This window comes from Dermacoccus sp. NHGro5 (genome assembly GCF_017565385.1).
Classification (GTDB): Bacteria; Actinomycetota; Actinomycetes; order Actinomycetales; family Dermatophilaceae; genus Dermacoccus; species Dermacoccus nishinomiyaensis.
In genome coordinates this window covers 1-54,204 of the sequence record NZ_JAGEKQ010000009.1, presented here as the reverse complement: position 1 = coordinate 54,204, position 54,204 = coordinate 1, and the positions used below count along the sequence as shown (strand labels likewise).

The following is a 54,204-nucleotide window of genomic DNA, read 5'->3' as shown; positions in this document are numbered from 1 at the left end:
TCTCTAGTATTAGGCCCAGTTTCCCTTGCTTATCCGGGAGTGAGGGGCAGGTTACTCACGTGTTACTCACCCGTTCGCCACTAATCCACACCAGCAAGCTGGTGCTTCATCGTTCGACTTGCATGTGTTAAGCACGCCGCCAGCGTTCGTCCTGAGCCAGGATCAAACTCTCCGTAGAAAAAATTTGTTACCCTGGCCGAGAAAAAAACGGTGACAAACAACAACCCCAGAAGGGTCATCGTAGTTCTGTACAATCATTAATCACTCAGCCAAAACACGCGACACTCCATAAGTGCCACTAAAATGTTTGGCGATGATCACATCGGCACGCTGTTGAGTTCTCAAAACACCATCGCACACCACACGAAGCAGGAACCCTTTTCGTTTCCCACCCCGCTCGGGGCAACTCGTCAACCTTACCACCCTCGCTCCCCGACTTCAACTCGGCGCTTGCTCGTGGTGGAGCCAGCGCGCTTGTCGAAACTGCGGTGAGCTTCGAGCTCGTGAGGCAAACTGCCCGGAAACACTGGGGTTTCTGTGCTGTCTGCCCCTCGGCGACTCGGAAAACATTACACGTCCTCCAGGTGGACGCCAAATCACCGTCAGGTGACGTGCGCCACCCCTTGGACACACCAGGGCCGCCCCACCGTCAGCCGATCCTGACGGTGGGGCGGCCCTGGCGTGTGCGCGCTCAGCGATCTTGGACGGTGGGATCCGGGACGATGCGACGGTGGTCGGGCTCGAAGCCGTGGCGAACCCCCCACAGCACGGCCTGGCTGCGGCTCGTCACGCCGATCTTGCGATAGCCGGTGCGGATGTAGCTCTTCACCGAGTTGATCGACAGGTGCGTCTGCGCGGCGATGTCGTTGTTCGACAGACCCTGGGTGATGAGTGCGAGCACCTCGGCTTCACGCGGCGTGAGCCCCTCCTCGCGCCCCGGCCATTCGCCGGCGATGGGGCCGGAGCCCACCTCGGCCGAGACGATGACCTCGCCGGCGTGCACTCGCTCCAGCGCCGAGACGAGTTCGCCCGCGGGCAGCGTCTTGGAGAGGTAACCCCGAACGCCGGCATCGAGACTGCGGCGCACCAGGTCGGGCTGGAAGTTCCACGTGTACACGACGACCTTGTCGACCCGGGGCTCCTTGAGCAGGTGCGCCAGCGCCTCAGGCTCGCCCTGCGCCTGCCCGAACGTGTCATAGAGCGCGATGTCGACGGGGTGTTCGACCGTCGACATCGGGCCCTCGATGTCGAGTTCGGCCACCTCGACCCGGTCGCGGTAGCGCTCGAGCATCTTGGCCAGACCGTTGACGACGACCTCGTAGTCGTCGATCACGGCCAGTCGGATGGGGGAGGCGGAAGTCATCACCCCATGAGGGTACGGGGCACACCCGCGCGTTGCCCCACCCCTAGAGGTGAAACACGTCGAAGAATGATGATTTCCAATGCGTTTCACCCCTGTCGAGGCCGGCTGACTGCCTCAATCGAGCGGCTGCGTCAGGTCGTAGAAGACCGTCGATCCGATCGTCACCTGCCGGTAGGTGGCCTCCGCCCACGCCAGGACGCGGCTCGCATCGCTCGTCTGGGCCGAGCTCGTCCCACCGCCCGCCGATGTTCCACCACTGGCCAGCAGGTAGTGAATCTTGCCTGCCTTCACCTCGGCCTGGAACTGGGCGAGCGTCGGGCTCGGGTCGGTGCCGTTGAAGCCGCCGATCGCCATGACCGGCTCGCCCGTTCCGAGCTGCAGTCCGGCCGCGCTCTGCGAACCCACCGCCGCGGCCACCCAGGTGTAACGCTGCGCGTCGGCCCGCAGGGCAGAGATGACGGCGGCGCTCGGTGTCGTGGCATCGAGCAACCCGCCCATGCCGCCGCCACCGACTCCCTGCCCACCTGCACCGGTGGGCACGGTGCCACGCGTCGTCGAGGAAGCGGCCGGCGGCGCGCCGACTGTCGAACCACCCAGGGCGCGAGCACCGGGGCCACGGCCGCCCGCACCCCGGCATCCCACCCATGCCGCCCGACGCCGGCCCGGCGGTGACGATCGAGCCGGTGTGCCCGGAGGTCAGCGTCGTGAGCGAGTACGCGGTCGGCCCCGCGAGGCCCGCGACCACGGCGCCCGCGACGATCACGGGCAAGGCTCGCGCGTGCAGCCGTCGCCCGATGACGAGGAGTGCCGCGCACGTCATTCCGATCGTCAGCACGCCGACGCGCAGCACGTCGCTGTAGGCGCTCGTGCGGGAGAGCAGGACGAACCCCCAGATCGACGACGCGGCGCCCGCGGCCGCCATCGTCAGGCTGCCGACCGGTTCGCGGCGACGCTCCCAGGCCTGCGCGCCACCCATGCCGACGAGCGCCGCGACTGCCGGCGCCAACGCCACCGTGTAGTAGGCGTGGAAGATGCCTGCCATGAACGAGAACGTCAGCATCGTCTCCAGGAGCCAGCCGCCCCACACGGCGTAGGCGGCCCGACGGACGTCGGTGCGCGGCGCACGCGCGCGCATCACGACACCCATGACGCCGAGGATGATCGCGGCCGGGATGAGCCAGCTGATCTGGCCGCCGATCTCGGCGTCGAACAGGCGCGTCAGCCCCGTCGAACCCCACTGCCCGCCGGCAGCGCCCCCGCCGCCGCCCACCGAGCCCGTCTCCTCACCGCTGAGTCGGCCGAAGCCGTTGTACCCGAACGTCAGGTCGAGGAAGGAGTTGCTCTGGCTGCCGCCGACGTAGGGACGCATGCTCGCCGGGGTCAGTTCGACGATCGCGACCCACCACCCGGCGGATGCCACGAGAGCGACGAGGGCCACGAGGCTGCCGACGAGGCGTCGACGCAGTGGCGCCGCAGCGAGCAGCAGGAACGCCGCCCCGAAACCGGGGATGACGAGGAAAACCTGCAGCGTCTTCGTCAGGAACCCGAAACCGAGCAACGCGCCGACCAACGCCATCCAGCGCACCGAACCGCGCTCGAGCGCTCGCATCGTGGCCCAGGCGGCCGCCGTCATGAGCAGGACGAGCAGCGCGTCCGGGTTGTTGAAACGGAACATGAGGACGGCGACCGGGGTGAGCGCCATGACGAGGCCCGCGAGCAGGCCGGCGCCCGCGCCGAAGTGACGCTTCACCGTCGCGTGCAGGATGGCGACGGTGGCCACACCCATGAGCACCTGCGGTACGAGGATCGAGAAGCTGCTCAGGCCGAGCAGCCGCACCGACAGCGCCATGACCCACAGCGACGCAGGTGGTTTGTCGACGGTGATCGAGTTCGCCGCGTCGGAACTGCCGAAGAAGAACGCCTCCCAGTTCTGCGAGCCCGCCTGTGCCGCAGCGGAGTAGAAGGCGTTCGCCCAGCCACTGGCGGTGAGGTTCCACAGGTAGAGCACTGCAGTCGCCGCGAGCAGGGCCAACAGCGCCGGGCGGGCCCAGTTCGGGTCGTCGTGCGGGCCGGTGACGAGGCGCGTCAGCCAGGTGCGGGAGGTGTTCGAGGCCGTGGTGCGGGTGCCGAGAGCGCCGGGGGTATCGCCGGCATCGGGGCTTGTCGCGCCACGGAGCGTCATGTCGGTTGCCCGGCGGGCGCGATGACGCGGTGCGCGCCGCGCGCGGCGTGAGCCGGCGGCTGAGATCGAGGAGTTCATGGCCCTGAGCGTCACGACCTCGGCTTTGGCCCGGCTGTGCGACGACCAGCCCGGGGCCGTGCAGTGGCCGGCCGACGGGCGGCTTCATGAACCGACGACACGCCGGGCACAGCTTCTCCACAGTGCCGGCGCGCAACGTCGACGGCGGATGACGGGCGAGCGCCCGCGACGTCGCGCCCCGAGGCGCCAGGCACGAAGGAGACACGATGGACCACGACGACCCCCGACCCGACGCACACAGCATGAACGACGACGACCCGACACTGCACGACATCCCGCCCGTCCGCCGCACTGCTCTGCCCCACACGGGCACCGACGGCGACGCCGGCACGGACTACCGCGGGGGGCCGGAGCAGGAGGCGCCGTTTGCCTCGGGCGCTTCGACCGGCAACGACACGGCAGGCGCTTCGGCGCCGGGACCCGAGCGATGGTCGGCGAAGAAGTCGGCGCTCGTGTCGGCGCTGGCCATGGGCACGGCGTCGCTCGTGTCGATCGGCGCGGCCGCGGCAATGCCGGCCGGAACGTCGGGGGGCGGCATGGGCGGCGGAATGGGCGGGCCCGGTGGCACGTCGCAGAATCAGCAGGGCACGACTGGTCAGATGGGCCCCGGCATGCAGATGCCCGGCTCGGGCACCTCGGGCTCCGGTACGAACGGAACCTCGGGCGGCACCACCAGTTCTGCCGGCGCATCTGGATCTGGCACGTCCGGATCTGGCACGTCCGAATCCGGTGCGTCCGGATCCGGCACCGCAGGCCAGGGCAGCGGGACGAGCGGGGGCGCCCAGGGACAGGCGCCCGGCGGCTCGGCGGGCAATGCGAACCAGCAACCGCCGAGCGGCGGGCAGATGCCGGGCGCCGCGCCCGGAGGCACGGGCGGAAACGCCGGAACGTCAGGAAGCTGACGCCGGATACCGCCAACTGGCGGCCCCAGACTGGCAGTACGGGTGCCCGCCCCGGCCTCCCCTCAGGCAGCGCGGCGTTTCACCCACTGCCCGAGCTGGGTGAGTACCGCGGGCTGCGGATCCTTGCCCGCCGCCACACGTTTGGCAGCGCTGGCCATGGCCGCGTCATAGACGGGCCGGACGAAACGCTTGGCGCCGTAGGCGACCCGGCCGTCCGGGTCGGTGAGGATGATGTGTCGGCGCGCGCCGATCCCGGCGAACGCGGTGCGGGCGACATCGGCCGCCGAACGAGGCGAGCCGTTGATGAGCTCGACGGCGTTGGCCTCCATCTCGGCGTCGGCTCCGGCCAACGACTGCGCGAGGTTCGTACGGAAGAACGACGGGCAGATGACGCTGACGTCGATGCCGAACGGCTCCAGTTCGTTCTGCAGCGTCTCGCTGACGGCGACGACAGCGGCCTTCGTCGCGTTGTATGTCGCCATCGCCGGCGCGTGGACGAGCCCGGCGAGCGAGGCGGTGTTGACGATGTGGCCGCTGCGCTGCGTCTTCATCATCGGGGTGAACGTGCGGCACCCCCGCACGACGCCCATGAGGTTGATCGACAGCGCGCGCTCCCAGTCGGCGATCGCCGTCGTGTCGATGCGCCCGCCGACGGCGATGCCCGCGTTGTTGACGAGGATGTCGAGTCGCCCCCAGTGCTGCTCCACCCAGGCGAGGGCATCGGCCCAAGCGGCATCGTCGCGCACGTCGAGCGTAAGGTAGTCGACGCCGTCCGGCACGCTCGCCGGGCGCTCGGCGTGGAGGTCCGCGACGACGACGCGGGCGGCGTCGGCCACGAAGAGCTTGACGAGTTCGAGGCCGAGACCTGACGCGCCACCGGTGACGAGGACGCACCGACCGGCGTGGCTGGGGGCTGTTCGGCGGCTGAGCTTCATGAGTTTCACGGTAGGTCAGCCACCGGCCGGTTCGCGGCGCTTTCGTCGCTTCGGATGCGGGATGCGTCAGCGGCGCACCGCGTCGATCTCGAGACGTACGTAGTCGAGCACCGGCTCGACCATGGCCTCGCGCACCGCCCGGGTGAACTCGCAGCCCTCCTGCTCGCTCATGCGCTCGAGGTAGGAACCGAGGCAGACGGTCGCGAGGTAGCGCTCCATGACGTCGGGGTCGTCGAGGCGGATCGGGCTCGGGCGCAGCGCGACGCGATCGACGTCGAAACCGTTGCGCTCCAAGTGTTCTCGCGTCTCCTCGGGCGAGGCGAAGGCCTTCGGGGCGAAGCCCTCGGCGTTGACGGCCGCGATCGCGCGCTCGACGTTCTCGATGTTGCCCTCGCCGCCGGAGTCGCTCGTCAGCCGGCCGCCCGGGCGCAGCACCGCGGCGAGGTGGGCGAACAGCGTCTCGTGATCGCTGATCCAGTGAAAGCACGCGACGCTCATGACGGCGTCGAACGGGCCTGGCCGCGCACCGAGCTCCGCGACGTCAAGTGGTTCGGTGAGGTCACGGACCGCGAATGCGGCCCCAGACCCGACCCGCTCGCGGGCCTGCGCGATCATCTGCGACGAGCCGTCGACGCCGACGAGGTCGACACCCGGATGGCGCGACAGCAACTCGGCCGCGTCGCGGCCGGTGCCGCATCCGGCGTCGAGCACCCGTTCGTCACCGCGCAGCGTCATGCGCTCGATGGTGCGTCTGCCCCAGCCGACGTGCGGCAGCGGCAACTCGTCGTAGCTCTTCGCATCCCATTCGCGGGTCATGGCTGGCGCGCTCCTCACGGTGTCCGGCCGGCCGGGAGACCAGCTTTCTTGACATCAAGATACTTTACATCGAGATAAATATTGGGGCTCCGCCCGTGCGGCCCACCCAAGCCGTGCGATCCCTGACGCCCTCGCGCCCTACCCCTCGAGCAGGCCGGCGATGTCGTCGGAGGTGAGACGACCGCCGCCGGCACCGGCGTCGACGACGTCGTCGAAGAGCTTGCGCTTCTTCTCCTGCAGCTCCATGACCTTCTCCTCGATCGTGTCCGCGCTGACGTAGCGGTAGACCATGACGTGCTTGGTCTGCCCGATGCGATGTGCGCGGTCGATGGCCTGATCCTCGGCCGCCGGGTTCCACCACGGGTCGAGGACGATGACGTAGTCGGCCTCCGTCAGCGTCAACCCCGTACCCCCGGCCTTGAGGGAGATGAAGAACGCGTCGGCCTCGCCGCTCTTGAACTCGTCGACGACCTGCTGCCGGTTGCGCGTCGAGCCGTCGAGGTACGTCGTCGAGACGCCGGCGTCGGCTGCGGCCTCGCGCACGATCGCCAGAAAGTCGGTGAACTGACTGAACACGAGGGCGCGATGCCCCTCCGCGGCGATCTCGGCGAGTTGCTGCACGACCGTCTCGACCTTGCGGCTCACCGAACGCCCGGCGAACTCGTCGTCGACGAGGGCCGGGTCGAGTGCGAGACGACGCAGGCGGGTGAGCGCGGCCAGGATCTCGACACGGTTGGCGTCCGGGTCCTTGAGCAGGCCCATGAGGCGCTGCTGCTCGCGCCGCAGGTGCCGTTTGTAGACGCGCTCGTGCTGCGGCGACATCGCGACGTCGACGCGCTGCACCTGCTTCTCGGGCAGATCGGGCGCGACCTCGCCCTTGCGTCGACGCAGCATGAGCGGGCCGATGCGCCGTTGCAGGCCCTTGAGCGCGTCTGTGGCGACGTGCCCCTCCCCCTGCTCGATGGGCTTGCGGTAGCGACGGATGAACTCCTCCGGGCGTGGGAACAACCCCGGCGCGACGAGGTTGAACAGCGACCACACGTCCATGACGGAGTTCTCCAGCGGTGTGCCCGAGATCGCGAGCCCGAACGGCGCGCCGATCTTCTTGACGGCCTGGAAGGTCTGCGACGTGTGGTTCTTCACCATCTGCGCCTCGTCGAGGATCAGCGCGCGCCACCCGCAGGCATGGAACGCGTCGGCGTCGAGGCGCGCGACGGCGTAACTCGTCACGACGACGTGCGGAGCGTCCCGCTGGATCTCCTCGGCCACCTCGGTGCCGCGCTTCTTCGACGTCTCGGCGAGCACCTTCACCTTCAGCTCGGGCGCGAACTGCGCGGCCTCGCGCGCCCACACGCCCAGCACCGACGTCGGTGCGACGACGAGTGCGGGCGTCGTGTCGAGTTCGCCTGCGACGCGGGCGCGTTCGAGCATCGCGAGGGTCTGGATCGTCTTGCCGAGCCCCATGTCGTCGGCGAGCACGCCGCCGAGCCCCGCGTCCCACAGGTTGGCGAGCCAGGCGTATCCCTCGAGTTGGTAGGGGCGCAGGGTCGCCCGGAACGACGGGGGCAGCTCGACGCTCTCCGGGTTCCACCCCGACCTCGTCAGCCCCTCGACGGCCGCCTGCCACTGGGAGCGCTGCGCCTCGACGATGCCGAGCCCGACGAGCTGATCCCACAACCCGATGTCGTAGCGGCTGATCTGCAGGCCGTCGCTCTTCTTGTCGGTGAGTTGCTGCGCCTCCTCGAGCACCTGGGCGATGTCGAGCAGCTGCGGAGAGTCAAGGCGGAAGTACGTGCCCGACGGCAGCATCATGACGTCGCGCCCCTTGCTCATCGCCTCGATGAGGTTGGGGTACGGCACCTCCTGGCCGTCGACGCTGATCGTGATCTGCAGGTCGAGCCAGTCGGTCGCGAGGCCGGCCTCGTTGACGCCGACCTGGACGATCGGATCGTCCTCGGCCTCCTCGTAGGCGGGCAACTCGCCCTTCATGACGACGTCGACGCCGTCGATCGCCCGCAGCTCGGGGATGGCGTCGGCGAGACGCACGGCCTCCAGACCGGTCAGTTCGGCGGTCTGCTTGACCCATAGGTCGAAGGCCGGCACGGCGCGCGTCAGGCGCAGACGACTCAACGGCAGCGCCGCGCGCGCGATGACGGCGGCCTCGCTGGAGAACTGGCGCCCGCGCCCCATCGGCGGCGAGGGGAGGCGACGTTCGCCGTACGTGAAGAACGTCTCGACCTTCGCCTTGCCGACGGTGACCGGCTCGACGACGAGCAAGAGGCGCGGTTCGACGGCGTCCGTCAGCGTCTGCGACGCATCGCTGACGCTCGCGTGTCGGCGGATCTGCGGCAGGAACTCGGCCTCGAACTCGGGCACGTCGGCTTCGGGCACCTCGATGACGTCGCCGAGCAGGAGCGGTTGGAGCAGGGCGTGCGGCGGTTCGTGGAACGGCACGAGCTTGAGGCTGCCGCGGTCGAGGATGGCGACGCCGTGGGCCGGATCGCCGACGAGCGTCGCCGTACCGAACTCGGGTTCGAGGTCGACGCCGACGACGTCGGCCGTCAGGACGAGCCCGCCATCGCGTCGGTGGACGCCGAGGCTCACCTCGGCCGCTTCGGCGAGAGTGACGCCCTCGCCCGGCGTCGCGGCGAGCATCAGCGTGACGCCTGCGTCGGTCAGTTCGGCGAGCGCCTGCCAGACGCCGGGGCCCAGTTCGTCGAGGTAGACGGTCTGGCCGTTGCCGACCCGCGGTTTGTGGGGCGTGATGAAGCGGCGCAGCGCCTCGCTCTGGTGCTCCTCGGCCTCGGCGATGCCGGCACTGCTGCGGGCGTCGAGCCACGTCGCGGTGCGCGACCAACGGCCGGTACGCATGAGTTTCGTCGGTTTGAGCTCGAACCGCTGCACGGGCGTCGAATCGGTCAACGACGCCGGCCGAGCCTTCGGCTCGAACTGCAGGCCGACTTGCGCGCGCCATGCATCACTCGACGGGCTCGCCGACCGCGCCGCGGCGCGCTGCGACTCGTCCGGACCGAGGCTCGCCGTGAGCTTGTCACGCCACGAACTCGTCGAGGACGCCGCGGCACCGCCGAAGAGGGGAACGACGTTGGACTCGGCGGCGTTTCGCGTGCCGGACGGGGCCGATGTGCGGCTGACGCTGCCCTCGCGCACCCCCGACGTCAGCGCGCGACGAGCGGCGAGGATCGAGGCGACCGCATGCTTGCACTCGGTCGCGACAGGACATGTGCACCGCGAGACCCACAACGGCTCACCGTTGCCGGCCTCACCCTTGTACGTGACGAGGCACTGATACGGCGCGAGACCGTTGCCGGTGACCGTGCCCATGAGGACACGCCCGCGATCAGCCGTCGCGAGCGCGATGACCTTGCCCCCGATGGCGTAGTCGAGACCGCGCCCGAAGGCGCCGTCACCGACGACGGCAGCCAGGCCGACGTCCGTGCTCGTCAGCACCCACGTGGCCTCGTCCGGCTCGAACTTCATCACGTCCGCGAGGCTATCGCAGCGCGGCGACAGCCTCGGAATTCCGCGGAAAATGACCGCTCGAGCGACGCAGCGAGTCGTAGGGTGGCGGCATGCACACGCCGTCGATCGTCCTGTGCGCGACGTGGGCGCCCCGCACCGCCGCCGACGTCGCAACGCTGGGCCCGGACAGCCTCGACGACGACGAACGCGCACGGGCCCTGGCCGTGCGCTCGGACACCGCGCGCGCCGAGTTCGTCACGCGCCGTGCGCTGCTGCGCAATGAGCTGGCCAACCTCACCGCCATTCGTCACGAGGACATCCGCTACTGGCGCGAGCCGTGCACGGCGTGCGGCGAGCCGCACGGGCGTCCACGCGCCGTCGGTCATGACGGGTTCTTCTCGACGAGCTCGACGCCGTGGATCACCGCGCTCGCCTCTGCGGACGTCCCCGTCGGGATCGACGTGGAGGTGCTGGCCGCGGCGTCGACCGTCACCGACGTCAGCCGGATGCTGCATCCCGGCGAGCAGGCCGTCATCGACGCAGCGGCGAGCGACGATGACGGACGCCGGGCCTTCACGCAGATCTGGACGCGGAAGGAAGCCCTGCTCAAGGCCACGGGTGAGGGGCTCAATGCGCCCCTCGATCGCGACGACGTCAGCGACCGCGCGCGCATGCCGCCCGGCTGGCGCATCGTCGACATCAGCGACGACCTCGAGGGCTACGACGGCCCGTCGACGTTCGGGGCCTGGGCGATGCGGTCGGATTGAGGGCTGCGGACGCCATCGGAGCCGTCGTCCACGTGACGAACGTGGACGCGAATCGCAGCGGGGGACAGGAATCGCGAATGTGGACGAAAATCGCAGATGGACGCGGAGGCATGCAGGGGCGAGGGGTCAGCCCCAGCCCAGCTCGTGGAGGCAGGCATCGTCAAGGCCGAAGTAGTGGCCGATCTCGTGCAGGAGCGTGACGCGGATCTGTTCGATCACCTGTTCGCGGCTGTGGCTCAGCCGCTGGATGGGGCCGGAGAACAGGATGATCTGGTCGGGCAGGGCTCCCCAGCCGTAGCCCTCGCCACGATCCGGTAGCGCGATGCCGACGTACAACCCGAGCAGCTCGCCCTCGCCGTGTGCGACGCAGGCCTGGGCGAGCTGTTCGGGTGACGGCTCGTCCTCGACCTGGAAGACGACGTTGTCGAGACGGTCGAGGAAGCGCTGCGGTACGCCGTCGAGTGCCTCGCCGACGGCGTCCTCGAACTGCTCCCGACTGAGGTGCGTCACATCTTCTGCGCGGTCCCGGCGACGGTCTTCGCGTACTCGGCAGCCTTGTCCGCCGCAGAAGCACTCACCGTCAGCATCGAGTACGACCCGCTGCCGTTCGGGATGACCATGGAGACACCGTGCACGGTGACACCCTTCGTCGTCAGCGTGTACTCCATCTGCTCACCGGCGCCGGCCGGCGTCGTGATGCGGCTGTATTCACCGGTGGTGACCTTCATGTCGCTGGAACTGTTCGACCCGTTCGCACCGCTTGCAGCGTTGAGCTGGTTGAGTTCCTTCTCCAGTTGGGCCTTGCCCGCCAGGCTCGGGCGCGTCACCTTGAGGACGTTGATGTTGTCGTTGAACCTCTGCGCCCCCGTGGCGTCGATCGCGAGGACGTCTGCGGCCGACGTCATCTGCGCGACGTACTTCTCGGGCGACATGCCGGACTTCTTCGCCACCGGCTCGAGCTGCTTCTTCACCGCGTCCTGCTTACCGAGCTCACCGTCGACGACGGTCCACGACTTCGGCACCGAGAAGGACAACTTGTTCGCCGTCGCCTTCGCCAGCTGCGTGTCGGCGGGCAGCGCCACGCTCGACGCGGCGACGGAGCTCGATGCGCTCGACGGCGAACTCGACTCGGACGCAGGGCTCGTCGACACATCGGTCGACGGCGCCGCACTCGACGAACCACTCGCATTCGAGGCCGCACTCGCGGCGGCGCTCGTCGCGCTGCTCGCGGCGGACGTACCGGAGTCGGAGCCCATCGAGCACCCCGTGAGCGTCAGGGCCGCGACGGCGCTCGACGCGAGCATCGCGCGCTTGATCGTCATCCGCCTCGTGGTGCGCTGGCGAGACATGGCAAACCCTCCCGATCGACGTGTGGTGGCTCGAGCCTAGCGCGGCAGCACCACCGGACGTCCGGTGTTCGGGTCAGGATGCACGACGCACGGGATGCCGTACAGCTGCTCGGCGAGCTGCGCCGTCAGCACGTCGGTCGGCTCGCCCGCCGCGACGATCTCACCGTCCTGCATCGCGACGAGATGGTCGGCGTAGCGCGCCGCGAGGAACAGGTCGTGCAGCACCATGACGACGGTCGTTCCGTGCTCGCGGTTGCGGCGGCGGACGACGTCGAGCAGTTCGACGGCGTGGCCGATGTCGAGGAAGCTCGTCGGCTCGTCGAGCAGGAGGATGCCGGTCTGCTGCGCGAGCACCATCGCGAGCCACACCCGCTGACGCTGGCCGCCGGAAAGAGAATCGGCGGTGCGTTCTGCCAGTTCGCTGACGCCCGTCGCCTCCATCGCCGCGGCGACGGCAGCGTCGTCGTCGGGCCCGCCGCGCCCGAGCAGGCCCTGGTGCGGGGTGCGTCCCTGACGCACGAGCTCGGCCACCGTCATCCCCTCCGGCGCAATGGGGTGTTGCGGCAGCAGCGCGAGGGCCTTGGCGACCTCGCGCGTCGGCGTCGCGTCGATGCTGCGCCCGTCGAGAAGCACATCGCCGGCCGCGGGCTTGAGCAGCCGCGCCAGGCCCGCGAACAGCGTCGACTTGCCGCAGCCGTTCGCGCCGATCAGCACGGTTACCTCGTTCTCGGGCACCTCGAAGGTGATGCCTCGCACGATGTCGGGGCCTGCGGAACGCCCGGATCCGTAGCGCAGGACGAGGTCATGGGCGGCGAGGGACGTCACGAGGCACGGCCTTTCGAACGGCGGGGCGGGCGCTGCGAGGTCAGCAGCAGCCAGGCGAGGACAGGCGCACCGGCGAGGCCGGTGATGACGCCGACGGGCAGCTTGTTGTCACCGGGGACGAGGTAGGCGCCGACGTAGTCGCCGCCGATCGTGATGATCGCGCCGACGAGAGCGGCCGCGACGATGGCGGTGCGGCCCATGAGGCGCCGCGAGATCGGGCCGGCGAGCAGCGCGACGAACGAGATCGGCCCGCAGACACTCGTCGTCACGGCCACGCCGATGACGACGGCGCCGAACGTCGCGGCGCGTACGAACCCGTCGGGCACGCCCAGGCCGATGGCGAGCGGGCGCCCCATCTCGAGCACGCGCAGCCAGTGCGCGAGGGCGGCGAGGACGATGAGCACGAGCGCACCGACGACGGCGAGCCGGGTGATCTGCGGCCACGACACGGCCGAGACGGACCCGGCGAGCCAGGCCATCGCGTCCTGCGCTTGATAGGCGTTCGACTCGAGCAGGATCCACTGGATGAGCGACTGCAGCGCGGCGGCCAGGGCGATGCCGACGAGGATCATCCGCGGCGTCTGCCCACGCGCCATCCCGAGGATCACCGCGGAGACGGCGAGGCCACCCGCGATGGCGGCGCCCGTCACGCCCGCGCCGCTCCAACCGAGGATCGTCGTGCAGAACACGGCCGCGGTGCTCGAGCCGAGCGAGATGCCGAGGACGTCGGGGCTCGCGAGAGGGTTGCGCACGAGCGACTGCATCGCCGCACCGCACGCCCCGAACACGGCGCCCGCGAGCAGGCACGCGAGCGCGCGCGGCAGCTTCGACTCCATGACGATGTAGTTGGCAGCCGGCACGTCGACATGCTCGCCGCGCAGGATGCGGACGAAATCGGGGATCGTCACGGTGAAGTCACCGAGCAGGCACCGGGCCAGGAAGACGCCGAATGTCACGAGCACGAGCGCAACCAGCATGATGCTCCGACGTCGGCGGCGCGCGGCGTCGAACGTGTTGGGCGTCGTGGCGTGTGCTGCCGTCGCGCGCTTCACAGCGACCTCATTCGTGCGACGACCCACAGCAGTGCCGGGCAGCCGAGGACGGCCGTCATGATGCCGACCTGCACCTCACCGGGCGGGGAGACGATGCGGCCGAGGGTGTCGGCCAGCACGACGATGCACGCGCCGAGCACGCCGGCGGACGGCACGAGGACGCGGTAGGACGTGCCGATGAGCGGGCGCAGGACGTGCGGCGCGACGAGCCCGACGAAGGCGATGGGCCCGGCGATACCCGTCGCGGCCGCGGCGAGCATGACGCCCGCGCCACCGATGACGAGCCGCAGCCGGCCAGGACGCTCGCCGAGGCCGGCGGCGACGGAATCGCCCATGGCGAGGACGTCCAGGCGGCGTCCTGAGGCCAGCAGGACGAGAAATCCGATGAGCAGGAACGGCACAGCCGGCACGAGATCGCCGAGGTCGCGGCCGGCGACGGACCCGACCTGCCAGAAGCGGTAGGTGTCGAGCGACTTGCCGTGGGAGACGAGCACGGCCTGCGCGATCGACGACGTGCCCGCCGTGAACACCATGCCGGACAGCGCCAGCGTCAGCGGCCCCGACTGCGACGCCTGCCCGAGAGCGCGCGCACCGAACGTCGCGAGAGCCATGACGGCGACCGCCGCGACGGCGGCGCCGACGAGCGACAGCAATACGTACCCGAGTAGGTTCGAGACGCCCCACCACGTGATGCCGATGACAACGGCGAGCGCCGAGCCCGCGTTGATGCCGAGGATGCCGGGGTCGGCCAGCGGGTTGCGGGTGATGCCCTGCATCGCCGTCCCCGCCATCGCGACGGCAGCGCCGACGATGATGCCGATGGCGGTGCGGTCGCCGCGCGAGGCGAGCAGCGCCGAGACGTCACCGCCGTGGAACGAGCCCGCCCCGACGGTGAGCGAGACGGCGACGGCGAACGCGAGCAGCAGCGGCAGCGTCAGCCCGCCTGCGAGCACGCGGCGCGCGTCGATGCGCGGCGTGCGACGCTGATCGGTGCCGGCGCGGGGCGCGGCGGGAGTCGACATCGTCACCCTTTCCAGTGGAACGACGATTCGCCCGGCGCGTCACACCGTCGCGCGGTGGCAGCCGGGCGAACCCTCGAACGAGCCTACGCTCAGGCCTTCTTCGCGGCCTCGGCGAGCTTCGGCAGGAAGGTGTCGATCGCGACGGGGATCGACAGCGGCGTCGGGCTGGCCATCGTCTCGGACGCCTTCTGGTCGGTCAGCGCGAGGTAGCTGCCCTTCTTGAACGCGGGGATCTGCGACAGCAGCTTGTCGGAGGTGATCTTCTTCGTCGTCGCCGCGTCCACCGCGTCGAAGACGACGATGTCGGCGTCGAGCTCGGAGGCCTTCTCGGCCGACAGTTCCGTGGAGAACGTCTTCGCGCCCTGGCTCGCCTTGGTGACGAACGACGGCGTCTTGAGACCGAAGTCGGCGAGGCCACGCGGACGGTTGTCGTTGAGTGTGTAGACGGTGATCGAGTTGAGCTTGGCCGCGTCGAAGTAGACCCAGGCGACGCTCTTGCCCTTGAGTTCGGGGTGCTTGTCGAGGGCGGCCTTGACCTTGGCCTGCGTGTCGGAGATGACCTTCTCGCCCTCATCCTTCTTGCCGAGCGCCTCGGCGATCATCTTCGTCGACTCCTGCCACGACGTGCCGTACGGGTACGTCGGGTAGGCGAGGGTGGGAGCGATCTTCGTCAGCTTGTCGTACTCAGCCTGCTTGAGGCCCGAGTTCGTGCCCGAGATGAAGTCGGGCTGGTACTGGGCGACCTTGTCGACGGGCGTGCCGTCGGCATCGCTGTAACGCTCGGGTGCCTTGCCGCCGACCTCCTTGAGCTTCGCGTCGAACCAGTCGCTCGACTTCGCGGCGTTGCCGCCCCACGTGATCGCCGGCGCGGCGACGGGCACGACGCCGAGCGCGAGCAGGATGTCGGCGTCCGACCAGCCGGCCGTGACGACCTTCGTCGGGGCCTTCTCGAGCTTCGCCGTGCCGAGGGCGTGCTTGATCGTGACGGGGAAACCCGCGCCGCTACCCGCCGAGCCGGCCGATCCCGACGTGGCGCTCGAGGCCTTGTCGGACGACGAGCCGGTGCTGCAGGCGGCGAGGGCGCTGGTGGCACCGGCGGCGGCGATGGCGAAGAAGCCACGGCGGTTGATCATGCGGACGACCTTTCGTTCAGGCGCACGACGGCACCCGTGTCATGACGTGATGGTTCTCGCGAGGCCCTGCCGGACCGCGAGTTAGGCAATGCTAACCTTATAGAAGTCGAGATCGTCAACCGCGCGGACTGAGGCTCACGTCGCGTCTCAGATAGGTGCGGGGACGGCATCACCACCGGCCACGGCAGTCACCGCCGGGCCACCGAAGGAAGGCGGGACGCGTGAGCGACCAGCCCCACGACGCGATGACGCCACCACGCACCCTGCTACGGGTCGAGCGCGGCGAGGCGGGCCGTGTGCTGCGCGAACTGCGCGCCCAGGACTTCGTCTTCACCGTGCTCGAGCGCGAACAACCATCTTCGCGGCTCGTGCGGATTCGATTCTCGGGCAACGGTTTTCTGCGTACACACGCGCCGTATCCGACGATGTGGGTGCGGCTGTGGTTCGCCGATCGCTCCGGCACGGGTGCGGGGCATCAGCGGGCGTACACGCTCGTCGACCCCGACGTCCCGACGGACACGTTCTGGCTCGAGTTCGCCATCCACGACGGTTCCGCGACGGCGTGGGCGCTCGGCGCGCAACCGGGCGATCAGGTCGAAGCAAGCCTCTACGGTTCGGAACCGTCGCTGCCGGGCTGCGACGACGTCGACCATCACCTGCTCGTCGGCGACCCCGCGTCACTGCCCGCGATCAACTCGCTGCTCGACGCCCTGTCGCCGGCGCCGACGACCGTCGTCCTCGAATGGACGCACCCTGACGACCGCGCACTGCCGGTGCGACTGCGCGACGGCGACGCGCTGCGCTGGGTGCGCCGCGAACGTGACGGCGGCGCGCTGCTCGACGCCGTCGACGAGGTGCTCGCCGACCTGAGCCAGTTGGGCGACCCGGCGCTCGGGCGCACGTGTCGCGGTGATCGACCGAATCTTCTTGCCGTACCGGCCGATTGCCCGCGCGTTTTCGCGTGGGGTGCGTGCGACACCGTCACGACACGAGCTCTGACGAAGAAGCTGCGCGCCGCGGGTCTCGCGAAGAACTGCGTCAAGACGCTCGGCTACTGGCTTCCCTCCACCCAGACCGCTGCCCTGACGGGCTGACGCTCGACGCGAGCGATCGGCGCAGCCGCCCGCCGCGCCGATCGTGCTGAGCGTTCCTCACTCGTTCGGGATGTTGCGTTCCAGCTCGGCCAGCCAAGCGCGCGACGACGCGTCGGACGGCATGCGCCAGTCACCACGCGGCGACAGTGCGCCGCCGGCGCTCACCTTCGGCCCGTTCGGCAGTGCCGAGCGCTTGAACTGCTGGCTGAAGAAGCGCTTGTGGAACACCTCGAGCCACTTCTTGATCTCGGCGAGGGAGTAGGCGGGGCGCTCGTCGTCGGGGAAACCGCTCGGCCAGCGCCCTTCGTCAGCGTTCTGCCAGGCGTGCATCGCGAGGAACGCGATCTTGCTCGGGCGCGCACCGTGCGTCAGCACGTGGTAGAGCGTGAAGTCCTGCAGGTTGTAGGGGCCGACGGCGTCCTGCGTCGATTGCGGTTTCTCGCCCTCCTTCGTCGGCACGAGCTCGGGCGAGATCTCGGTGTCGAGGATCGACAGCAGCGTCTCGCCGACCTCGGCGGAGAACTCGCCACCCGAGGCGACCCAACGGATGAGGTGCTGCATCAACGTCTTCGGCACGCCCGCGTTGACGCCGTAGTGCGACATCTGGTCGCCGACGCCGTACGTGCACCAGCCGAGCGCGAGTTCGGACAGATCGCCGGTGCCGAGGACGATGCCACCCTTCTGATTCGCGATGCGGAACAGGAAGTCGGTGCGCAGGCCGGCCTGGACGTTCTCGAACGTCACGTCGTAGACGGCCTCGCCGCTGCCGGCGGGGTGGCCCATGTCCTTGAGCATCTGCGTCGCCATCGGCCGGATGTCGACCTCCTCGAACATCACGCCGAGCGCTTCGGCGAGCTTGTACGCGTTCGACTTCGTGTGATCGCTCGTCGCGAAGCCGGGCATCGTGTACGCGAGGATGTCGGTGCGCGGGCGCCCGACACGGTCCATCGCCCGGGCGGCGACGATGAGGGCGTGCGTCGAGTCGAGGCCACCGGAGACGCCGATGACGATCTTCGGCGCGCCGATCGAGCGCATGCGCTGCTCGAGGCCCGAGACCTGAATCTCATACGCCTCGTAGCAGTCCTGCGCGAGCTGCGCGTCGTCGGCGGGGACGAACGGGAAGCGCTCGATCTCGCGGAGCAGGCCGCGGTCACCGTCCGGGGCGCCGAGTTCGAACGGCACCTCGCGCAGCGGACGCGTCGGGCCGATGCCCGGTCGGTTGTCGTCGTAGCTGTTGAAACGCATGCGGGCCTGGCGGATGGCGTCCAGGTCGACGTCGGCGATGCTCGTGCGCGGGCCGCTCGGGAAGCGCTCGGATTCGGCGAGCAGCGTGCCCTGGTCGTAGATCATCGTCTGCCCGTCCCAGGCAAGGTCGGTCGTCGACTCACCCTCGCCGCTCGCGGCGTAGACGTACGCGGCGAGGGTGCGGAACGACTGGCTCTGCACGACGAGGCTGCGCTGCGACGACTTGCCGATCGTGATCGGCGAGCCCGACAGGTTCATGAGGACGCTCGCGCCAGCCGCGGCGGCCTCGGACGACGGCGGGATCGGCACCCACACGTCCTCGCAGATCTCGACGTGGATCGCGAGGTCGGGCAGGTCGACGGCGCGGAAGATGAGGTCGGGCCCGAACGGCACCTCGCCCAGGTCGCCGAGGTCGATGTACTGCCCGCGCTGGTCGAGACCCGGTGCATACCAGCGCTTCTCGTAGAACTCCTTGTAGGTGGGCAGGTGGCTCTTCGGCACGACGCCGAGCACCTCGCCGTCCTTGATGACGACGGCACAGTTGAACAGCCGCGTGCCCTTGCGCAGCGGCGCGCCGACGGCGAGCACCGGCGTCAGACCTTCGGAGCCGTCGACGATCGTCTTGATGGCCGCGAGCACGTCGTCGAGCAGCACGTCCTGGAAGACGAGGTCGTCGATGCTGTAACCGGTGAGGTCGAGTTCAGGGAACACCGCCGCTGCGACGCCCCGGTCGTGCAGCTCGCGGGCGACGTCGAGCACGCGCGCCGCGTTCGTCGTCGGATCGGCGAGCGCGACGGGATGCGTCACCGCAGCAACGCGCGCAAAACCGTGAGCATAGAGCGAGCGGAAGTTCATGCCGTCAGTCTGGCAGGCACCACCGACAACCGCGAGCATCCGCTCACGCGCCCCGCTGTCATGATCACGCCCCCAATCCAGCGATTCGCCCGCGGTTGGCGGTGCGGCACCAGAACCCACTTTGCCTGACACATTACTTAGATCATGTCGCGCAACAGGATGAACATGTTGACTTTCAATACGTACGGCCTGAGACTCAATCCATGGCACCCCGTTACACGCACGTCACCCTACGACTGTTTCTCCTGATGTCGATCCTGGGAGCACTCCTCCTGCAGACACTGGTCCTGCCCGCCATGGCTTCATCGATGGCGGAGCGGTTTCCGGAGGTCGCAGACCTCGAACTTCCCACCCTGGCCCTCGCCATCTTCGTGCTGGCGTGCTTCGAGATCGCACTCGCGTGCGTATGGATGCTTGCCGGTGCGACGCGCAGGGGTGAGATCTTCTCCTCCGGGTCGTTGCGGTGGGTCAATCTCATCTGCGCCTGCCTCGCGCTGACTGCACTCGCCCTAGCGGGCTTCACCCTGTTCGACCTGTGCGCCGGGATCGGGCCCATCTCAGTTCCCGCGTTCTTCTCGGCCCTGCTGTTCGTAGACATCGGCTGCTTGTCGATCGTGCTTGTCCTACGTGCCCTTCTGATCGGGGCCACCGGGCTGCAAAGCGAACTGGACGAGGTGATCTGATGGCGATCATCATCCGACTCGACGTTCAACTTGCCCGGAACAAGATGGGCGTAGCCGAGCTCGCGGAAAGGGTGGGCCTCACCCCATCCAACGTGTCGATCTTGAAGAACGGCAGAGCCAAAGCCGTCCGTCTGACCACGCTCGATGCCATCTGCACAGTGCTGCAGTGTCAGCCGGGCGACATCCTCGAATGGGTCCCGGACGAGTGACGCCGTCGCTCGCGCCGACTGTCCACCCGCCGACTCAGGCGTCAGGCGCGGAAAACCTCCTGCGCCTGATCTTCGATCCCATGTCGCGACTCCTGCGAGAACCGGCGCAGCTGCAGATCCATGATGAAGCGCGCTTCCGCTTCCGTGCAATCGAAACGGCGGCGCCCCCGCGCATTCAGGTCATCGTCGTCAAGTGAGTCCGCTACGTCAGCAAGGAGGGCGTGGCGATCTTTCAGTGCCGGGAGGAGAAGCTCGTGCATGCGTTTCTGGATCATCATGACGCCAGCGTACGAGCCAGCCCCCGCGACAAGGCGCTGCCTCTTATCCGCCCGCTCAGCCTCTATCCTCATCCATATGGGTGGGCAACACGAGCCGTGGAACCTCAACATTCATCATGATCAGCTCCTCGCAAGACTCGCCCCGCCGGGAAGCCGCGTTCTCGATGTGGGCTGTGGCGACGGGTTTCTTGCGGCCCGGATGCAGGCGAACGGCTGCCGTGTCGTCGCCATTGACGTGGATGCAGGCGTGCTCGAGCGGGCGCGCCGGCGATGGACCGGTCGCGATATCGAGTGGGTTCAAGCAGACCTGCTCACCTACGACCCGCCAGGAAACGAATTCGACGCCGTCGTTTCGAACGCAGCGATCCACCACGTCGAAAGGCGTCGGCCGAGGTCTTGCCCGGTCGCAACTTTCGTCGTTTATGGCTCGGTCGCTACCTCATCGAGTGGACGCGCCCCGCCGACCGGTGAGGTCGGTCGGCAGCCGCATCACAAGTGACGGGCGCGGGGCACGGCTCTCACCTCCGCAGCTACACGGGAGGAACAGCGTCGTGGCGCGTCGACCACAGACCCGCGGCGAGGCTTGCGCCCCACACCAGGAACAGCGGATCCCAGATCCAGGCGTGCCCGATCATCGCGGCACGGTCGAAGCCTCCGTCAGGGCGAACGGCGCCGAGCAACACGGCGTTGGCGAGCACCGTGTTCGCGCCACCCCACGCCACGAGCACGACGCTCCCTACCCAGCAGACGGGGCGCGTCAGACGACGCAGCGGCCAGCCCCGCCTCGCCAGCCAGAGCGGAGCGACCGCACTCACGCCCTTGACCAACGCCACCGGGTACAAGACCCACATGATGTCGGCGAACTGAGCCACGAAGCTGTCACCCATCGTCCACAACAACCCCCGCTCACCCAGCGCCCAGTAGAGCGTCACCGCGGCATGGATGACGCCGGCGAGTGCGGCGAGGACGAACCAGCACGACGCTGACGAGCGGCGACCTGACGGTTGGACGGTCACGCTCTCACCTGCCCGTCGAAGGGATGATCATGCCCGCTGAGTCAGCTGACGGTAGGTGCCGACGCTGCTGCCGGAACATGCAGATGGGCGTCGAAATAGTCGTGGATACGCTGCTAGGCGCGCTCGGCGTCGTCGCGGCTGCCGCCGAAGCCGGCCACGTGCCACAGCGGCGCGAGCGTCGGAATACAAATCGGGCACGATGACGACGTACCCCCACGACGCCATGCGTTCCGCGTGCGCACGCATGTCGTCGTTCACGCCGAAGATCTCCATCACCATGACGACGCCGGGCCACGGCCCGTCCCCGCCAGGGCGCGCAAGGTAGGCGGAGAGGCGCTCAGAGCCACCCTGCTGCCTCGAAGCCTGAGCCAGATCAACGGTGCGCATCAGGACGTCAGCCATGCCGTGACCGTACTCCAGAGGCCCCCACGCCCCGCTACGCCGCGACGTGAACATCGAACGAACACCCGTGCGACGAGCGGGCACAGCCGCGTCGAATGCGCCGTGCCAGAGCCGGAGCGGGCGACGTCCGCCGCCGATCAGCCGCGAGGTGTTCCGTCACCGCCCTACATCTGTAGTGTGACGTGAGACACGTTCACAGCCGTTGGAGGCCCCATGTCCACCCTCACCACTCGGATCCCCCGCCGCCTGGTCGAGCACGCCAAACCCGGCGTGCGCTGGAGCCTGCAGCACGCCATCCCGCGCAGGGCGCTGGTGCGCGTCGCGTCGCAGGGCGACCCGCAGGGGGTGCTGAGCACCGAGACGACGGGCCTGCTGGCGGAGGAGCTCGCGCCGATCCTCGCGCGCATCCGCAGTGGCGGAGCCATCGTGGGCGGCAAGCTCTCGACGCTGACAGGCGAGCACGACGCCGTCAACGAGGTGCTGACGAGCAACGACTTCCGCACCGGCTTCCCCGGCGACACCTCGCGCGCGGTCCGCGGCGCGCTGACGTGGGCGGCGAGCACGACGATCGGGCCGCTCGAGCCGCCGTCCCTGCTGGCCACGGACGGCCCCACGCACACGCGCAACCGCAAGCTCGTCACCCGCGTGTTCACCGCGCGCGCCGTCGAGGCCCTGCGCGAACGCACCGAGCAGGTCGCCACCGAGCTGCTCGACGACCTCGAGGCCGACGCGCGCGCTGGGCATGACGTCGACCTCGTCGCGCGCTACTGCGAGCAGCTGCCCGTCACCGTCATCGCCGAGATCCTGGGGGTGCCCGAGAGCGAGTACGAGACTGTGCTGCGTCTCGGCGGGCACGCCGCTTCGAGCCTCGACCTGGGGCTCGACTGGGCGACGTTCCGCCGCACCGAGAGCGCGCTCGACGAGTTCGACGCGTGGCTCGAGACCCACCTCGCCGCCAAGCGAGCGCAGCCGGGTGACGGCCTGTTCAGCGCGCTCATCCAGGCGCAGGACGACGGCGTCGGCCTCAGCGACCGGGAGCTCAAGTCGGTGGCCGGGCTCGTCCTCGCCGCCGGTTTCGAGACAACCGTCAACCTGCTCGGCAACGCCATCCGGCTCATCGTCGGCCACCCCGAGCAGCTCGCGGCGCTGCGCAGCGGCGAGGCGTCCTGGCTCAACGCCGTCGAGGAGACGCTGCGTTTCGACCCGCCCGTGCTGCTGACGGCGCGCACGGCGACGTGCGACACGCGCGTCGCGGACGTCGACGTCGCCGCCGGGACGCTCGTCGTCACCGTCCTGGCGGCAGCCAATCGCGACCCGAAGATCTTCGACGACCCCGACGCGTTCGACGTGCACCGCGAGAACGCGCGCGAGCACCTGGCGTTCTCGGCCGGGCGCCACTTCTGCCTCGGCGCGGCCCTGTCGCGGATGGAGAGCGAGGTCGCGCTGCGCGCGTTCTTCGACCGCTTCGACGTCGAACTGCTGCCGGGCGCCACCCGTCGGCCCACGCGCATCCTGCGGGGATACGCGACGCTGCCGGCGCGGTTGGCGGCGCGCGGCTGATCAGAAGGTGCGACGAGAAGCACGCGAGGCCGACCGCGGCGCGATCGTCGCAGGTGCCGCGCACGACCCAGGCGCCCCGACGGACAGCGCGGCCCCCGTCATCACCACCCTAGAATCGAGCGACCCCGACGTCAGCCGAAAGCAGCCTCAGTGACCATTCCCGACGCACCGCCCGGATCGACGAAGAGCCGCCGCATGATGGAGCGGCTGCTGGCCGCTCGTCAGCAGCTCATCAGCTTCGTCGTCGTCGGCGGGCTCGCCTTCGTCGCGGACGCAGGCGGGTTCAACGTGCTTCGCTATGCCGGCCCCGATGGGCACGGCATCATGTACGACCAGGCCGTCACGGCGAAGCTCGTCTCGACGGCGCTCGGCGTCCTCGTCGCGTGGCTCGGCAACCGCTACTGGACGTTCAAGGACACGCGGCGCGAGCAGGTGCACCACGAGGTGCTCATCTTCCTCGCCGTCAGCGCCGTCGGCGGACTCATCGCCATGGGCTGCCTCGGATTCAGCCACTACGTCCTCGGCCTGACGAGCAAGCTCGCGGACAACATCTCTGCCAACGGCGTCGGGCTCGTGCTCGCGACACTGTTCCGGTTCTGGGGCTACAAGACGCTCGTGTTCGTCGCGGGCAAGCCTGCGGAGGACGTCGCGGTCGAAGCTACTGACGCACCGCCGGCCGCATGAGTGACGCGCACGGCGGGTGGACGACGACGGGCTCCCGCGAGGTCTACTCGAACCCGTGGATCGCCGTGCGCGAGGACGCCGTCCTACGACCCGACGGCGGCGAGGGCATCTACGGCGTCGTGACGATGCAGCATCCGTCGGTGTTCGTCGTCGCGATGGATGACGACGGGGCCGTGCTCATGGTCTCGCTGTATCGCTACGCGACGCGCGGCATGTCGCTGGAGGTCCCGGCAGGCGGGTGCGACGGCGACGACCCGCTCGACGCAGCACGCCGCGAGCTGCTCGAGGAGACCGGTTTCGTGGCATCCGAGTGGCACGAGATCGGGCGGATGAACGCGCTCAACGGCGTGTGCGATGCACCCGAGTTCGTCTATCTCGCAACGGGTCTGACGATCGGCGGCCGCGTGGACGTCGAGCCGCCCGGCAGCGTCGGCGCCCTGGGTGACGGCACCGTGGCCGACGCAGCCGACATCGCGAGCGCCACCGTCGACGTGGAAGCCGAGCAAGCTGCCGAGGGCATCGACGCCGCCCGCTTCGTACCATGGGACGAGGCGATGAGCTTCGTCCGTGACAGCACCATCAGCGACGGCGAGACCGTCGCGGCCCTCATGTACGCGGCACTCGCGACGGGGCGCATCTGAAACCCGGAGATCGTGTCCTGCGCACCCTCGGAACGCAGCAGCACACTCCAACCCGGCCCACCCGTTCGCATCCGAACGACACCTTGCGTCAATCGCGCCCCAACTCGTCAGTAACGCTCTACCGTCGAGACGGACGCTCGCGCTCGGGCGTCCGACCTGCGCTTCACCAGACCCGAGGAAGACATGCCGACCGACGTCGAAATCGCCGCTGCCACACCGATGCTGCCGATCGAGGAGATCGCCGCGAAGATCGGCATCCCCGCGAACGAGATCTTCCGGTACGGCCCGCACAAGGCGAAGGTCTCGCTGCCATACGTGCAGGGCATGCAGCGTCGCGAGGGCAGCAAGCTCATCCTCGTCACCGCGACGAGCCCGACGCCCGCAGGTGAGGGCAAGACGACGACGACCGTCGGCCTCGTCGACGGCCTCGCCCACATCGGTGAGACGGCCGCGGCTGCGCTGCGCGAACCGTCGATGGGCCCTGTGTTCGGCATGAAGGGCGGCGCCGCCGGGGGCGGCAAGAGCCAGCTCAACCCGATGACGGACATCAACCTGCACTTCACCGGCGACTTCGCCTCCATCGCCGAGGCGCACAACCTGCTCGCGGCGCTGATCGACAACCACCTGCAGCAGGGCAACGAACTGGGCATCGACCCGCGCCGCATCACGTTCAAGCGCGTGCTCGACATGAACGACCGCGCACTGCGCGACATCGTCATCGGCCTCGGCGGCCCGACGAACGGCGTGCCGCGCGAGTCGGGCTTCGACATCGTCGTCGCCTCCGAGGTCATGGCGATCTTCTGCCTCGCCACGTCGATCGACGACCTCAAGGAGCGCCTCGGCCGCATCGTCGTCGGCCACACCTACGACACGGAGCCCGTGACGGCCGCCGACCTCGGCGCCCACGGCGCGATGACGGCACTGCTCGCCGACGCGCTCGCGCCCAACCTCGTGCAGACGCTCGAGGGCAACCCGGCATTCGTCCACGGCGGCCCGTTCGCGAACATCGCGCACGGCTGCAACTCGGTGACGGCGACGAACACTGCTCTCGCGCATGCCGATTGGGTCGTGACGGAGGCCGGCTTCGGCGCCGACCTCGGCGCCGAGAAGTTCATCGACCTCAAGTGCCGCTTCACCGGCCTGCGCCCCGACGCCGCCGTCCTCGTCGCGACGATCCGCTCGATGAAGTACCACGGCGGCGTCGCCGTCACCGACCTGACGAGCGAGAACGTCGACGCGATGCGCTCCGGCATGAGCAACATCGAACGGCACCTGCACAACCTGCGCGAGGTGTGGGGCCTGCCCGTCGTCGTCGGCCTCAACCGCTTCCCCAGCGACACCGACGCCGAGATCGCCGCGTTCGTCGAAGGCATCGAGAAGCTCGGCGCGCGCGTCGAGGTGTGCACCCACTTCTCCGATGGCGGCGCCGGCGCGGCGGGCCTCGCGCGCGCCATCGTCGAGGCGACCGAGGGCGGCACGCCCGATCTCCACTTCACCTACGACGACGGTCTGACGCTCGTCGAGAAGGTCGAGAAGATCGCGACGACGATCTACGCTGCCGGCTCGATCGCCATTCCGCCGGCGGTGGCGAAGCAGATCTCACAGTTCGAGGCCGAGGGCTACGGCCACCTGCCCGTCTGCATCGCCAAGACGCAGAAGTCGTTCACGACCGACGACGCGATGCGCGGCGCCCCGTCCGGCCACGTGCTCGAGGTGCGCGAAGTTCGCCTCGCGGCCGGCGCCGGCTTCGTCGTGTTCGTCTGCGGATCCCTCATGACGATGCCCGGCCTGCCCAAGAAGCCCGCCGCGCTGGCCATCGACGTCGACTCCGAAGGCCACATCACCGGCCTGTTCTGAACCGCTTGATCTGACCAGACGATTCCAGGCCTGCGCCGGGCCGGCCCTCGGCCGCCCCCGCCGTTCCGCGTCGCGTCGCGGCGCGGCGCCGCCCGCCCCTCTCGCGTGCAAGTGCACCCGGGTGCACTTGCACGCAGATGCATGTGGGCGCATGGGGATAGGCGACGCGTCGTCAGGGAACGAGTTTGCGCAGGATCCGCGCGAGGTCGACGCGATCAGCCGCGTCGAGACGGTCGACGAATACCTCGCGCACTCTCGCCACATGAGGGGGCGCGGCCTTCTCGATGGCTGCGCGCCCCTCACGCGTGATGACGACGCGCGCGCCACGCGCGTCCTCGGCCACGTCATGGCGCTCGACGAGACGACGCTTGGCCATGCGCGTCACCTGGTGAGAGACGCGGCTGCGTTCCCACTGCAACCCGGCGGCGAGTTCGGAGAGGCGACGTTGCCCGTCGGGTGCGTCGGTGAGATGAACGAGTACCTCGAAGTCAGGCTCGGAGAGACCACTGGCCTTGAGGTCGCGCGCGATGACCACGTGCTGACGGGCATGAACACCCAGCCAGGCGCGCCACAACGCTTCCTCGTCGGAGCGCAGCCATCGACCGTCGTGATTCATACCACTCACCCTAGCGCTTGGTTGACACGTCACCTACCGAGCATGCCAAGCTTTAGGTGACACATCACCAACCTTGTGAGGACCGATGCGCACCACCGGCAACCTTTTCACCCTGCCCGCCCCGATCCGTGACGCCGGGCTCCTGCTGGCCCGCGCCCTGCTCGGAGCCGTCCTCATCGCCCACGGATGGCAGAAGCTGCACACGAACGGCATCGACGCCACCACCGCGATGTTCGAGAAGATGAGGGTCCCGGCGCCGCACGCCTCCGCATGGTTCGCGGCCCTCACCGAACTCATCGGCGGCGGCATGCTCGTGCTCGGCGTGCTGACGCCGCTCGCCGGCCTCCTCGTCGCCGTCGACCTCGCCGGTGCCTGGTGGTTCGTGCACCGCAGCCACGGCGTCTTCGTCGACGAGAGCGGTTGGGAACTCGTTGCCGCCCTCGGCCTCGCCGCCTTCGTCTTCGCGCTCGTCGGCCCCGGCCGCTGGAGCGTCGACGGCCTGCTCAACCGCCTGCGCAGCCGCGGAACCACCAGCGACGAGAGCCGCACTCCCAACGCCCTCACGCACGAGGACACCGCCGCGCGCGGCGCTCACGTCGCCGGCGCAGCCACCGATGCGACGGCTGACGACGCGCGCGCGACGGCGCCGGCCTGAGTCCGCCCGAGCCGGCGGACCCACCCGCCGTACCGAAGAGACGAGGCCCCCGACCTGCACGAGCAGGATCGGGGGTCTGGCGCGTCAGAGCCCGGCGCTGACGACGATGGGACTACTCACGCAGCGACTCGGTGGCCGATCGTCGAGCAAGGCCCGGCCCCAGCGGGGACGAGGGCGCTCACAGGTCGGCCAGACATCACGCCACTCAAGGCAGGACGCGGCTCAGGGCAGAACGCGCGGGCTGTATTTCGCCGCGCGAGCTTCGGCCAGCTGCGCCTGCTTGGCGCCGGCCTTGGCGAACGCCGCCTTGCGCGCCTTCGCCGTGTTCTGCGCCATGAGCAGGACGAGTTGTTCGGCGCGCTCGCGCCGGAACGTCGTGCGTGCGGACGTGTTCCATGACCGGTTGAACAGACGCTTGGCGGCGGCCAGCTGGTCGGGAGACTTCTGCGTCAGCTCGTGCGCCAGGTCCATCGCCGCGGCGAGCGGGTCGTCAGCCACCTCCGACGCGAGGCCCAGTTCGACCGCGCGTTCACCGCAGAGCATCTCGGCGGTCATCGTCAGCTTCTTCGCGACGTCGATGCCGACGAGTTCCTTGAGCGACTGCACGCCCGACATGTCGGGAATCAGCCCCCACTTGCCCTCGAGCACCGCCCACTGTGCATCACTTGTCGTGTAGCGGTAGTCGCCGGCGAGCGCGATCTGCAGCCCGCCGCCGTAGCAGTGCCCGTGCACCGCGACGATGACGGGCACCGGCACGCGCCGCCACGCCCAGCAGGCCTCCTGGAACGTGTTCGTGCCACGCCACGGACGCGGCAGGAAGACGGGCACGATCTTCACCGGCTTCGCCATGACCTCACCGAAGTCGAGGCCCGCGCAGAACGACCGCCCCTCGCCCGAGATGACGACAGCGCGCACCCCCTTGTTGCGGCGCACGTGATGCGCAGCGGCGACGAGCTCGCCGAGCATCGGCAGCGTCAGGCCGTTCAACTTCTCCGGACGGTTCAGCTTCACGTGCGCGATGCCGCCCGTGATCGTCGTCTCCACATTCGCCATCCCGCCAGCCTAGTGACGCGACCCGCCCTCGTGGGGCGATTCGTCGACGCCGGCACGCGACGTGGTGTGCGGGCACGGATCCGGCGCAGCCATCCGAGCACCGGGCCAGACGTCACGACACGTCGGCGCGACGGTCGTCGACCTCGTGCCCCTCGACCCCGCGGCTCTCAAGGACGTGCGCCTCGTGCTCGTGCTGGGCGCCGGCGAAGAGTTCGAACGCGATGACGATGATCCACGGCACGATCGTGCAGATCGCGAGGACGACAGCGAGCGAGACGCCGTGCGCGGCGAGGAACGCCGCGAAGCCGAGGACGACGAGGGCGAGGCGCCAGGATCGCGGTGTGCAGGCCCGCCCACAGCTGCAAGGACACCGGGGGCCAGGGCGTCGACTGGACGGGCGCCGTGCTCGTCGCCATCAGCGGCCGCCGCGATCGCGTTCGGGTTCGCCCCTCGATGCGCCGGGGCGGAGCGGGCCGCGCGCACCCACTGCCCGAGCATCGCCAGGCGCATGATGCCGTACCCGATGACGATGACGGTGTTGTCGAAGTGGCCGTTCTCGACGGCGTGGAACAAGTCGGGGATGCCGAGCGTGAAGATGACGACACCGATCATCTGCACCATCGTCAGCAGCCGGTACAGCCAGTCGTCGGTGTCGTATGCACTCACGAACCACGAGTAGTCGATCCACTCCCAGATGATGCCGAAGCTCGTGAAGCAGAACGATCCGACGCCCGCCGCGACGTGCCCGTGCGCGAATGAGTGCGCGCGCTGCGACGCGCCCGTGGCGACGGCGACGACGAACGTCAGGTCGAAGGGCAGCTCGAGCGTGCTCGCGACGCGTCCACCCTCGTGTGGTGGCGCCCGCTCATGGGGCGCAGACGCGAACGCAGACTGTCGGGATCGACACGGGTGGGCGCGGCTTCACTCATCCGCACCACGTGATGGCAGTGCGACGCCGCCCCGCGCCATGCCCACTTCGGCTCCTGGCGCGTCCGCGGCTCAGGCGGCGATCTCGACGAGCGAGCCGGCCACCATCTCGTACGTGCGGGCCCCGACGAGCGACGGCGCGTAGGCGTGAACGCTCAGCGCCGGGGCATCGCCGACGGGGGCCGTGCGGTGCACGAGATCGCCGGCGAACGTGCGGCTCTCCCCCGCCCCGACGACCGCGCTGACGGTGGTGCCGCGCACCCAGCGCTCCTCGCGCAAAGCTCCCTTGACGACGACGAAGGCGCCCGTCGCGCGCCCGTGGTCGTGCCATTCGCTCGTCGACCCGGCCGGCCAGCTGATCGCCCACATCTGCAGGTGCGGCGTGCTGGCGAGCTCGACGCGGCGTCGCTCACCGCCGTCGGGCAGGTCGTCGAGGTGCGCGGCGAGCGACTCGTCCGAGGCGAACAGGCGCGCGACACGCATGAGTTGCTCGTCGGTGAAGCTCGTGATGCCGGGGGCATCGGCTGCGGTGTCGGGTTGCGGGTGGCGGTTCATGCTGAGGCTCCGAGAGCTGGGGGTTGGCGTGAAGGGCGCCTGATGGGGCGCGATGGTGGCCTGATGAAAAGCGGGTAGGGCACGCCGACGGTGCGTCGTGGCCCTCCCCGACCTTGACGAATGGTTCCCCCACCGTCTCACGTCGAACGTCGACGGTGGGGGCAGCGCGCCGACGAAGTCGCGTCGACTGCGCGTGTTCGCGACGAGCGAACGCGAGCAGCACGAGCCGGCGCGTCGCGTCGGGGTCGTCGATCAGTCGAGTTCGAACGCGACGTCCGTCAGCGAGCGGCGGCGACGCGGCTTGTTCTCGCGCTCGATGTTGGCGGCGAGGTCGTATTCCTCGACGCGGCCGGCGAGCGTCGTGACGGCGGCGTGCTCACCGTCGCGTTCGGCGTCGGGCCAGGCGCGGCCGACGGCGATGCCCGCCATCGGCGCCCATGCCTCACCGAACGCGGCTCGCGTAGCGATGGCGTCGTGGTCGAACCCGGCGAACTGGTGGACGGCGAGGCCCATCGCGTGCGCCTGCAGCGTCAGGTACGCGGTCGCCTGGCCCGTGTCGTGTGCGGCGGTGGCACCGAAGACGAACTCCTTCGACGTCTCCGGCAGCTTCGCAACCTGCACGAACGAGACGGCGAGCATCGAAGCAGCCGGCGCCCAGCGTCGATTGCCGCGCGCGAGCGTCTCGACGATGGCGGTGAACGTCGGATCCCACTCATCCCCCTGACGGCGACCGACGAGGTAACGGTACGGCTGCGAGTTGCCGGCGCTCGGCGCCCAGCGGGCCGCGTCGAACAGAGTCGCGAGGTCGGTGTCGGAGAGGTCGTACGACGGATCGAACACGGCCGGGCTGCTGCGGCGGGCGACGACGTCGAGCACGGCGTCGGCCGGGGCCTCGCTCGTCGAGGCGAGAGCATCGTGAAGAGTCATGCCACCACCCAAGCACGTCGCGCCGACAAGCGCGGAATCCCGGCGCTGTGGGGAGGCTGAGAGTGCTGCGGAACGGAAGCGCCCGCCACCGCGGATGCGATGACGGGCGTCTCCCTCTTCCCCAAGAGTCCTGCCGCCGATGCGTGCCGGTTCAGGCGTGCAGGGAGCGGGCGCGGCGCCGGCGGGAAGAACACCGGGCGCCGCCGAACGCCGACGCGGGAGGGGTCGTGCGGCGTTCAGGTCGATGGGACGAGGGGGTCCGAGAGCTCTGCGCGGGGCGTGATGTGGCGATCACGCTGCGGCACACGGCTTCAGGGGTGGGCCTTCGTCAGAGGGAGGCTTCGACGCCGTTGGAGAACATCGAGTCGTGCAGGCGCACCTTCGTCAGCTTCGTGCCCTTCGGCGCGTCGAAGACGAGGATGCCCTTGAGCGTGTTGCCCGGGTTGATCTCGGTGTAGAGGGTGTCGTTGCCCTCGATGTAGATGGCGCCGTCCGAGGTCGCCTCATAGCCGACCCCGTTCGCGTCGTAGGCCTTCTGGTCGTCAGCCGACAGCGACTGCGTCTCGGTGCCGGTGTTCTTCACCGTCACGTGCACGAGCGTGTACGCGCCCTGCGCCTTCTTGTTGAGATATTCGCCGCCGATGCTCGGCACATCGCGCTCGATCTTCGTCACGGTGAAGGTGAACTTGCCGTCCGTCACCGACTGCCCGACGGCGGGCAGAGCGTCCTTCTTCTCCTCCTTCTTCGACTCGTCCTTCGCGGTGTTCTTCGCGTCGCTCTTCGACGTGCCGGACGAGGACGCGCTCGAGGCGGACGAGTCGTTCTTGTTGCCGCCGCCTGCCGCGCTGGCGATGCCACCGACGACGCAGAGGGCGAGCAGCCCCGTCAGGATCTTGTGACGGACGAAGAAGTTCTTCTTCTTCGGCGGCTCCTGCGGCTGCCACTGCTGCTGCGGGTAGCCCTGCTGGCCGTTCTGCGGGTAGCCGTTCTGGGGGTAGCCCTGCGCGCCCTGCGGGTAGCCTTGCGCGCCGTTGTTGCCGTTCTGGCCGGTCGAACCGTCGAAGTGGGTAGCGCCGTTGCTGTTGTTCATCGTGCACTCCGGGGAAGAGTCGACGCAGATCGCGTCGGGTGAATGGAAGTGCCGCATCCGCCGATTGCTCGGCTGCGACCCCCGAAGACTCGCTGCCCGGCAGCACCTGCCACATCACCCGATCAGTCAGACGTCACCTGCCCGATCGGGCAGAACCGCCGAGAATGGTGTCGAGCGATCGAGCCCGCCCCCCTCACTCGCCCCGGCGAAGCCAACTGAGTCAGTTGGTGCGACCTGCGTCAGCCGTGACTGACTGACTCAACCGCGCTCGCGCTCACGGTGAGAGCGCGCCGCGCGTACGTCGTGCAGCCGGTCGAGAATCTTCGTGGCCGCATCCTTGCTCAGCATCCAACGCTGGATGCGCGGATGACGCCCTCGTACGTGAGGTTGACGCCGTCGATGTTGATCTTCGTCGGCTCCTTGTGCAGGAGGTTGTCGAGCTCGCGCTTGGTGTAGTCCTTGATCGGCTTGTCCATGTCGAAGAACTTCGAGCAGGCGAAGATGCGGCCGTACCAGCCGTCCATCATCATGCCGGGGACGGTGAGAGCGCCCTCGGCGAGCGACTTGGTCTTGTCGAAGAGCTGATCGAGGTCGAAGTCGCTGACGCTGCCGCGCCCCTCGCAGCGCACGCACATGCCCCCGGTGACGGTGAACTGCCGCACCTCGCGGGTGCCGTCGGCTTTTGAGGGAGCCCGACCCGAAGCCGACCCGACGATGAACGAGTACGCCCGCGGGCCGCCGATGCTCGGCGTCGCGATGCGCGAGAACAGGATGCGCAGCATCGCATTGACGTCGGTGCCGGTGCCGACCGTCGAGCGCGGATTCGCGCCCATGCGTCACGGAAACCGACCCTGCGAATGTGTACGAGAATCGCAGATGTGCACACCCCGCCAGGCGCAGAACGCCACGTTGTCGGTGGCCGCGTCTAGGGTGAGCGGCGTGACGATGCCAGCGCCCAGCACCGACCCGCCGAACAGGCTGGCGACGCCCCTCGGCACCCCGCCCGCGGCGACGAATTCGACCGCGCCTCTCGGCAACTCCTCACGTGCACGTCGTCGCGCCACGAACGCCGCCATCATCGTGGGCACCATCTTCTCCGCGTCGCTGGCCGCGGCCTACGTCACCCCGCGCATGGACGGCGCGGCGCCCGGCGGCTCGGGCAACGCGCTTAGCGTCACCGCGTTTCTCGCCTCGATCGCAGCGGCCGCCGGCCTCTGCTGGCGACTGCGTTCGACGACGGCGCTGCTCGTCACCGCTGCCCTCGCGTGCCTGCCCGGCCTCGCCCTGCCCACCGACAGTCTGCCCGCGCTCATCGCGATGGCGAGCGTCATCGTGTGGCACCCTGACGTCCGCGCGCACGTCGCCGTCAGTGCCGCTGCCACGCTGGCGACGTTCGTCGCCGTCTGGCGTGACTCGCGCGGCACCCGCGACGGCACGAGTTTCTGGAACAGCATCGAGCACCCTGACGGCTCGTCCGGCTCGTGGCCGGCGATGCCGTGGTGGCAGGTCGCGCTCATCACCGCCCTGCTCGTCGGTCTGTTCGCGGGGGTGGCGCTCGTGCGTCGCAGCCGCCGTGACGCCTCGCGCGCCGCCGCCGTCGCGCACCACGAACGCGCCCATGCCGCGCAGGCGCAGGCGCAGGCGCGGCAGTCGGACGTCCGCGCGCAGGACGCCGTCAGACAGGCGGACGAGGCGCGCGCCCGGGCCCAGCAGACGCAGGCAAAGGTGCATGATCTCGGCCGGCAGATGGCGGAGAAGGATGAGCGCGAGGCCCTCGCACGCGAGGTGCACGACGTGCTCGGCCACCGCCTCAGTCTGCTGTCGATGCAGGCCAACGCTCTCGAGATCGAGGCGCAGGAGGCGGGTTCGCGTGACGTCGAGGATCGCGCGCGACAGATCCAGGAGGGCGCGGCCGGTTCGATGACGGATCTGCGTTCGCTGCTCGCGATGCTGCGCACCGGCGCGACCGACGAGTCGGCGGATCATCACGATCTGGCCGACATCGCCGATCTCGTGCGTGAGTGCATCGACGCGGGCACGCCCGTCAGCTCGAACGTGTTCGTCGATCAGTCGCACCCCCTGGACCCCGTCATCTCGCGCAGCGCGTACCGCATCACCACCGAACTGCTGACGAACGCGCGCAAGCACGCGCCGGGCTCTCTCGTGCAGCTCGACATCCGCGGTGACGCGCGCGGTGGCATCACGATCTCGACGACCAACCCGCTGCCCGATGTCGCGCGCGCTGCCCGATCGGATGGTTCGGGAACCGGCCTGACGGGCGTGGCGCGGCGCGCTCAGGACGTCGGAGGATCGTTCTGGGCAGGCCCGTCACCCGACGGTCGCCGCTTCACCGCGAGCGCCACGCTGCCGTGGACGATGCCGCGTGTCTGACGACGGCTCGATCCACGGCACCACACGTGTCGAATGCGACGAGAGTACGAAAGCAGTTGAGCATGAACGACATTGACCGCCCCGACGGCGCATCCCTTCCGGCCCATGACGGCGCTGAGCGCGCGATCCGCGTCATGGCCGTCGACGACGACCCGATGGTGCTCGACCTCATCCGCGTCATGCTCAAGGCCGCGCCCGGTATCGAACTCGTCGCGACTGCGAGCGACGGCGACGAGGTGATCGGGGTCGTCACAGCACATCACCCGGATGTCGTCCTCATGGACGTGCGCATGGAGCGCATCAACGGCATCGACGCGACGCGCGCACTGACGAAGCGGCCGAACGCACCGCGCGTCATCATTCTCACGACGTTCGACGAGCAGGAGTACGTGCCGCAGGCGATGGACGCCGGTGCCGTCGGGTTCATCCTCAAGGCGTCGGCGCGCGAGGCGCTGTACGGGGCGATCCGCGACGCACACGAGGGGCGCAGCCCCATGTCGCCCGCGAGCGCTGCGCATCTGCGCACCGGATACCTCGACGCCGGGGGCGCCGCGCGCATGGACGCTCGCGCGAAGCTCGCACGGTTGAGTGACCGTGAGCGCGAGATCGTCGAGATGGTGGCGCAGGAGATGTCGAACCCCGCCATCGCCGCCGAATTGTTCTTGAGCGAAAGCATGGTGAAACAACACCTGACGTCGGCCGCCACCAAACTCGGCGTGACAGGCCGCGTCGGCATCGCGATGGTCCTGGCCCGGGCGGAGTAGCGTCGAGGATGCGGTTCCTCACAGACGGCAGCCACGACCCGAACGGAGGCGCACCCGTGGCGCGGTGCCCGTCTGGCGCGCTCGAGGTGCACGAACACGACGCGATTTCCTGACGGTTTCCTCGGACGCGACGACTCACCGCCTCATCTCTTCATCTCGCGGGCTGACGCACATGAGGAAGCCTGACGCGCTTACCACCCGCACTCGCGCCACCCAGCGCACGAGGGGGGATCGTCAGCGAGCCGAATCGAGGCGCGCCACGTGATCGTCGCTGAGCTGCGGAGCCGCCAGTGCGGCGTCGAGCTGCTCGAGCGAGCTTGCCCCGACGATTGGGCGCATCGACGGGCTGCCCTGCACGAGCCAGGACAGCACGACCTGCCCGGGCTGCGCGCCCAGTTCGTCAGCCACCGACCGCAGCGCCGAGAGGCGACACGTCGTCCCCGGGTGGTCGTAGACCTCGGGCAGCGGCCGGTCGTCACGGTCGTACGCACCCTGGATCAGCGGGCTGTAGGCCCAGCACTCGAGGTCGTCATGCGTCTCGAGATAGTCGATCGTCTCGTCGCTGACGAACCCGAAACGGTGATCCTTGCCCGGCACCTGCGTGTCGGGGCGCGGGCGGACGTACGACGTCGTCAGCTGCAGGGCCGTGAACGGCTCGACGCCCTGCTCGGCGGCCAGCATGCGTGCCTGCTCGACGCGCCACGTCGGGTGGTTGCTCACACCGAGCCGGCTCACCTTCCCTCGCGCAACAAGGGAACCCAGCGCCGCGACGACGTCGGGCATCGGCGTCGAACGATCCTCACCGTGCGCCCAGTAGACATCGACGACGTCGATGCCGAGACGTTCGCGGCTGCGCTCGAACTGGGTGGCGATGACGTCAGGCGCAAGGCCCTCCCACTCGGTGAATTCGCCGGCCCGCGCCGGTTCCTGACCCACCTTCGTCGCAATCGTCAGACCTTCGCGGATGCCGGCGTTGGCGCGCAGCCACGCCCCGATCATCTGCTCGCTCTGACCGCCCGCACCCGTCGGATTCGCCCAGAACGCATAGCAATTGGCCGTGTCGAGCGTGCGCCCACCGGCGTCGACGTAGCGATCCATGAGGGCGAATGACGTCCCCTCGTCCGTCTTCGTGCCGAAATGCATCGTGCCGAGGACGAGATGCGGGGCGATCCAAGAAGTCATGCGCCCATCCAACACGCAGCTGGCCACGCACCTCAACGTGGAGGGGCGGCCTCGAGACACCCTGATCCCGCCGGTCCACAGGAACCCCTCGCCGCACACGTCGGGCCACGAAGTGCCACGTGCGATCTCGTAGCCCGGCGGCGGCGCGCGAAACACACGAGATACGACACTGCCGTGCGGTGCGTCGGCACGCCATCACCACCGGCCTCGACGGAACCACCACACCCGCGCGCACGTCACACCAGCACACCATCGAGGGGAGCAAGACATGCGCCGGTCCATCATCATCACCATCGCCGTCGCGGTGCTGGGCATCATCGGCGCCGTTTCGGCGTTCGCGCTGTCGTCCCGAATCGGTGCCTCAGGCGGGCACGGCGGATCGGAGCCGGCACAGCCGGACCCGGCGATCGCGCGCAACATCGCGAACACCGTGCGCCACCAGCCTGGTGTGGCGAATTCGCGCGTCGTGATGAAGGTGAACTGCATCGACGGCTGCCAGGGCCTTGACCATGAGTTCACGGTCGACGTCATGCTGACGGACGACGCCAGCGCACGCCACGTGCTCGACGTCAACCGCACGATCAACGAGCTCTACCCGCGCACGGCTCCGCCGGAGTGGGCAGGTTCTCCCGGGCGAATCCGCTTCAGCCTGCACTCGCCGCAGGACGGTGGTCTCATCGTGCCGACCAACAACGGCAGCCACGGCACGGCTTCGTCCCCGCCCAGAGCCAGCGCGTTGACGAGCACTCAGGTCGACGCGTTCTTGGCGGCTGCCCGCGTCAACCCGTCGTCGTCGGCGTCTTGGTCGTGGTCAGGCAGGGACGACGCGCCGTCGTTCGTCGTTCGCTCCACCATCGAAACCAGCGATTGCGCGACGCTCGACGCGACGGCCGCGCACACCGTCACCGCGCTGTCGGCGATACGCCGCGACGGCACGCCAGCGGAGTTTCGTTTCCGGTGCGAGCACGCCGCGGGTGCGGTGCCGATCGGCGCGACGACGCACACGACCGGATGGTCGACGATGGCCGACACCCTGTCGCGGCTCATGACCCCGCCGGCGAGCAGCAGGTCGTACCGACGTGACGGCGTCTACCTGACGCACAAGCACGACAGCGCCGTCCTCACGGTGAGGGGCAACCCGTCTAATACAACGTCCGAGGTGAAGAACGACGCGGCGACCGTCGTGGCGCAGCTTCGCGAACTCGATGTGCCGACGCCCACGCTGAACCTGCGGCCCGCACCGTGACCGGCGGCGCTCGACGGTGAACGTATGACGCGTCATGAACACGCGAACGCCCGGCACCCCGAGTCGGGGCGCCGGGCGTTCGTCGAGGCTCAGGCCTGGGCCGCGGTCTCTTTGCTCTCGGCGCGACCGCAGTTGCACCCGCCGCAGCCACAGCCGCCACCGGCACCCATGCCGGCTTCGCGAGCCTTGGCGTCGGCCTCCATCTTGGCGCGGATGTCGTCCATCGGCAGCTCACGGATCTGACGGATCAGGTCCTCGACGGCCGCCGCGGGCAGCACGCCCGAGTTGGAGAACACCATGAGGCCGTCGCGGAACGCCATGAGCGTCGGGATGGACTGGATGTTCGCGGCCGCCGCGAGCTCCTGCTCGGCGTCGGTGTCGACCTTCGCGAAGACGATGTCGTCGTGCTTCTCGCTCGCCGCTTCGAACACGGGCGCGAACTGACGGCACGGGCCGCACCAGGCCGCCCAGAAGTCGACGAGGACGATGCCGTTGTTCTCGATGGTCTCGGTGAACTTCTCACCGGTCAGTTCGATGGTTGCCACGCGGGCGCTCCTTCACAGACGTCAGGTTCTCGACCATTCAAACACCGACGCGGCGCGAACCCTTCCCGCCGTGACGCTTCGTTCCAGGCATCATCCCCACTCGGTGCTGTTCGACGTCAGGTGGGGACGCGGCCGGGCGCGCCCCGTGCTGGTGGGTGTGACGTGCAGCGAGCCACCGCAGGACGTCACCACCCCCGAGCTCACCCGAGCGACGGCGGGCGCCGACGGTACGTCGCGGGCGTCGCAGACATGCGGATCGGGTTGGCGACCTGCGCGACGCCCTCGACGTCGACGCGCATGTCGAGGCCGACCGACTCGGCGAGCGCGAACGCCTGCGCGAGATCGTTGACGGGCCCGGCGGGCACACCGGCGTCCGCGAAACGCTCGGCCCATTCCTGCGCGCCATGTGCCGACAGCACCTCGAGCATCAGCGCGACGAGGTCGTCGCGATGCTCGACACGGGCGGAGTTCGTCACGAAACGGGCATCCTGCGCCCACTCACCATGACCGAGAACCTCTGCGGCGCAGGCGAACTGGCGATCATTGCCGACGGCGATGGCGAGCGGCCGATCTGCGGTCTCGAACACTTCGTACGGCACGAGCGACGGGTGACGGTTGCCCATGCCGCGCGGCACGGCCCCCGTCATGACGTGCGCGCCGGCCTGATTCGTCAGCGCCGACAGCAGGGACGACAGCAACGACACCTCGACGAGTTGCCCCTCCCCCGTCGCGTCGCGATGCCGCAGCGCCGCGAGCATGCCGACGGCAGCATGCAGACCGGTGACGACGTCGACGAGCGCGACGCCGACCTTCGTCGGCTCGTCAGGCGGCCCGGTCACCGACATGAGGCCACCGACGGCCTGGACGAGCAGGTCGTACCCGGGCAACAACGACTCACCGAAACCGGTGATCGAGACGTACACGACGTCCGGGTTCCACTCGCGCACCTGCTCGTACCCGAGCCCCAGCCGCGCCATCGTCCCCGGCAAGAAGTTCTCGACGACGACGTCGGCGCGCGTCACGAGATCACGTGCGGCGGCGAGATCGTCCGCCTCGCGAAGATCCCAGAACTCGCTGTGCTTGTTGCGGTTGACCGACAGGAAGTACGTCGCCTCCCCGTCCTCGGTGAACGGCGGACCCCAGGAGCGCGTGTCGTCGCCGCCGTCAGGGCGCTCGATCTTGACGACGTCGGCGCCCAGGTCGCCGAGCAGCATCGTCGCGTAAGGGCCGGCCAGGACGCGGCCGAAGTCGGCGATGAGCAGGCCGTCGAGAGCTGATGGCACGCAGGATCCTCGGGGAAAAATTGGGACAAACGAACGTGGACGAGATTCGCCGATGGGGACAGGAATCGCAGATGAGGCGGGCGCGCGACGCTCAGCGACCCCCCGGGCGGGCGTCATCGAACGACGGCGCGTCCGGCGCGTCACCCCAGGCGGAGCCGAAGTCGCGATCGAGTTCGGTCACCGTCTTGTTGCGCAGCCCCCACAGGTACACGGCGAGCGACACTGCGACGCACGCGAGCAGGTAGACGCGGAAGCCCTTCTCGTTGCCATGGGAGGCGAACCAGGTGCCGATGTAGGGCGCGGTGCCACCGAATACGGCGTTCGCGAGGCCATATCCGAGTCCGACGCCGAGGGCGCGCACGCGCGTCGGGAAGAGCTCGGCCTTCGCGACGGCGTTGACCGACGTGTAGAACGCGACGACGAGCAGCGCGAACAGCTGCAACCCGAACGCCGCGATGCCCGATTCGACCGAGCGGATCGCGCCGAGCACCGGCCACGTGATGATGAGCGAGCCGACGCCGAAGATGAGCAGCATCGTGCGTCGCCCGATCTTGTCGGACAGCAGGCCGTACAGCGGCTGCACGAGCATGAACACCGTCAGCGCGCACAGGTTGACGATCGAGACGGTGTCCGCGTCGAGCCCCGCCACCTTCTTCATGTAGCTCTGTATGAGGGTCGTGTAGACGTAGAACGATGTCGTCCCGCCGATCGTCAGACCGACGACGACGATGAACGGCCGCCAGTACTCGCGGAACAGCAGGCCGAGCGAGCCCTTGTTCTCGGTCGAGGTACCTGCCGCAGCGCCACCCGAGGCGGTATCCGCGACGTCAGCCGTCTCGTCCATGCTGCGCCGCAGCCACAGCACGACGAGTGCGCCCGCGGCGCCGATGAAGAACGGCAGACGCCACCCCCAGGTGTGCATCTGCTCCTTGTCGAGCACGTGCTGGAGGACGACCTGCAGCAACGCTGCGAGCACCTGGCCGCCGACGAGCGTCACGTACTGGAAGCTCGAGTAGAACCCGCGACGGTTCGGCGTCGCGATCTCCGACATGTACGCGGCCGTCGTCCCGTATTCACCGCCGACGCTGAAGCCGCTGATCGCGCGCCCGACCCAAAGCAGGACGGTCGCCCAGATGCCGATCCGGTCGTAGGTCGGCGCCGCGCCGATCATGAGGGTACCGAGCGCCATGAGCAGCACCGACGTCGTCAGGGCGGCGCGGCGACCCTTGCGGTCGGCGTAGCGTCCGAAGAACCACGACCCGATGGGCCGCATCAGGAACGTGATGGCGAAGACGGCCCACGTGTCGAGCAGCGCCTGCGTCTCATCACCCTTGGCGAAGAAGTTCGACGCGATGTACGTCGTGAAGATCGCGTAGTTGTAGAAGTCGAACCACTCGATGAGATTGCCGAGCGAACCACGCGCGACATTGCTCATCACCGAGTTGCGACGCTCACCGCCGACGCGCGGGGCGGATGCTGTTGAGCTCATGGGATCCTCTCGGGGCGAACGTGGACGCCGTTCGCCGATGTGGACGAAAATCGCGAAGGGGGACAGGAATCGCAGATGGGGACAAGAGGTGCAGATGTGGACGAGAATCGCGGTGCAGTCAGACGCGAAAAGCCACCTTCATCGACGGCCGATACAACCTGCACCCTATGTGGTGATCGACGCCACGGGTGCGCGTGCCGCCACACGTTGTCGTACCCGCGAGTAGCGTCCGAGTAGGCTGACCACCGAACCACGCCGCTTGCGAAGGAGGGCCCGATGCGCATCGCGCTGTCCTCCTATCGCAGCAAGCCGCACAGCGGCGGCCAGGGCATCTACGTGCGTCACCTCAGCCGCGAACTCGCCGCTCTCGGCCACGACGTCACCGTCTTCTCCGGCCCTCCCTACCCCGAACTGGACGACGCCCGCCTTGTGGCTGGCCGTGCGACTGACCGGGCGACGGGTCCAGCGAGTCGCCAGACGTCGTCAACCAAGCGGGCCGGCGCGACGGCGAGCATCGAGCCGACGAACCCCGGCAGACTGCGCCTCGAGAAGCTGGCGAGCCTCGACCTCTACAACGATGACGACCCGTTCCGTCACCCCCATCCGCGCGAACTGCGCGACCGCATCGACGTCGTCGAATACGCGGGGATGCTGTCGGGTTCGTTTCCCGAACCACGCACGTTCGGGATGCGACTGGCGCGCGAGATGCGTACGCGGTCAAGAGAGTTCGACGTCCTGCATGACAACCAGACGCTCGCGCCGGGCCTGCTCGACATCGCGCGCGGCGGCCTGCCCGTCGTCACGACGATCCACCACCCGATCAGCACCGACCGCCGCCTCGAGATCGAGGCCGCGACGAACCCGTGGCGCAAGTACACGAAATGGCGTTGGTACTCGTTCGTGCCGATGCAGGCGCGCGTCGCCCGCGCGAGCAGCCGCATCATCACCGTGAGCGAGACGAGCCGCGACGACATCGTCCGAGAATTCGGGGTCGACCGCGAACGCATCAGCGTCATCCCCGTCGGCGTCGACGTCGAGACGTTCACGCCCGACGCCGGCGTCGCGAAGAGTGCACCTGGGATCGCCGTCGAGACGTCCGCCCCGGGCGTCGACGTCGAGACGTTCTGGCCTGACGGTTCGGCGCGCCACCGCGTGCCCGGACGCCTGACGACGATCACGAGCGCGAACGTGCCACTCAAGGGGTTGAGTGTGCTCATCGACGCGCTCGCTTTCCTACCGCAGGACGCGTGGCGCGAACTCGTCGTCGTCGGCACACCGAACCGCGCGGTCGAGACCCAACTCGAAGCCCTCGGGTTGTCCCCTCGCGTCCGGTTCGTCAGCGGCATCAGCGACGACGACCTCGCGGGTCTACTCGCGAGCGCCGCCGTCCACGTCGTGCCGAGTCTCTATGAAGGTTTTTCGCTGCCCGCGGTCGAGGCCATGGCGTGCGGCACACCCGTCGTCGCGACGCGCGTCGGCGCGCTGCCGCAACTCGTGCACGGCACCGACGGCGAGACGTCGACTGTCACCGGCAGCGCAGGCAGGGTTCCCGCCGCCCACGGCGGGAGCGCGGGCCCACGCGCCCACGCGACGGGCGAGGCGGACACGAGCGCTGACGCCGACGGCTCTGACGCCGGCATCCTCGTCGAGCCAGGTGATGCGCGCGCTCTCGCGGGCGGCATCGTCAGCCTGCTCGAATCCGAGGAGACCCGAACGCGATTCGGACGCGTCGGTCGCCGTCGGGCCGTCACGACATACTCATGGCGGGCTGTCGCCGAGGCAACGGCCGCCGTCTACACCGAGGAGATCGCCCGATGCTGACCGTCGACTTCAACCGCTTCACCCTGGGCCCGGGCATGACGGTGCTCGACGTCGGGTGCGGGCAGGGACGTCACAGCTTCGAGGCGCTGCGTCGCGGCGCGGACGTCACGGCGTTCGACTTCAGCCAGTCCGACCTCGACGAGGTGCAGACGATGTTCGACGCCATGGCCGCCGAGGGCCAGGTGCCTGCGAGCGGCGCCTACCGCACCGTCCAGGGTGACGCCCGCGCGATGCCGTTCGACGACGCGAGCTTCGAGCGCGTCATCGCCTCTGAAGTGCTCGAGCACATCGTCGAGGATGACGCCGCCATCGACGAGATCGTGCGCGTGACCAAGCCCGGCGGCCTCGTCGCCGTGACGGTGCCGCGGTACTGGCCCGAGAAGATCTGCTGGGCCCTGTCGACGCCCTACCACGAGGTCGAGGGTGGCCACGTGCGCATCAACAAGGCGAGCGAACTCGTCGGCATGCTCGAGAAGCGTGGCCTGACGACGCTCGGCACGCACCACGCGCACGCGCTGCACTCGCCGTACTGGTGGCTCAAGTGCGCGGTCGGGGTCGACAACGACACCAACCCCGCCGTCAAGGCGTATCACCGCATGCTCGTCTGGGACATGATGAAGGCGCCGGCGCTGACGCGTCAGGCCGAGAAGGCGCTCAACCCCGTCATGGGCAAGAGCTTCGTCGTGTACCTGCAGAAGCAGTACTGAGCCCCGTCACGCCGATGACGCCAGCCCTCACCAGTGAACAAGTCTGCGAGACAGGCCTGTTCATTGCTCGCCTCCAGGGCGAAGACGGCGCGCTGCCGTGGTTCGTCGGCGGGCAGTGGGACGCCTGGAACCACACCGAGGCACTCATGGGCCTGACGATCGCCGCCCATGTTTCACGTGAAACCGGATCACCACGTGTCAATCACACCGCCGAGCAGCTGAGCGAACGCGCCCGTCTCGGCCTGCAGCACCTGCGCGAAACGCAGCGTGAGGACGGCTCCTGGCCGATGCGCGTGAGAGACGGCGTCGTCGAACAGGACGAGAGCGACACGAACCAGTGCGCCTACCCGGCCGTCGGCGTCTGGCATCTCGCGCTCGTCACCGGCGCAGGGCGCGGTGACGGCCCCGACCGCGGCATCCTCGCCGAGAACTGGCCGATGGTCCGTGCGGCGATCCGACACGTCCTGACGGCCCAGCGCGATGACGGCACGATCGCCTGGGCGATCAACCGTCGCGGCGGCCTCGGCGACCACGCGTTGCTCACCGGCAACGCCAGCATCCTGCAGTCGCTGTGGGCCGCGGCCGCCATCGCGGATACCCTCGGCCACATCGATGACGCTGCGTCCTGGCGCGATTCCGGCGCCCGGCTCGCGGCAGCGGTGCGTCAGGTCGAACTGTTCGCCGACCGTCGCCGCTTCTCGATGGACTGGTTCTACCCCGTCCTCGGCGGCGCGCTCGTCGGCGACCACGCTGCCACGCACCTGCGTCGCGACTGGGATCGCTTCGTCATCGAGGGCCAGGGGGTCCGCTGCGTCGACGACCGACCGTGGGTCACCGGCGGGGAGAGCGCCGAACTCGTCATGGCGCTGTGTTGCCTCGACGGCACGCCGCACGAAGATCGCGCGCGACGCGAGGCCCGCGCCGTCTTCGCGGACCTGCAGCACACACGCGACACGAGCGGCGGCTATTGGACGGGGTACGTCGTCGACGACGACGCCGTGTGGCCCGTCGAGCAGACGGGATGGAGCGCCGGCGCGATGCTGCTCGCCGCCGATGCCCTCGACGGCCTCACGCCCGCCGCCAACTTCTTCCACGCCATGACGTGGCCGGCCCGCACGCCGAGCCATAGCGCCGCCAGAGACCACGAGGAGCCCCGATGAGCACCCCGCCCCTTCCCCAGGACGTCCTCGACGCCTTCCACGCGACGACCGGTTTCATGCCCGACGACGAAGGTCAGGCCCTGTACGAGGCGGCCGCGAGAGCCCGTCCCGGCACCTGGCTCGAGATCGGCACGTACTGCGGCAAGTCGACGGTGCTGCTCGCGCAGGCGGCGCGCGTCGTCGCCGGATCGTCCGACGCCGCAACGCAGGTGGTGACCGTCGACCATCACCACGGCAGCGAGGAGAATCAGCCCGGCTGGGAGTGGCACGACACGTCGATGGTCGATGAGCACTCGGGGCTGCTCGACACGCTGCCCGCATTTCGTCGCACGTGGGACGAGCACGTCAAGGACGTCGTCAGCATCGTCGTCGCGACGACGGCGCAGGTCGCGACGTGGTGGCGCACCCCCGTCGAGTTCCTCTTCCTCGACGGCAACCACGTCGAGGAGATGGCGCAGCACGACTACGCGGCGTTCGCGCCGCACGTCAGCGTCGGCGGGTTGCTCGCGGTGCACGACGTCTTCCCCGACCCGGCCGACGGCGGGCAGGCACCGTGGCATGTCGTCGAACGCGCCCTGGGCGACGGCTTCGAGCAGGTGTCGCAGACGGGCTCGTTGCGCATCCTGCGGCGCCGCTGACCCCAGCAACCTAATTTCGGCCTCCGCCACCGAATTGTTGCCCCTTGCACAACTTATGAGTCGGATCTCATAATGCATGAATGAACGGGGCGCCTGCGGCCGTCACCGTCAGCCGGGGGCGGAGGCCGATGAGCAATCCGATGACGAGCTTGGTGCTCGACGAGGGGATGAGCGTCGAACTGCGGGGGCAGTTGGCGCTGTGTGAGGACGAGGTCGTCCTGACGGGCTGTGGGGTGCTGCCGTTCGGTTCGCCGCCGCATCTGACGTGGGAGCAGACGCCCTTCGTAGCACTGGCCACCGACTGCGCGAAGAAGGCGCGGCCGCTCGTGGGGCAGCCCGTGTTCGGGCGTGCGACGTGGACCGGGTACGAGATCAGTGCGTGCGAACTCGAGCCGGGGGACGCTTGGGCGCACGCACACGACATCCCCGGTCCGCTGACGAAGGACCGCACCCCCGTCAGCGCGCACGTGCGCTCCGTCGAGGCCGGCCTGTTCTCGAGCGGCGCCATGCTGCGTCGCGTCCGTTTTCTCGACGACGGGCGACCGCGCGTCATCGCCAGCGCCACTGACGTCGAGCTCACGACGCGACTGCTCACACCCATCTACGGTGATGCGCTCGAGGTGCATCGCAGCCGCTGGAGCGTCAGCGAGGTGCGTGGCCTCGACGACATCCTCAACGATCTGCCCGAGGACAAGGTGCTCAAGATCGAGTACCGCATGGACGGTGACGGCACGATCAGCCGCAAGCTGCGCGTCAACTACGTCGACGATGACCTCGCGCGCTCCCTCGCCCCATTTCCGCCCGAGATGCTCGCCGTCTACGCCGTCGTCGAACCCGAGGGCGCGCCGCAGGATCGTGACCCCTGGTTTCCCGCGCGAGCCCGGCATCTCGTGCGTTCGGCCGGCACCCCCGATGTGCCGGCGCGCGAACACGCGCGCGTGTAGCGCGCGAGTGGCCCGGCACCCGGCGATGCAGACAGCGCGCCGCCGCGCAGGCCTCACAGGCCTGCGCGGCGGGCTTGTCTCGTGATTCAGCGACGACGGGTGGCGACCAAGCTCGTCGCCGTCACCGTCAGCAGCGACAGGACGATGACGCTGAGCGAGACGGCCGTCGACGGCGTCCACACCCATGACCAGACGTCGTGCGCCCAGTGCGCGATGAGCTTGTAGCCGATGAACGCGAGGATGACGGCGAGACCGTAGCCGAGGTGTACGAGCCTGCCGAGGACGCCCTCGACGAGGAAGTACAGCGCGCGCAGACCGAGCAGCGCGAACGCGTTCGTCACGAAGACGAGGTACGGGTCGGACGTGATGCCGTAGACGGCGGGCACCGAGTCAAGCGCGAACAAGGCGTCCGTCGCGAGGACGGCCAGCGTCACGACGGCCAGAGGCGTCAACGCGCGACGGACGGACCGACCGGTGGCGCCGGCGTCAGCATCTTCTCGCACGAGCATCGCGGAGCCGCGGTAGCCGTCGGTGACGGGGAAGAAACGGCGGATGACCTTGACGATGCGCATGTCACCCGGGTCGACGGTGTGGTCGTCGCCCTGACGGGTGTCGCGCCAGACCTTCACGGCCGTCCACAGCAGGAACGCGCCGAAGATGACGAACATCCAGGCGAAGTTCGTGAGCAACTGCGCGCCGAGCGCGATCATGATGGCGCGCATGACGAGGGCGCCGGCGACGCCGATGAGGAGCACCCGCTGCTGGTACATCTTGGGCACGGCGAACGCCGTCAGCAGCATCATGAACAGGAACAGGTTGTCGACGCTGAGCGACTTCTCGACGAGGTAGCCGGTGTAGAACTCGGTGCCCGTCGTCGAGCCGTGCGCGCTCCACAACCAGGCGCCGAACGCGACCGGCAACGCGATGTAGAACGTCGACCAGGCCGTCGCTTCCTTGAGCGATACCTCGTGAGGTTTGCGCGTGACGAGGAAGTCGAGCGCGAACAGGACGATGAGCCCGATGAGCGTCACGGCCCAGAGAGTGGGGGTGGCCAGGGAGTGCATGGAACTACCTCAGATCGCATGAGTGACGAACTGAGGTCTCCTTCGCCGCGGAACGATCCGCCGCTCTCGAACCGGGAGCGCGCATGATCGCGCTCGTATTGACCGGAGCCGAGACGTGGGAAGTACTCCCCTCGCCAACCATCATAGCCGATCTGCGGACCCTGCCCCACTCGACGAGCAGACTTTCTTGATTCGTTCCAGAAATCGCGGCATCATGGAGGCATGACGACGACGCCCGCCACCGATCCGCGCACCATGCTGCGTCAGGTGAACCTGCGGATCACCGGCCCGCGCGTCGCCATCCTCGATGCCCTCGAGACGCGCCCCCACTCGGATGCGGAGACCGTCATCCAGGCGGTGCGCGACAGTTACGGCAAGGTCTCGACGCAAACCGTCTACGACGCCCTGCATGCGATGACGGCGCACGGCATCATCCGCCGCATCGAGCCGGCCGGCCAATCCGCGCTCTACGAACGACGCGTCGGCGACAACCACCACCACCTCGTGTGCCGACAATGCGCGACGATCGTCGACATCCCCTGCGCCGTGGGCGACACACCGTGCCTGACGGCGGCGCACGAGTCCGAACTCAGCGAGGGGTTCGACATCGACGAGGCCGAGGTGACGTACTGGGGCGTCTGCCGCGCGTGCCGCGAGGGCGCTGCCGCAGCTTCCGCTGCGTCACCCGTCGTCGGCTGAGCCGCGCCCGAGGTTGCCGGGTCGCACGCGGGAGAGCAGGGGGGCATCCGCGATCCGGTTCATCCCGACATTCGCGGGGTCGCCCGTGAGACGGTGGCTGACGTGACGAGCACACCCACCCTGCGTCCCGAGGTCGATGCGTCCGACGTCGAAGCCGCCGCCGAGCGCCTCACCGACCTGCTCCACCCCACGATGCTGTTCGAGAGCAGCCGCCTGTCGACGAAGTTCGGCGCGAGCGTCGTGCTCAAGCGCGAGGATCAGCAGCCGGTGCGCTCGTACAAGATTCGTGGAGCGAGCAACCTCATCGCGCAGCTCGACGACGACGCGCGCGCGGCGGGCGTCGTCTGCGCGTCGGCCGGCAACCATGCCCAGGGCGTCGCATACGCGTGCTCGCGCCTCGGCGTGAAGGCGACGATCTTCCTGCCGCGCACGACGCCCCGTCAGAAGCGTGAGCGGGTTCGAGTGCTCGGCGGGCCGTGGGTCGAGACGGTCGTCGAGGGCGACACGTACGACGTCGCCGCTGGCGCTGCAGGCGAATTCGCTGCGACGACCGGGGCGACGCTCGTGCCCGCGTTCGACGACGTCCGCACCATCGCGGGGCAGGGCACCGTCGCACTCGAGGCGTTCGCGCAGTGCGAGGCGCAGTACGGCAAGGTGCCGGATGTCGTCGTCGTGCCCGTCGGTGGCGGCGGGTTGCTGGCGGGCATCACGGCGTGGGTGCGCGAGCGCCATCCGTCGACGCGCATCGTCGGCGTCGAACCGGTGGGGGCGCCGTCGCTGCAGGCGGCGCTTGCTGAGGGACGCCCGGTGGCGGTGCCGGTGACCGATCCGTTCGTCGACGGCGCGACGGTCGGTCTGCTCGGCGCGCACACGTACCCGATCATCGCTGCCGGCGGCGTGCCGTGCTTCAGCGTGCCGGAGGGGCAGATCTGCACGGAGATGCTCGACCTGTATCAGAGCGACGGCATCATCGCGGAGCCTGCCGGCGCGCTCGCGCCCGCAGCGTTGCCGGGTGTCGACTTCGCCGATGGCGAGCTCGTCCTCGCGATCCTGTCGGGCGGAAACAACGACGTGTCGCGTTATGCGGAGGTCGTCGAGCGTTCGCTCGTGTTCGAGGGCCGCAAGCATTACTTCATCGTCGAATTTCCCCAGGAACCCGGGCAGTTGAGGCGTTTTCTCGACGGGGTGCTCGGGCCTGACGACGACATCACGCTGTTCGAGTACACGAAGCGTTCCAACCGCGAGACGGGCCCGGCGCTCGTCGGCCTGGAGTTGGGCGACCCGTCGTCGTTGCCCGATCTGCTTGCGCGGATCGATGCGTCGCCGGCGCGGGTGGAGCGGGTGGATCCCGACTCGCCCCTGTTTCGGATGGTTCTCTGAGGATCTAGTGAACGAAGGTAGGACCGCAGCGTCGTGTCCGTCGAGTACGGCATGGGTGGGGTCACCGCAGCGAAGCGAGGATTGCTCCAGCCATGCCGGGCGCGGGCGGACGCGCATGTCACAGCGAGGATCCTGCCGAAGTGAACGTTGACGAAGAGAACCGAGAAGAATGGTTCTGTAGTTCTCTGACGATCACTCGATGTTGCCCGGGATCTGGGGCACGGGAGCCCCGAATCCCGGGCAACATCGCGGGTCGGCGTGGTTCGATGGGGTCTTCACGCCCCATCCAAGAGCGTCGCGGAATCACACCGGAGGTCAACATGGCAGCAGAGCAGTTCGAGGTCGCGGCGAGTGACGGCGTCGTCATCCGCGGTCAGCGGTGGTTGCCGGACGGAGAAGCGCGCGCCGTCGTGCAGATCGCTCACGGCATGGCGGAGCATTCGGCGCGCTACGAGCGGTTCGCGCAGGAGTTGAACGCGGCCGGGTACGCCGTCTACGCGAACGATCACCGTGGGCACGGGCGCACCGCCGAGGGTGGTGTGCTCGGTCATTTCGCTGACGATGACGGGTGGGCGCGCGTCGTCGACGACCTGCTCCAGGTGACGCGGCGCGCGCAGGCCGAGGTGCCGGGTCGCCCCGTCGTCCTGCTAGGGCACAGCATGGGTTCGCTACTGGTGCGTACGTTCGCGGCGCAACACGGCGATCTACTGGCGGGTCTCATCGTCTCCGGAACGCCCGCCGATCCTGGGCTGCTGGGCCGCGTCGGACGTCAGGTCGCGCGCGCCGAGGGCCGTCTGCGGGGGCGCACGCACGCGAGCAAGCTCCTCGACACGATGTCGTTCGGGGCGTTCAACAAGCAGTTCGCGCCTGCGCGCACGGACTTCGACTGGCTCTCGCGCGACGAGGCCGCCGTCGATGACTACGTCGCCGACCCGTTGTGCGGGTTCGTCTGCACCGCCGCGTTCTACGCCGACATGCTGGGCGGGCTGCGCCTGGTCAACCGGCGTTCGTTCGCGGCCGGCACGCCGTCGGATCTGCCGGTTCTCGTCATCTCCGGCGAGGCCGACCCGGCCGGCGACAACGGCAAGGGCGTGCGACCCGTCGCCGATCTGCTGCGCGGCGTCGGGGTGCACGACGTCACCCTGACGCTCTACCCCGGCGCGCGCCACGAGATCCTCCACGAGACGAACCGCGACGAGGTCGTCGCCGACATCCTCGCCTGGCTCGACGCCCACGTCTGAGCCGCCGCGGGGCGAGAGGTCGTCACCCCGGCAGTCGCCTGCGTCACCGGTCGGCCTGGCCACCATCTTCAGTGGTCTGTTCGTGGCGCGGCTTGCGAAAGTGGACGAAACTCGCCGATGGGGACAGGAATCGCCGATGTGTCCGGGAATCGCGGAGGGCGGCTTGGAGGATTTGCCCCACAGAAACGTTACCGACCAGTAGCGTAGGGGGCGGCATGCCCCCGCGAGGAAGGAAACGCTCATGGCTGACACGCAGCGCACCGAGGTGAACGGTCTGCAGGTCGCGACGATCCTGTACGACTTCATCAACGATCAGGTCCTGCCCGGCACCGGTGTCGACGCCGACACGTACTGGAAGGGCTTCGCCGACGTCGTCGCCGAGCTCGGCCCGAAGAACCGCGCCCTGCTCGCCGAGCGTGACGACCTCCAGGCCAAGATCGACGAATACCACCGCGCCAACCCGGGCAAGCCCGACTTCGACGCGTACAAGAGCTTCCTCACCGAGATCGGCTACCTCGTCGATGCTCCGGCCGAGTTCAGCATCACGACGCAGAACGTCGACCGTGAGATCACCGACCAGGCCGGCCCGCAGCTCGTCGTGCCGATCCTCAACGCCCGCTTCGCGCTCAACGCGTCGAACGCCCGCTGGGGTTCGCTCTACGACGCGCTCTACGGCACCGACGCGATCGACGAGGCCGACGGCAAGGAGAAGGGCACCTCGTACAACACGGTGCGCGGCGACGCCGTCATCGCGTTCGCGAAGAACTTCCTCGACACTGCCGTCCCGCTCGCCGAGGGTTCGTACACCGACGTCACCGGCTTCGGCGTCGACGGCGGCGAGCTCGTCGTCCACCTCGACGGTGAGCGCACGACGTCGCTGAAGAACACTGACGAGTTCGCCGGCTACGTGGGGCTGCCTGCGCAGCCGGAGGGAATCCTGCTGAAGCACAACGGTCTTCACCTGGAGATCCAGATCGACTCCGAGTCCCCGATCGGCGCGACCGACCCGGCCGGCATCAAGGACGTCCTCGTCGAGTCGGCTGTCACGACGATCATGGACCTCGAGGATTCCGTCGCCGCCGTCGACGCCGAGGACAAGGTGCTCGGTTACACGAACTGGCTCGGCCTCAACAAGGGTGACCTCGCCGAGGAGATCACGAAGAACGGCAAGACGTTCAAGCGCGAGCTCAACCCCGACCGCGAATACGTCTCCCCCGGCGGCGACACGTTCACCCTTCCGGGCCGCTCGTTGCTGTTCGTCCGCAACGTCGGCCACCTCATGACGAGCGACGCCGTCCTCGATGCCGACGGCAACGAGATCGGCGAGGGCATCCTCGACGCCCTCGTCACCGTCCCGGCTGCGATCCACGGCTTCGCCGACAAGGACGGCGTGAGCAACACGCGCGCCGGCTCGATCTACATCGTCAAGCCGAAGATGCACGGCCCGCAGGAGGTCGCGTTCGCGAACGAGCTGTTCGAGCGCGTCGAGAGCGTCGTCGGGCTGGCGAAGAACACCGTCAAGATGGGCATCATGGACGAGGAGCGCCGCACGACGGTCAACCTCTCCGCCTGCATCGACGCCGCCAAGGAGCGCGTCGTGTTCATCAACACGGGCTTCCTCGACCGCACCGGCGACGAGATCCACACGTCGATGCTCGAGGGCCCGATGATCCGCAAGGGCGAGATGAAGGGTTCCACGTGGATCAAGGCGTACGAGGACAACAACGTCGACGTGGGCCTCGCTGCCGGTCTCGCGCACAAGGCGCAGATCGGCAAGGGCATGTGGGCGATGCCCGACCTGATGAAGGACATGCTCGAGCAGAAGATCGGCCAGCCGAAGGCCGGCGCGACGACGGCGTGGGTGCCGTCGCCGACCGCCGCGACGCTGCACGCGCTGCACTACCACCAGGTCGACGTGTTCGCCGTGCAGGAGGAGCTCGCGAAGCGCAAGGCCGCGTCGGTCGACGACATCCTGCAGATCCCGCTCGCGGAGAACACGGACTGGTCGGACGCCGACAAGCGCGAGGAACTCGACAACAACTGCCAGTCGATCCTCGGCTACGTCGTGCGCTGGATCGACCAGGGCGTCGGCTGCTCGAAGGTGCCCGACATCCACGACGTCGCGCTCATGGAGGACCGGGCGACGCTGCGCATCTCCAGCCAGCTGCTCGCGAACTGGCTGCAGCACGGCATCGTCACCGAAGACGAGATCGTCGAGTCGCTGAGGCGCATGGCGCCGGTCGTCGACCAGCAGAACGCCGGTGACGCGAAGTACGAGCCCATGGCGCCGGGCTTCGACGGCATCGCGTTCAACGCGGCCAAGGAGCTGATCCTCGAGGGAACGAAGCAGCCCAACGGCTACACCGAGCCGATTCTGCACCGTCGTCGGCGAGACAAGAAAGCCGCGCGCTGAGGATCAAGCGAGCGGAGTCGAGGGTGTGGATGCCGAGCTTGCGAGGCGTTCACACCTCGGCGTAGGGAGCGTTGACGAAGCGCGCCGTGGGCTCAGTGACGATCAAGCCCGACCGAGGTAGGTCCGCGCCGGAGCGTGCGACGGCCCGGCCCTGCCGAATCGGGCGCTGAGGAACTGAGCCAAGGAGTAGTCCGCGCGCTGAGGATCAAGCGAACGGAGTCGAGGGTCGCCTGACCCTGAGGATGGCGCGTAACTCACAGGTAGGCACGCAACTGCACGCCTGCGTGTGAGTTACGCGCCATCGTGCGTGCTGGGGTCGGCGCGGGGCGTCCGAGGGCTGTGCGCGACCTGGGTTCCGTTGGAACGCCTAGCATTCGGACATGAAGCGCATCGACGTCCATGCTGACGGGCCCGCGAGTGTCGACGCGGCGTGGCAGGCCTACGTGCACGTCGATCGGTGGCGTGACTGGTCGCCGCACATGCCGCCGGTCGAGGCGGATGCCGTGGTGATCCGTCCCGGCACGCAAGGACGATGGCGTCTCGGGCCGGTGACGGTGGGGCGGTTCGTCATCACCGACGTCGATGCGGTGGCGAGGACGTGGAGCTGGCGCGTCAGCGTCCTGGGGCTGACGACGACGGGCGAGCACCGCGTCGAGGTTCGTCGGGGCGGGTGTCGCTGCCACATGGCGATGGATCTGCCGCCCATCGTCGGGCAGGCCTACCGGCCGCTAGCGTGGTGGGCCCTCCATCGGCTCGCTCGCAGCTCGTGAGGCATCGAGGGACACGAAGGGGGTGTGGAGAAACGCGTCATCCGTGACGCGTTTCTCCACACCCCTGGTGTCTTCTCTTTGCGCCTAGATGCACCCGGGTGCATCTAGGCGCAAAGAGAGAGGACGTCAGACGGCGACGTTCTCCTCGAGTTCCTCCTCGGTCTCGGGGTCGAGCTCGTCGCGCTCGTCCTGATGCGCCTGCTCGGCGTGGCGTCC

General features: G+C 68.9%; 52 protein-coding genes and 1 rRNA gene. 25 read left to right on the top strand and 28 right to left on the bottom strand.

What is annotated here, in order from left to right; all coding sequences use genetic code 11:
* The 3 genes from J4Z35_RS05555 to J4Z35_RS05545 all read right to left on the bottom strand — a co-directional run.
* Positions 1 to 178, bottom strand: a 16S ribosomal RNA gene (locus J4Z35_RS05555); the annotation flags it as partial.
* Positions 179 to 691: 513 nt separating this feature from the next.
* A complete protein-coding gene (locus J4Z35_RS05550; RefSeq protein ID WP_074041352.1) occupies positions 692 to 1,363 on the bottom strand; it encodes a response regulator transcription factor in 672 nt (223 codons plus the stop codon).
* 43 nt (positions 1,364 to 1,406) lie between these two features.
* Positions 1,407 to 3,623, bottom strand: coding sequence for a glycosyltransferase family 39 protein (locus J4Z35_RS05545; RefSeq protein ID WP_243754881.1), 2,217 nt, complete (start codon positions 3,621 to 3,623; stop codon positions 1,407 to 1,409).
* A gap of 206 nt (positions 3,624 to 3,829) precedes the next feature.
* Here J4Z35_RS05545 and J4Z35_RS05540 point away from each other — a divergent pair, with 206 nt between their 5' ends.
* Positions 3,830 to 4,525 (top strand): hypothetical protein, encoded by a 696-nt coding sequence (locus J4Z35_RS05540; RefSeq protein ID WP_074040440.1) that lies wholly within the window; start codon positions 3,830 to 3,832, stop codon positions 4,523 to 4,525.
* Between the two features lie 62 nt (positions 4,526 to 4,587).
* Here J4Z35_RS05540 and J4Z35_RS05535 read toward each other — a convergent pair whose 3' ends face one another.
* From J4Z35_RS05535 to J4Z35_RS05525, 3 genes are all read right to left on the bottom strand, one after another.
* Positions 4,588 to 5,460: an SDR family NAD(P)-dependent oxidoreductase gene (locus J4Z35_RS05535; protein ID WP_074040503.1), complete on the bottom strand. Its 873-nt coding sequence runs from the start codon at positions 5,458 to 5,460 to the stop codon at positions 4,588 to 4,590.
* 66 nt (positions 5,461 to 5,526) lie between these two features.
* Positions 5,527 to 6,276, bottom strand: a complete 750-nt coding sequence (locus J4Z35_RS05530; RefSeq protein WP_074040441.1) for a class I SAM-dependent methyltransferase — start codon at positions 6,274 to 6,276, stop codon at positions 5,527 to 5,529.
* A gap of 138 nt (positions 6,277 to 6,414) precedes the next feature.
* A complete protein-coding gene (locus J4Z35_RS05525; protein ID WP_074040442.1) occupies positions 6,415 to 9,774 on the bottom strand; it encodes a DEAD/DEAH box helicase in 3,360 nt (1,119 codons plus the stop codon).
* Positions 9,775 to 9,866: 92 nt separating this feature from the next.
* On the opposite strand from J4Z35_RS05525, the gene J4Z35_RS05520 reads away from it, so the two are divergent.
* Positions 9,867 to 10,523 (top strand): 4'-phosphopantetheinyl transferase superfamily protein, encoded by a 657-nt coding sequence (locus tag J4Z35_RS05520; RefSeq protein WP_074040443.1) that lies wholly within the window; start codon positions 9,867 to 9,869, stop codon positions 10,521 to 10,523.
* Between the two features lie 126 nt (positions 10,524 to 10,649).
* Here J4Z35_RS05520 and J4Z35_RS05515 read toward each other — a convergent pair whose 3' ends face one another.
* The 6 genes from J4Z35_RS05515 to J4Z35_RS05490 all read right to left on the bottom strand — a co-directional run bounded on the left by J4Z35_RS05515 (position 10,650) and on the right by J4Z35_RS05490 (position 15,904).
* Positions 10,650 to 11,033 (bottom strand): metallopeptidase family protein, encoded by a 384-nt coding sequence (locus tag J4Z35_RS05515; protein WP_208065439.1) that lies wholly within the window; start codon positions 11,031 to 11,033, stop codon positions 10,650 to 10,652.
* The gene (locus tag J4Z35_RS05510) at positions 11,030 to 11,872 is read right to left on the bottom strand and encodes a hypothetical protein (protein WP_208065438.1); all 843 of its coding nucleotides are present in this window, start codon (positions 11,870 to 11,872) and stop codon (positions 11,030 to 11,032) included. The genes J4Z35_RS05515 and J4Z35_RS05510 overlap by 4 nt, the downstream gene beginning before the upstream one ends.
* Before the next feature lie 36 nt (positions 11,873 to 11,908).
* Positions 11,909 to 12,697: an ABC transporter ATP-binding protein gene (locus J4Z35_RS05505; protein WP_136788658.1), complete on the bottom strand. Its 789-nt coding sequence runs from the start codon at positions 12,695 to 12,697 to the stop codon at positions 11,909 to 11,911.
* Positions 12,694 to 13,749, bottom strand: coding sequence for an iron ABC transporter permease (locus tag J4Z35_RS05500; protein WP_208065437.1), 1,056 nt, complete (start codon positions 13,747 to 13,749; stop codon positions 12,694 to 12,696). The genes J4Z35_RS05505 and J4Z35_RS05500 overlap by 4 nt, the downstream gene beginning before the upstream one ends.
* Positions 13,746 to 14,771, bottom strand: a complete 1,026-nt coding sequence (locus J4Z35_RS05495; protein ID WP_208065436.1) for an iron ABC transporter permease — start codon at positions 14,769 to 14,771, stop codon at positions 13,746 to 13,748. The genes J4Z35_RS05500 and J4Z35_RS05495 overlap by 4 nt, the downstream gene beginning before the upstream one ends.
* Positions 14,772 to 14,860: 89 nt before the next feature.
* Positions 14,861 to 15,904, bottom strand: coding sequence for an iron-siderophore ABC transporter substrate-binding protein (locus J4Z35_RS05490; protein WP_038569724.1), 1,044 nt, complete (start codon positions 15,902 to 15,904; stop codon positions 14,861 to 14,863).
* Between the two features lie 221 nt (positions 15,905 to 16,125).
* On the opposite strand from J4Z35_RS05490, the gene J4Z35_RS05485 reads away from it, so the two are divergent.
* Positions 16,126 to 16,998 carry a siderophore-interacting protein gene (locus J4Z35_RS05485; RefSeq protein ID WP_006946324.1) on the top strand — a complete coding sequence of 291 codons (873 nt, stop codon included), beginning with the start codon at positions 16,126 to 16,128 and terminating at the stop codon, positions 16,996 to 16,998.
* 57 nt (positions 16,999 to 17,055) lie between these two features.
* On the opposite strand, the gene J4Z35_RS05480 is transcribed toward J4Z35_RS05485, so the two are convergent.
* Positions 17,056 to 19,098: an NAD(+) synthase gene (locus J4Z35_RS05480; protein WP_208065435.1), complete on the bottom strand. Its 2,043-nt coding sequence runs from the start codon at positions 19,096 to 19,098 to the stop codon at positions 17,056 to 17,058.
* A gap of 203 nt (positions 19,099 to 19,301) precedes the next feature.
* Between J4Z35_RS05480 and J4Z35_RS05475 the strand changes: the two genes are divergently transcribed.
* Together J4Z35_RS05475 and J4Z35_RS05470 are read left to right on the top strand one after the other, a co-directional pair.
* Positions 19,302 to 19,781 (top strand): DUF2975 domain-containing protein, encoded by a 480-nt coding sequence (locus J4Z35_RS05475; protein ID WP_083607281.1) that lies wholly within the window; start codon positions 19,302 to 19,304, stop codon positions 19,779 to 19,781.
* Entirely contained in the window at positions 19,781 to 19,990 is a 210-nt protein-coding gene (locus tag J4Z35_RS05470; RefSeq protein WP_074046047.1) for a helix-turn-helix transcriptional regulator, read from the top strand. Before J4Z35_RS05475 ends, J4Z35_RS05470 begins: the two co-directional genes overlap by 1 nt.
* A 41-nt stretch (positions 19,991 to 20,031) precedes the next feature.
* Here J4Z35_RS05470 and J4Z35_RS05465 read toward each other — a convergent pair whose 3' ends face one another.
* Positions 20,032 to 20,268, bottom strand: a complete 237-nt coding sequence (locus J4Z35_RS05465) for a hypothetical protein (RefSeq protein WP_170957249.1) — start codon at positions 20,266 to 20,268, stop codon at positions 20,032 to 20,034.
* 76 nt (positions 20,269 to 20,344) lie between these two features.
* Between J4Z35_RS05465 and J4Z35_RS05460 the strand changes: the two genes are divergently transcribed.
* Positions 20,345 to 20,767 (top strand): class I SAM-dependent methyltransferase, encoded by a 423-nt coding sequence (locus J4Z35_RS05460; RefSeq protein WP_208065434.1) that lies wholly within the window; start codon positions 20,345 to 20,347, stop codon positions 20,765 to 20,767.
* 31 nt (positions 20,768 to 20,798) lie between these two features.
* Here the strand turns inward: J4Z35_RS05460 and J4Z35_RS05455 are convergent, their stop codons facing one another.
* Both J4Z35_RS05455 and J4Z35_RS05450 read right to left on the bottom strand, forming a co-directional pair.
* Positions 20,799 to 21,284 (bottom strand): DUF3995 domain-containing protein, encoded by a 486-nt coding sequence (locus tag J4Z35_RS05455; protein WP_208065433.1) that lies wholly within the window; start codon positions 21,282 to 21,284, stop codon positions 20,799 to 20,801.
* Between the two features lie 27 nt (positions 21,285 to 21,311).
* Positions 21,312 to 21,686: a dienelactone hydrolase family protein gene (locus J4Z35_RS05450; protein WP_131941803.1), complete on the bottom strand. Its 375-nt coding sequence runs from the start codon at positions 21,684 to 21,686 to the stop codon at positions 21,312 to 21,314.
* 213 nt (positions 21,687 to 21,899) lie between these two features.
* Here J4Z35_RS05450 and J4Z35_RS05445 point away from each other — a divergent pair, with 213 nt between their 5' ends.
* The 4 genes from J4Z35_RS05445 to J4Z35_RS05430 all read left to right on the top strand — a co-directional run bounded on the left by J4Z35_RS05445 (position 21,900) and on the right by J4Z35_RS05430 (position 26,428).
* Entirely contained in the window at positions 21,900 to 23,246 is a 1,347-nt protein-coding gene (locus tag J4Z35_RS05445; RefSeq protein ID WP_208065432.1) for a cytochrome P450, read from the top strand.
* A 150-nt stretch (positions 23,247 to 23,396) separates the two neighbouring features.
* Positions 23,397 to 23,930 carry a GtrA family protein gene (locus J4Z35_RS05440; protein WP_237723811.1) on the top strand — a complete coding sequence of 178 codons (534 nt, stop codon included), beginning with the start codon at positions 23,397 to 23,399 and terminating at the stop codon, positions 23,928 to 23,930.
* Positions 23,927 to 24,571: an NUDIX hydrolase gene (locus J4Z35_RS05435; protein ID WP_006946308.1), complete on the top strand. Its 645-nt coding sequence runs from the start codon at positions 23,927 to 23,929 to the stop codon at positions 24,569 to 24,571. The genes J4Z35_RS05440 and J4Z35_RS05435 overlap by 4 nt, the downstream gene beginning before the upstream one ends.
* Before the next feature lie 183 nt (positions 24,572 to 24,754).
* Positions 24,755 to 26,428, top strand: coding sequence for a formate--tetrahydrofolate ligase (locus tag J4Z35_RS05430; RefSeq protein ID WP_208065431.1), 1,674 nt, complete (start codon positions 24,755 to 24,757; stop codon positions 26,426 to 26,428).
* A gap of 172 nt (positions 26,429 to 26,600) precedes the next feature.
* On the opposite strand, the gene J4Z35_RS05425 is transcribed toward J4Z35_RS05430, so the two are convergent.
* The gene (locus J4Z35_RS05425; RefSeq protein WP_208065430.1) at positions 26,601 to 27,044 is read right to left on the bottom strand and encodes a MarR family winged helix-turn-helix transcriptional regulator; all 444 of its coding nucleotides are present in this window, start codon (positions 27,042 to 27,044) and stop codon (positions 26,601 to 26,603) included.
* 85 nt (positions 27,045 to 27,129) lie between these two features.
* Here J4Z35_RS05425 and J4Z35_RS05420 point away from each other — a divergent pair, with 85 nt between their 5' ends.
* Positions 27,130 to 27,699 carry a DoxX family protein gene (locus J4Z35_RS05420; RefSeq protein ID WP_208065429.1) on the top strand — a complete coding sequence of 190 codons (570 nt, stop codon included), beginning with the start codon at positions 27,130 to 27,132 and terminating at the stop codon, positions 27,697 to 27,699.
* Between the two features lie 222 nt (positions 27,700 to 27,921).
* On the opposite strand, the gene J4Z35_RS05415 is transcribed toward J4Z35_RS05420, so the two are convergent.
* Both J4Z35_RS05415 and J4Z35_RS14695 read right to left on the bottom strand, forming a co-directional pair.
* A complete protein-coding gene (locus J4Z35_RS05415; RefSeq protein WP_208065428.1) occupies positions 27,922 to 28,752 on the bottom strand; it encodes a crotonase/enoyl-CoA hydratase family protein in 831 nt (276 codons plus the stop codon).
* Positions 28,753 to 28,864: 112 nt separating this feature from the next.
* Complete coding sequence (locus tag J4Z35_RS14695; RefSeq protein WP_256359111.1) at positions 28,865 to 28,993, bottom strand: hypothetical protein; 129 nt, start codon at positions 28,991 to 28,993, stop codon at positions 28,865 to 28,867.
* 267 nt (positions 28,994 to 29,260) lie between these two features.
* Between J4Z35_RS14695 and J4Z35_RS14415 the strand changes: the two genes are divergently transcribed.
* On the top strand, positions 29,261 to 29,431 hold the full coding sequence (locus J4Z35_RS14415) for a hypothetical protein (RefSeq protein WP_006946319.1): 171 nt from the start codon (positions 29,261 to 29,263) through the stop codon (positions 29,429 to 29,431).
* Positions 29,432 to 29,751: 320 nt separating this feature from the next.
* Here J4Z35_RS14415 and J4Z35_RS05405 read toward each other — a convergent pair whose 3' ends face one another.
* The 4 genes from J4Z35_RS05405 to J4Z35_RS05390 form a co-directional block, all read right to left on the bottom strand.
* Entirely contained in the window at positions 29,752 to 30,234 is a 483-nt protein-coding gene (locus J4Z35_RS05405) for a cysteine dioxygenase family protein (protein WP_006946327.1), read from the bottom strand.
* Positions 30,235 to 30,486: 252 nt separating this feature from the next.
* Positions 30,487 to 31,161, bottom strand: coding sequence for a nitroreductase family protein (locus J4Z35_RS05400; protein WP_006946317.1), 675 nt, complete (start codon positions 31,159 to 31,161; stop codon positions 30,487 to 30,489).
* Positions 31,162 to 31,489: 328 nt separating this feature from the next.
* Positions 31,490 to 32,251, bottom strand: coding sequence for a DUF4352 domain-containing protein (locus tag J4Z35_RS05395; protein ID WP_050786562.1), 762 nt, complete (start codon positions 32,249 to 32,251; stop codon positions 31,490 to 31,492).
* 341 nt (positions 32,252 to 32,592) lie between these two features.
* Positions 32,593 to 33,084 carry a hypothetical protein gene (locus J4Z35_RS05390; RefSeq protein ID WP_006946310.1) on the bottom strand — a complete coding sequence of 164 codons (492 nt, stop codon included), beginning with the start codon at positions 33,082 to 33,084 and terminating at the stop codon, positions 32,593 to 32,595.
* Between the two features lie 112 nt (positions 33,085 to 33,196).
* Between J4Z35_RS05390 and J4Z35_RS05385 the strand changes: the two genes are divergently transcribed.
* On the top strand, positions 33,197 to 34,642 hold the full coding sequence (locus J4Z35_RS05385) for a histidine kinase (protein WP_243754884.1): 1,446 nt from the start codon (positions 33,197 to 33,199) through the stop codon (positions 34,640 to 34,642).
* A gap of 62 nt (positions 34,643 to 34,704) precedes the next feature.
* The gene (locus tag J4Z35_RS05380) at positions 34,705 to 35,406 is read left to right on the top strand and encodes a response regulator transcription factor (RefSeq protein WP_006946381.1); all 702 of its coding nucleotides are present in this window, start codon (positions 34,705 to 34,707) and stop codon (positions 35,404 to 35,406) included.
* Positions 35,407 to 35,640: 234 nt separating this feature from the next.
* On the opposite strand, the gene J4Z35_RS05375 is transcribed toward J4Z35_RS05380, so the two are convergent.
* Positions 35,641 to 36,588 (bottom strand): aldo/keto reductase, encoded by a 948-nt coding sequence (locus J4Z35_RS05375; RefSeq protein WP_006946401.1) that lies wholly within the window; start codon positions 36,586 to 36,588, stop codon positions 35,641 to 35,643.
* A gap of 268 nt (positions 36,589 to 36,856) precedes the next feature.
* Between J4Z35_RS05375 and J4Z35_RS05370 the strand changes: the two genes are divergently transcribed.
* A complete protein-coding gene (locus J4Z35_RS05370; RefSeq protein WP_006946399.1) occupies positions 36,857 to 37,834 on the top strand; it encodes a hypothetical protein in 978 nt (325 codons plus the stop codon).
* 89 nt (positions 37,835 to 37,923) lie between these two features.
* Here J4Z35_RS05370 and trxA read toward each other — a convergent pair whose 3' ends face one another.
* The 3 genes from trxA to J4Z35_RS05355 all read right to left on the bottom strand — a co-directional run bounded on the left by trxA (position 37,924) and on the right by J4Z35_RS05355 (position 41,151).
* Positions 37,924 to 38,379, bottom strand: coding sequence for a thioredoxin (gene trxA / locus J4Z35_RS05365; protein WP_006946393.1), 456 nt, complete (start codon positions 38,377 to 38,379; stop codon positions 37,924 to 37,926).
* Positions 38,380 to 38,579: 200 nt separating this feature from the next.
* On the bottom strand, positions 38,580 to 39,662 hold the full coding sequence (locus J4Z35_RS05360) for a CoA transferase (RefSeq protein ID WP_208065426.1): 1,083 nt from the start codon (positions 39,660 to 39,662) through the stop codon (positions 38,580 to 38,582).
* A 91-nt stretch (positions 39,663 to 39,753) separates the two neighbouring features.
* Positions 39,754 to 41,151: an MFS transporter gene (locus tag J4Z35_RS05355; RefSeq protein WP_208065425.1), complete on the bottom strand. Its 1,398-nt coding sequence runs from the start codon at positions 41,149 to 41,151 to the stop codon at positions 39,754 to 39,756.
* A gap of 276 nt (positions 41,152 to 41,427) precedes the next feature.
* Between J4Z35_RS05355 and J4Z35_RS05350 the strand changes: the two genes are divergently transcribed.
* The 5 genes from J4Z35_RS05350 to J4Z35_RS05330 all read left to right on the top strand — a co-directional run bounded on the left by J4Z35_RS05350 (position 41,428) and on the right by J4Z35_RS05330 (position 46,421).
* Complete coding sequence (locus J4Z35_RS05350; protein WP_074040463.1) at positions 41,428 to 42,972, top strand: glycosyltransferase family 4 protein; 1,545 nt, start codon at positions 41,428 to 41,430, stop codon at positions 42,970 to 42,972.
* Complete coding sequence (locus J4Z35_RS05345; protein ID WP_074040464.1) at positions 42,966 to 43,679, top strand: class I SAM-dependent methyltransferase; 714 nt, start codon at positions 42,966 to 42,968, stop codon at positions 43,677 to 43,679. The genes J4Z35_RS05350 and J4Z35_RS05345 overlap by 7 nt, the downstream gene beginning before the upstream one ends.
* Before the next feature lie 14 nt (positions 43,680 to 43,693).
* Positions 43,694 to 44,839: a hypothetical protein gene (locus J4Z35_RS05340; protein ID WP_074040465.1), complete on the top strand. Its 1,146-nt coding sequence runs from the start codon at positions 43,694 to 43,696 to the stop codon at positions 44,837 to 44,839.
* Positions 44,836 to 45,477 carry a class I SAM-dependent methyltransferase gene (locus tag J4Z35_RS05335; RefSeq protein WP_062256800.1) on the top strand — a complete coding sequence of 214 codons (642 nt, stop codon included), beginning with the start codon at positions 44,836 to 44,838 and terminating at the stop codon, positions 45,475 to 45,477. Before J4Z35_RS05340 ends, J4Z35_RS05335 begins: the two co-directional genes overlap by 4 nt.
* A gap of 80 nt (positions 45,478 to 45,557) precedes the next feature.
* Positions 45,558 to 46,421 carry a hypothetical protein gene (locus tag J4Z35_RS05330; RefSeq protein ID WP_143181241.1) on the top strand — a complete coding sequence of 288 codons (864 nt, stop codon included), beginning with the start codon at positions 45,558 to 45,560 and terminating at the stop codon, positions 46,419 to 46,421.
* A gap of 86 nt (positions 46,422 to 46,507) precedes the next feature.
* On the opposite strand, the gene J4Z35_RS05325 is transcribed toward J4Z35_RS05330, so the two are convergent.
* Positions 46,508 to 47,485, bottom strand: coding sequence for a TerC/Alx family metal homeostasis membrane protein (locus J4Z35_RS05325; RefSeq protein WP_074040467.1), 978 nt, complete (start codon positions 47,483 to 47,485; stop codon positions 46,508 to 46,510).
* A 222-nt stretch (positions 47,486 to 47,707) separates the two neighbouring features.
* Between J4Z35_RS05325 and J4Z35_RS05320 the strand changes: the two genes are divergently transcribed.
* The 5 genes from J4Z35_RS05320 to J4Z35_RS05300 all read left to right on the top strand — a co-directional run bounded on the left by J4Z35_RS05320 (position 47,708) and on the right by J4Z35_RS05300 (position 53,988).
* Positions 47,708 to 48,184, top strand: a complete 477-nt coding sequence (locus J4Z35_RS05320; RefSeq protein ID WP_006946384.1) for a Fur family transcriptional regulator — start codon at positions 47,708 to 47,710, stop codon at positions 48,182 to 48,184.
* Positions 48,185 to 48,277: 93 nt separating this feature from the next.
* Complete coding sequence (gene ilvA, locus J4Z35_RS05315; protein WP_062256791.1) at positions 48,278 to 49,564, top strand: threonine ammonia-lyase IlvA; 1,287 nt, start codon at positions 48,278 to 48,280, stop codon at positions 49,562 to 49,564.
* A gap of 320 nt (positions 49,565 to 49,884) precedes the next feature.
* On the top strand, positions 49,885 to 50,805 hold the full coding sequence (locus tag J4Z35_RS05310) for an alpha/beta hydrolase (RefSeq protein WP_006946386.1): 921 nt from the start codon (positions 49,885 to 49,887) through the stop codon (positions 50,803 to 50,805).
* 241 nt (positions 50,806 to 51,046) lie between these two features.
* The gene (locus J4Z35_RS05305) at positions 51,047 to 53,218 is read left to right on the top strand and encodes a malate synthase G (protein ID WP_006946379.1); all 2,172 of its coding nucleotides are present in this window, start codon (positions 51,047 to 51,049) and stop codon (positions 53,216 to 53,218) included.
* Between the two features lie 380 nt (positions 53,219 to 53,598).
* Positions 53,599 to 53,988, top strand: coding sequence for an SRPBCC family protein (locus J4Z35_RS05300; RefSeq protein ID WP_006946391.1), 390 nt, complete (start codon positions 53,599 to 53,601; stop codon positions 53,986 to 53,988).
* The last annotated feature ends 216 nt before the right edge of the window (positions 53,989 to 54,204 follow it).

Excerpts from the sequence above, each read along its gene's own strand:
- J4Z35_RS05395 (WP_050786562.1), bottom strand. The coding sequence starts at position 32,251 with ATGAACAACAGCAACGGCGCTACCCACTTCGACGGTTCGACCGGCCAG.
- J4Z35_RS05375 (WP_006946401.1), bottom strand. The coding sequence starts at position 36,588 with ATGACTTCTTGGATCGCCCCGCATCTCGTCCTCGGCACGATGCATTTC.
- J4Z35_RS05420 (WP_208065429.1), top strand. The coding sequence starts at position 27,130 with ATGCGCACCACCGGCAACCTTTTCACCCTGCCCGCCCCGATCCGTGAC.
- J4Z35_RS05415 (WP_208065428.1), bottom strand. The coding sequence starts at position 28,752 with ATGGCGAATGTGGAGACGACGATCACGGGCGGCATCGCGCACGTGAAG.
- J4Z35_RS05300 (WP_006946391.1), top strand. The coding sequence starts at position 53,599 with ATGAAGCGCATCGACGTCCATGCTGACGGGCCCGCGAGTGTCGACGCG.
- J4Z35_RS05460 (WP_208065434.1), top strand. The coding sequence starts at position 20,345 with ATGGGTGGGCAACACGAGCCGTGGAACCTCAACATTCATCATGATCAG.
- J4Z35_RS05465 (WP_170957249.1), bottom strand. The coding sequence starts at position 20,268 with ATGATGATCCAGAAACGCATGCACGAGCTTCTCCTCCCGGCACTGAAA.
- J4Z35_RS05390 (WP_006946310.1), bottom strand. The coding sequence starts at position 33,084 with ATGGGCGCGAATCCGCGCTCGACGGTCGGCACCGGCACCGACGTCAAT.
- J4Z35_RS05490 (WP_038569724.1), bottom strand. The coding sequence starts at position 15,904 with ATGATCAACCGCCGTGGCTTCTTCGCCATCGCCGCCGCCGGTGCCACC.
- J4Z35_RS05355 (WP_208065425.1), bottom strand. The coding sequence starts at position 41,151 with ATGAGCTCAACAGCATCCGCCCCGCGCGTCGGCGGTGAGCGTCGCAAC.
- J4Z35_RS05335 (WP_062256800.1), top strand. The coding sequence starts at position 44,836 with ATGAGCACCCCGCCCCTTCCCCAGGACGTCCTCGACGCCTTCCACGCG.
- J4Z35_RS05310 (WP_006946386.1), top strand. The coding sequence starts at position 49,885 with ATGGCAGCAGAGCAGTTCGAGGTCGCGGCGAGTGACGGCGTCGTCATC.
- J4Z35_RS05535 (WP_074040503.1), bottom strand. The coding sequence starts at position 5,460 with ATGAAGCTCAGCCGCCGAACAGCCCCCAGCCACGCCGGTCGGTGCGTC.
- J4Z35_RS05340 (WP_074040465.1), top strand. The coding sequence starts at position 43,694 with ATGACGCCAGCCCTCACCAGTGAACAAGTCTGCGAGACAGGCCTGTTC.
- J4Z35_RS05320 (WP_006946384.1), top strand. The coding sequence starts at position 47,708 with ATGACGACGACGCCCGCCACCGATCCGCGCACCATGCTGCGTCAGGTG.
- J4Z35_RS05385 (WP_243754884.1), top strand. The coding sequence starts at position 33,197 with ATGCCAGCGCCCAGCACCGACCCGCCGAACAGGCTGGCGACGCCCCTC.
- J4Z35_RS05445 (WP_208065432.1), top strand. The coding sequence starts at position 21,900 with ATGTCCACCCTCACCACTCGGATCCCCCGCCGCCTGGTCGAGCACGCC.
- J4Z35_RS05425 (WP_208065430.1), bottom strand. The coding sequence starts at position 27,044 with ATGAATCACGACGGTCGATGGCTGCGCTCCGACGAGGAAGCGTTGTGG.
- J4Z35_RS05510 (WP_208065438.1), bottom strand. The coding sequence starts at position 11,872 with ATGTCTCGCCAGCGCACCACGAGGCGGATGACGATCAAGCGCGCGATG.
- J4Z35_RS05430 (WP_208065431.1), top strand. The coding sequence starts at position 24,755 with ATGCCGACCGACGTCGAAATCGCCGCTGCCACACCGATGCTGCCGATC.
- J4Z35_RS05540 (WP_074040440.1), top strand. The coding sequence starts at position 3,830 with ATGGACCACGACGACCCCCGACCCGACGCACACAGCATGAACGACGAC.
- J4Z35_RS05450 (WP_131941803.1), bottom strand. The coding sequence starts at position 21,686 with ATGGCTGACGTCCTGATGCGCACCGTTGATCTGGCTCAGGCTTCGAGG.
- J4Z35_RS05545 (WP_243754881.1), bottom strand. The coding sequence starts at position 3,623 with ATGAACTCCTCGATCTCAGCCGCCGGCTCACGCCGCGCGCGGCGCGCA.
- J4Z35_RS05380 (WP_006946381.1), top strand. The coding sequence starts at position 34,705 with ATGAACGACATTGACCGCCCCGACGGCGCATCCCTTCCGGCCCATGAC.
- J4Z35_RS05405 (WP_006946327.1), bottom strand. The coding sequence starts at position 30,234 with ATGAACCGCCACCCGCAACCCGACACCGCAGCCGATGCCCCCGGCATC.
- J4Z35_RS05330 (WP_143181241.1), top strand. The coding sequence starts at position 45,558 with ATGAACGGGGCGCCTGCGGCCGTCACCGTCAGCCGGGGGCGGAGGCCG.
- J4Z35_RS05480 (WP_208065435.1), bottom strand. The coding sequence starts at position 19,098 with ATGAACTTCCGCTCGCTCTATGCTCACGGTTTTGCGCGCGTTGCTGCG.
- J4Z35_RS05370 (WP_006946399.1), top strand. The coding sequence starts at position 36,857 with ATGCGCCGGTCCATCATCATCACCATCGCCGTCGCGGTGCTGGGCATC.
- J4Z35_RS05520 (WP_074040443.1), top strand. The coding sequence starts at position 9,867 with ATGCACACGCCGTCGATCGTCCTGTGCGCGACGTGGGCGCCCCGCACC.
- J4Z35_RS05495 (WP_208065436.1), bottom strand. The coding sequence starts at position 14,771 with ATGTCGACTCCCGCCGCGCCCCGCGCCGGCACCGATCAGCGTCGCACG.
- J4Z35_RS05400 (WP_006946317.1), bottom strand. The coding sequence starts at position 31,161 with ATGACTCTTCACGATGCTCTCGCCTCGACGAGCGAGGCCCCGGCCGAC.
- J4Z35_RS05550 (WP_074041352.1), bottom strand. The coding sequence starts at position 1,363 with ATGACTTCCGCCTCCCCCATCCGACTGGCCGTGATCGACGACTACGAG.
- J4Z35_RS05525 (WP_074040442.1), bottom strand. The coding sequence starts at position 9,774 with ATGAAGTTCGAGCCGGACGAGGCCACGTGGGTGCTGACGAGCACGGAC.
- J4Z35_RS05475 (WP_083607281.1), top strand. The coding sequence starts at position 19,302 with ATGGCACCCCGTTACACGCACGTCACCCTACGACTGTTTCTCCTGATG.
- J4Z35_RS05350 (WP_074040463.1), top strand. The coding sequence starts at position 41,428 with ATGCGCATCGCGCTGTCCTCCTATCGCAGCAAGCCGCACAGCGGCGGC.
- J4Z35_RS05305 (WP_006946379.1), top strand. The coding sequence starts at position 51,047 with ATGGCTGACACGCAGCGCACCGAGGTGAACGGTCTGCAGGTCGCGACG.
- J4Z35_RS05435 (WP_006946308.1), top strand. The coding sequence starts at position 23,927 with ATGAGTGACGCGCACGGCGGGTGGACGACGACGGGCTCCCGCGAGGTC.
- J4Z35_RS05345 (WP_074040464.1), top strand. The coding sequence starts at position 42,966 with ATGCTGACCGTCGACTTCAACCGCTTCACCCTGGGCCCGGGCATGACG.
- J4Z35_RS14415 (WP_006946319.1), top strand. The coding sequence starts at position 29,261 with ATGATGCCGTACCCGATGACGATGACGGTGTTGTCGAAGTGGCCGTTC.
- J4Z35_RS05470 (WP_074046047.1), top strand. The coding sequence starts at position 19,781 with ATGGCGATCATCATCCGACTCGACGTTCAACTTGCCCGGAACAAGATG.
- J4Z35_RS05325 (WP_074040467.1), bottom strand. The coding sequence starts at position 47,485 with ATGCACTCCCTGGCCACCCCCACTCTCTGGGCCGTGACGCTCATCGGG.
- J4Z35_RS05530 (WP_074040441.1), bottom strand. The coding sequence starts at position 6,276 with ATGACCCGCGAATGGGATGCGAAGAGCTACGACGAGTTGCCGCTGCCG.